Annotated in this window: 65 protein-coding genes (1 of these 65 running past the window's edge); 64 read left to right on the top strand and 1 reads right to left on the bottom strand. The window is 36.1% G+C overall.

Annotation, left to right across the window (positions count from 1 at the left end; all coding sequences use genetic code 11):
* Positions 1 to 152: 152 nt before the first annotated feature.
* Positions 153 to 374 (bottom strand): DUF1128 domain-containing protein, encoded by a 222-nt coding sequence (locus C1A05_RS10470; RefSeq protein ID WP_102028186.1) that lies wholly within the window; start codon positions 372 to 374, stop codon positions 153 to 155.
* Between the two features lie 141 nt (positions 375 to 515).
* On the opposite strand from C1A05_RS10470, the gene smc reads away from it, so the two are divergent.
* From smc to C1A05_RS10790, 64 genes are all read left to right on the top strand, one after another.
* A complete protein-coding gene (smc, locus tag C1A05_RS10475; protein ID WP_102028187.1) occupies positions 516 to 4,082 on the top strand; it encodes a chromosome segregation protein SMC in 3,567 nt (1,188 codons plus the stop codon).
* Positions 4,083 to 4,099: 17 nt separating this feature from the next.
* Positions 4,100 to 5,089 carry a signal recognition particle-docking protein FtsY gene (ftsY, locus tag C1A05_RS10480; protein WP_102028188.1) on the top strand — a complete coding sequence of 330 codons (990 nt, stop codon included), beginning with the start codon at positions 4,100 to 4,102 and terminating at the stop codon, positions 5,087 to 5,089.
* A 116-nt stretch (positions 5,090 to 5,205) separates the two neighbouring features.
* Entirely contained in the window at positions 5,206 to 5,538 is a 333-nt protein-coding gene (locus C1A05_RS10485) for a putative DNA-binding protein (RefSeq protein WP_102028189.1), read from the top strand.
* A 15-nt stretch (positions 5,539 to 5,553) separates the two neighbouring features.
* On the top strand, positions 5,554 to 6,894 hold the full coding sequence (gene ffh, locus C1A05_RS10490; RefSeq protein ID WP_102028190.1) for a signal recognition particle protein: 1,341 nt from the start codon (positions 5,554 to 5,556) through the stop codon (positions 6,892 to 6,894).
* A 154-nt stretch (positions 6,895 to 7,048) separates the two neighbouring features.
* Positions 7,049 to 7,321 carry a 30S ribosomal protein S16 gene (rpsP, locus tag C1A05_RS10495; protein WP_102028191.1) on the top strand — a complete coding sequence of 91 codons (273 nt, stop codon included), beginning with the start codon at positions 7,049 to 7,051 and terminating at the stop codon, positions 7,319 to 7,321.
* A gap of 15 nt (positions 7,322 to 7,336) precedes the next feature.
* On the top strand, positions 7,337 to 7,564 hold the full coding sequence (locus C1A05_RS10500; protein ID WP_102028192.1) for a KH domain-containing protein: 228 nt from the start codon (positions 7,337 to 7,339) through the stop codon (positions 7,562 to 7,564).
* Between the two features lie 169 nt (positions 7,565 to 7,733).
* Positions 7,734 to 8,123, top strand: a complete 390-nt coding sequence (locus C1A05_RS10505; RefSeq protein WP_102028193.1) for a YlqD family protein — start codon at positions 7,734 to 7,736, stop codon at positions 8,121 to 8,123.
* Positions 8,124 to 8,140: 17 nt separating this feature from the next.
* Positions 8,141 to 8,653: a ribosome maturation factor RimM gene (gene rimM / locus C1A05_RS10510; protein WP_102028194.1), complete on the top strand. Its 513-nt coding sequence runs from the start codon at positions 8,141 to 8,143 to the stop codon at positions 8,651 to 8,653.
* A complete protein-coding gene (gene trmD / locus C1A05_RS10515) occupies positions 8,653 to 9,387 on the top strand; it encodes a tRNA (guanosine(37)-N1)-methyltransferase TrmD (RefSeq protein ID WP_102028195.1) in 735 nt (244 codons plus the stop codon). Before rimM ends, trmD begins: the two co-directional genes overlap by 1 nt.
* Before the next feature lie 126 nt (positions 9,388 to 9,513).
* Positions 9,514 to 9,858 (top strand): 50S ribosomal protein L19, encoded by a 345-nt coding sequence (gene rplS / locus C1A05_RS10520; RefSeq protein WP_102028196.1) that lies wholly within the window; start codon positions 9,514 to 9,516, stop codon positions 9,856 to 9,858.
* A 337-nt stretch (positions 9,859 to 10,195) separates the two neighbouring features.
* Positions 10,196 to 10,750, top strand: a complete 555-nt coding sequence (lepB, locus tag C1A05_RS10525) for a signal peptidase I (RefSeq protein ID WP_102028197.1) — start codon at positions 10,196 to 10,198, stop codon at positions 10,748 to 10,750.
* A gap of 35 nt (positions 10,751 to 10,785) precedes the next feature.
* On the top strand, positions 10,786 to 11,649 hold the full coding sequence (gene ylqF, locus C1A05_RS10530) for a ribosome biogenesis GTPase YlqF (protein ID WP_102028198.1): 864 nt from the start codon (positions 10,786 to 10,788) through the stop codon (positions 11,647 to 11,649).
* 149 nt (positions 11,650 to 11,798) lie between these two features.
* Entirely contained in the window at positions 11,799 to 12,566 is a 768-nt protein-coding gene (locus C1A05_RS10535; protein ID WP_102028199.1) for a ribonuclease HII, read from the top strand.
* A gap of 26 nt (positions 12,567 to 12,592) precedes the next feature.
* Positions 12,593 to 14,179: a hypothetical protein gene (locus tag C1A05_RS10540; protein ID WP_102028200.1), complete on the top strand. Its 1,587-nt coding sequence runs from the start codon at positions 12,593 to 12,595 to the stop codon at positions 14,177 to 14,179.
* Positions 14,176 to 14,469: an EscU/YscU/HrcU family type III secretion system export apparatus switch protein gene (locus C1A05_RS10545; protein ID WP_102028201.1), complete on the top strand. Its 294-nt coding sequence runs from the start codon at positions 14,176 to 14,178 to the stop codon at positions 14,467 to 14,469. Before C1A05_RS10540 ends, C1A05_RS10545 begins: the two co-directional genes overlap by 4 nt.
* Positions 14,470 to 14,536: 67 nt before the next feature.
* Positions 14,537 to 14,965, top strand: coding sequence for a hypothetical protein (locus tag C1A05_RS10550; protein ID WP_102028202.1), 429 nt, complete (start codon positions 14,537 to 14,539; stop codon positions 14,963 to 14,965).
* A 178-nt stretch (positions 14,966 to 15,143) separates the two neighbouring features.
* Positions 15,144 to 16,304, top strand: a complete 1,161-nt coding sequence (sucC, locus tag C1A05_RS10555; RefSeq protein WP_102028203.1) for an ADP-forming succinate--CoA ligase subunit beta — start codon at positions 15,144 to 15,146, stop codon at positions 16,302 to 16,304.
* Between the two features lie 23 nt (positions 16,305 to 16,327).
* Positions 16,328 to 17,230, top strand: coding sequence for a succinate--CoA ligase subunit alpha (sucD, locus tag C1A05_RS10560; protein WP_102028204.1), 903 nt, complete (start codon positions 16,328 to 16,330; stop codon positions 17,228 to 17,230).
* Positions 17,231 to 17,319: 89 nt separating this feature from the next.
* Positions 17,320 to 18,219 (top strand): DNA-processing protein DprA, encoded by a 900-nt coding sequence (gene dprA / locus C1A05_RS10565; RefSeq protein ID WP_145997312.1) that lies wholly within the window; start codon positions 17,320 to 17,322, stop codon positions 18,217 to 18,219.
* A gap of 390 nt (positions 18,220 to 18,609) precedes the next feature.
* Complete coding sequence (topA, locus tag C1A05_RS10570; RefSeq protein ID WP_102028205.1) at positions 18,610 to 20,685, top strand: type I DNA topoisomerase; 2,076 nt, start codon at positions 18,610 to 18,612, stop codon at positions 20,683 to 20,685.
* Positions 20,686 to 21,001: 316 nt separating this feature from the next.
* Positions 21,002 to 21,901: a tyrosine recombinase XerC gene (xerC, locus tag C1A05_RS10575; protein WP_102028206.1), complete on the top strand. Its 900-nt coding sequence runs from the start codon at positions 21,002 to 21,004 to the stop codon at positions 21,899 to 21,901.
* Between the two features lie 69 nt (positions 21,902 to 21,970).
* Positions 21,971 to 22,516: an ATP-dependent protease subunit HslV gene (gene hslV, locus C1A05_RS10580; RefSeq protein ID WP_102028207.1), complete on the top strand. Its 546-nt coding sequence runs from the start codon at positions 21,971 to 21,973 to the stop codon at positions 22,514 to 22,516.
* 13 nt (positions 22,517 to 22,529) lie between these two features.
* Complete coding sequence (hslU, locus tag C1A05_RS10585; protein WP_102028208.1) at positions 22,530 to 23,927, top strand: HslU--HslV peptidase ATPase subunit; 1,398 nt, start codon at positions 22,530 to 22,532, stop codon at positions 23,925 to 23,927.
* A gap of 22 nt (positions 23,928 to 23,949) precedes the next feature.
* Positions 23,950 to 24,729, top strand: a complete 780-nt coding sequence (gene codY / locus C1A05_RS10590) for a GTP-sensing pleiotropic transcriptional regulator CodY (RefSeq protein ID WP_102028209.1) — start codon at positions 23,950 to 23,952, stop codon at positions 24,727 to 24,729.
* A gap of 442 nt (positions 24,730 to 25,171) precedes the next feature.
* The gene (flgB, locus tag C1A05_RS10595) at positions 25,172 to 25,570 is read left to right on the top strand and encodes a flagellar basal body rod protein FlgB (RefSeq protein WP_102028210.1); all 399 of its coding nucleotides are present in this window, start codon (positions 25,172 to 25,174) and stop codon (positions 25,568 to 25,570) included.
* 2 nt (positions 25,571 to 25,572) lie between these two features.
* Complete coding sequence (gene flgC / locus C1A05_RS10600; RefSeq protein WP_102028211.1) at positions 25,573 to 26,028, top strand: flagellar basal body rod protein FlgC; 456 nt, start codon at positions 25,573 to 25,575, stop codon at positions 26,026 to 26,028.
* A gap of 14 nt (positions 26,029 to 26,042) precedes the next feature.
* Positions 26,043 to 26,342: a flagellar hook-basal body complex protein FliE gene (fliE, locus tag C1A05_RS10605; protein WP_102028212.1), complete on the top strand. Its 300-nt coding sequence runs from the start codon at positions 26,043 to 26,045 to the stop codon at positions 26,340 to 26,342.
* Between the two features lie 95 nt (positions 26,343 to 26,437).
* Positions 26,438 to 28,051, top strand: a complete 1,614-nt coding sequence (gene fliF / locus C1A05_RS10610; protein ID WP_102028213.1) for a flagellar basal-body MS-ring/collar protein FliF — start codon at positions 26,438 to 26,440, stop codon at positions 28,049 to 28,051.
* A 12-nt stretch (positions 28,052 to 28,063) separates the two neighbouring features.
* Complete coding sequence (gene fliG, locus C1A05_RS10615; RefSeq protein WP_102028214.1) at positions 28,064 to 29,077, top strand: flagellar motor switch protein FliG; 1,014 nt, start codon at positions 28,064 to 28,066, stop codon at positions 29,075 to 29,077.
* Positions 29,070 to 29,852: a flagellar assembly protein FliH gene (gene fliH / locus C1A05_RS10620; RefSeq protein WP_159462056.1), complete on the top strand. Its 783-nt coding sequence runs from the start codon at positions 29,070 to 29,072 to the stop codon at positions 29,850 to 29,852. The genes fliG and fliH overlap by 8 nt, the downstream gene beginning before the upstream one ends.
* Complete coding sequence (fliI, locus tag C1A05_RS10625) at positions 29,821 to 31,134, top strand: flagellar protein export ATPase FliI (RefSeq protein WP_102028216.1); 1,314 nt, start codon at positions 29,821 to 29,823, stop codon at positions 31,132 to 31,134. The genes fliH and fliI overlap by 32 nt, the downstream gene beginning before the upstream one ends.
* A 6-nt stretch (positions 31,135 to 31,140) precedes the next feature.
* A complete protein-coding gene (fliJ, locus tag C1A05_RS10630; RefSeq protein ID WP_102028217.1) occupies positions 31,141 to 31,590 on the top strand; it encodes a flagellar export protein FliJ in 450 nt (149 codons plus the stop codon).
* Positions 31,591 to 31,594: 4 nt separating this feature from the next.
* The gene (locus tag C1A05_RS10635; RefSeq protein ID WP_102028218.1) at positions 31,595 to 32,188 is read left to right on the top strand and encodes a MotE family protein; all 594 of its coding nucleotides are present in this window, start codon (positions 31,595 to 31,597) and stop codon (positions 32,186 to 32,188) included.
* Positions 32,189 to 32,223: 35 nt separating this feature from the next.
* Entirely contained in the window at positions 32,224 to 33,492 is a 1,269-nt protein-coding gene (locus C1A05_RS10640) for a flagellar hook-length control protein FliK (protein WP_102028219.1), read from the top strand.
* Between the two features lie 4 nt (positions 33,493 to 33,496).
* Entirely contained in the window at positions 33,497 to 33,958 is a 462-nt protein-coding gene (gene flgD / locus C1A05_RS10645) for a flagellar hook assembly protein FlgD (RefSeq protein WP_234998476.1), read from the top strand.
* Between the two features lie 26 nt (positions 33,959 to 33,984).
* Positions 33,985 to 34,368 (top strand): TIGR02530 family flagellar biosynthesis protein, encoded by a 384-nt coding sequence (locus tag C1A05_RS10650; RefSeq protein WP_102028221.1) that lies wholly within the window; start codon positions 33,985 to 33,987, stop codon positions 34,366 to 34,368.
* 84 nt (positions 34,369 to 34,452) lie between these two features.
* Positions 34,453 to 35,367: a flagellar basal body rod protein FlgG gene (flgG, locus tag C1A05_RS10655; protein ID WP_102028222.1), complete on the top strand. Its 915-nt coding sequence runs from the start codon at positions 34,453 to 34,455 to the stop codon at positions 35,365 to 35,367.
* A 49-nt stretch (positions 35,368 to 35,416) separates the two neighbouring features.
* On the top strand, positions 35,417 to 35,638 hold the full coding sequence (locus tag C1A05_RS10660; protein ID WP_102028223.1) for a flagellar FlbD family protein: 222 nt from the start codon (positions 35,417 to 35,419) through the stop codon (positions 35,636 to 35,638).
* Positions 35,631 to 36,050: a flagellar basal body-associated protein FliL gene (fliL, locus tag C1A05_RS10665; protein ID WP_102028224.1), complete on the top strand. Its 420-nt coding sequence runs from the start codon at positions 35,631 to 35,633 to the stop codon at positions 36,048 to 36,050. The genes C1A05_RS10660 and fliL overlap by 8 nt, the downstream gene beginning before the upstream one ends.
* Before the next feature lie 32 nt (positions 36,051 to 36,082).
* Positions 36,083 to 37,075 (top strand): flagellar motor switch protein FliM, encoded by a 993-nt coding sequence (fliM, locus tag C1A05_RS10670; protein ID WP_102028225.1) that lies wholly within the window; start codon positions 36,083 to 36,085, stop codon positions 37,073 to 37,075.
* Positions 37,072 to 38,226, top strand: a complete 1,155-nt coding sequence (gene fliY, locus C1A05_RS10675; RefSeq protein ID WP_102028226.1) for a flagellar motor switch phosphatase FliY — start codon at positions 37,072 to 37,074, stop codon at positions 38,224 to 38,226. Before fliM ends, fliY begins: the two co-directional genes overlap by 4 nt.
* A gap of 21 nt (positions 38,227 to 38,247) precedes the next feature.
* Entirely contained in the window at positions 38,248 to 38,610 is a 363-nt protein-coding gene (locus C1A05_RS10680) for a response regulator (protein ID WP_102028227.1), read from the top strand.
* A gap of 39 nt (positions 38,611 to 38,649) precedes the next feature.
* Positions 38,650 to 39,333, top strand: coding sequence for a flagellar biosynthetic protein FliO (locus C1A05_RS10685; protein WP_159462057.1), 684 nt, complete (start codon positions 38,650 to 38,652; stop codon positions 39,331 to 39,333).
* A complete protein-coding gene (gene fliP / locus C1A05_RS10690; protein WP_102028229.1) occupies positions 39,326 to 39,991 on the top strand; it encodes a flagellar type III secretion system pore protein FliP in 666 nt (221 codons plus the stop codon). The genes C1A05_RS10685 and fliP overlap by 8 nt, the downstream gene beginning before the upstream one ends.
* A gap of 24 nt (positions 39,992 to 40,015) precedes the next feature.
* A complete protein-coding gene (gene fliQ / locus C1A05_RS10695; protein WP_102028230.1) occupies positions 40,016 to 40,285 on the top strand; it encodes a flagellar biosynthesis protein FliQ in 270 nt (89 codons plus the stop codon).
* Between the two features lies 1 nt (position 40,286).
* Positions 40,287 to 41,066, top strand: coding sequence for a flagellar biosynthetic protein FliR (gene fliR, locus C1A05_RS10700; protein ID WP_102028231.1), 780 nt, complete (start codon positions 40,287 to 40,289; stop codon positions 41,064 to 41,066).
* A gap of 1 nt (position 41,067) precedes the next feature.
* A complete protein-coding gene (flhB, locus tag C1A05_RS10705) occupies positions 41,068 to 42,150 on the top strand; it encodes a flagellar biosynthesis protein FlhB (RefSeq protein ID WP_102028232.1) in 1,083 nt (360 codons plus the stop codon).
* Between the two features lie 21 nt (positions 42,151 to 42,171).
* On the top strand, positions 42,172 to 44,205 hold the full coding sequence (gene flhA, locus C1A05_RS10710) for a flagellar biosynthesis protein FlhA (protein WP_102028233.1): 2,034 nt from the start codon (positions 42,172 to 42,174) through the stop codon (positions 44,203 to 44,205).
* Complete coding sequence (flhF, locus tag C1A05_RS10715) at positions 44,206 to 45,366, top strand: flagellar biosynthesis protein FlhF (protein ID WP_102028234.1); 1,161 nt, start codon at positions 44,206 to 44,208, stop codon at positions 45,364 to 45,366. It begins immediately after the preceding gene.
* Entirely contained in the window at positions 45,359 to 46,228 is an 870-nt protein-coding gene (locus tag C1A05_RS10720) for a MinD/ParA family protein (protein ID WP_102028235.1), read from the top strand. Before flhF ends, C1A05_RS10720 begins: the two co-directional genes overlap by 8 nt.
* Positions 46,229 to 46,231: 3 nt before the next feature.
* On the top strand, positions 46,232 to 47,305 hold the full coding sequence (locus tag C1A05_RS10725; protein WP_102028236.1) for a protein-glutamate methylesterase/protein-glutamine glutaminase: 1,074 nt from the start codon (positions 46,232 to 46,234) through the stop codon (positions 47,303 to 47,305).
* 19 nt (positions 47,306 to 47,324) lie between these two features.
* Positions 47,325 to 49,373: a chemotaxis protein CheA gene (locus C1A05_RS10730; protein WP_102028237.1), complete on the top strand. Its 2,049-nt coding sequence runs from the start codon at positions 47,325 to 47,327 to the stop codon at positions 49,371 to 49,373.
* Between the two features lie 27 nt (positions 49,374 to 49,400).
* A complete protein-coding gene (locus C1A05_RS10735; RefSeq protein ID WP_102028238.1) occupies positions 49,401 to 49,871 on the top strand; it encodes a chemotaxis protein CheW in 471 nt (156 codons plus the stop codon).
* A gap of 4 nt (positions 49,872 to 49,875) precedes the next feature.
* The gene (locus C1A05_RS10740; RefSeq protein ID WP_102028239.1) at positions 49,876 to 50,526 is read left to right on the top strand and encodes a chemotaxis protein CheC; all 651 of its coding nucleotides are present in this window, start codon (positions 49,876 to 49,878) and stop codon (positions 50,524 to 50,526) included.
* Positions 50,510 to 51,007, top strand: a complete 498-nt coding sequence (locus tag C1A05_RS10745) for a chemotaxis protein CheD (RefSeq protein WP_102028240.1) — start codon at positions 50,510 to 50,512, stop codon at positions 51,005 to 51,007. The genes C1A05_RS10740 and C1A05_RS10745 overlap by 17 nt, the downstream gene beginning before the upstream one ends.
* An 88-nt stretch (positions 51,008 to 51,095) precedes the next feature.
* Entirely contained in the window at positions 51,096 to 51,857 is a 762-nt protein-coding gene (locus C1A05_RS10750) for a FliA/WhiG family RNA polymerase sigma factor (protein ID WP_102028241.1), read from the top strand.
* A gap of 13 nt (positions 51,858 to 51,870) precedes the next feature.
* Positions 51,871 to 52,194: a hypothetical protein gene (locus C1A05_RS10755; protein ID WP_234998477.1), complete on the top strand. Its 324-nt coding sequence runs from the start codon at positions 51,871 to 51,873 to the stop codon at positions 52,192 to 52,194.
* A gap of 11 nt (positions 52,195 to 52,205) precedes the next feature.
* Positions 52,206 to 52,754, top strand: coding sequence for a DUF6115 domain-containing protein (locus C1A05_RS10760; RefSeq protein WP_102028243.1), 549 nt, complete (start codon positions 52,206 to 52,208; stop codon positions 52,752 to 52,754).
* Positions 52,755 to 52,905: 151 nt separating this feature from the next.
* Positions 52,906 to 53,646, top strand: coding sequence for a 30S ribosomal protein S2 (gene rpsB / locus C1A05_RS10765; protein WP_102028244.1), 741 nt, complete (start codon positions 52,906 to 52,908; stop codon positions 53,644 to 53,646).
* Between the two features lie 218 nt (positions 53,647 to 53,864).
* Positions 53,865 to 54,749, top strand: coding sequence for a translation elongation factor Ts (tsf, locus tag C1A05_RS10770; RefSeq protein WP_102028245.1), 885 nt, complete (start codon positions 53,865 to 53,867; stop codon positions 54,747 to 54,749).
* An 88-nt stretch (positions 54,750 to 54,837) separates the two neighbouring features.
* On the top strand, positions 54,838 to 55,560 hold the full coding sequence (gene pyrH, locus C1A05_RS10775) for a UMP kinase (RefSeq protein WP_102028246.1): 723 nt from the start codon (positions 54,838 to 54,840) through the stop codon (positions 55,558 to 55,560).
* A gap of 1 nt (position 55,561) precedes the next feature.
* Positions 55,562 to 56,116: a ribosome recycling factor gene (gene frr / locus C1A05_RS10780; RefSeq protein WP_102028247.1), complete on the top strand. Its 555-nt coding sequence runs from the start codon at positions 55,562 to 55,564 to the stop codon at positions 56,114 to 56,116.
* 130 nt (positions 56,117 to 56,246) lie between these two features.
* Positions 56,247 to 57,008, top strand: coding sequence for an isoprenyl transferase (locus C1A05_RS10785; RefSeq protein ID WP_102028248.1), 762 nt, complete (start codon positions 56,247 to 56,249; stop codon positions 57,006 to 57,008).
* Between the two features lie 15 nt (positions 57,009 to 57,023).
* On the top strand, positions 57,024 to 57,671 hold the 5' portion of the coding sequence (locus C1A05_RS10790; RefSeq protein ID WP_102028249.1) for a phosphatidate cytidylyltransferase. Its footprint extends 150 nt past the window's final position; 648 of the gene's 798 nt are visible here — the first part of the coding sequence; its start codon is at positions 57,024 to 57,026; its stop codon lies beyond the right edge, outside the window.

Below are 57,671 nucleotides of genomic sequence, written 5' to 3' on the forward strand. Positions count from 1 at the left end.
CCATTTCTCTGATTAATTCCCTCGGTAATTTCATGTCGAAAAACCTCCTTGGCAAAAATTATTTATCCTAATTCTTGCCAAGGAGGATTGTTTTGAAACCTATTTACACAACTTTTTCCGCACCGTCTCCATATGGACAAGGGGTTTCCTATTTACTTCGCTCGATATTTGCTTAGTTCCTCTAAGACTGCTTGAATTTCGGATACACTTAAGCTTCCCTTACTTTTAACCATGTTGTAAAGTCCATGAATCTCCTCAAAATGTTCAAGCTGGTAATGCTCGGGATCTAGGATAGAACGATTGATTACCTTTAAATAGTCAGCAAGTCCATTAATAATGCTTGCTAAATTTTGTTCAGTAGCTTCTAAACTCAAAAAATCACTCCTTACCCCACTATTATAGGGAATATCTTCTTTACTTTCTTAATCTATGATAAAATATATTAGTTGAAATATATAGTTAATATGACAAAAAACTTAAAAAAATATAGAAATGAAACACGGGAGGAAAAAATTATGTTCCTCAAACGTTTAGATACAGTAGGATTTAAATCGTTTGCAGAAAGAATTTCAGTTGATTTTGTTCCAGGGGTAACAGCCGTTGTTGGACCGAATGGTAGTGGGAAAAGTAATATAACAGATGCAATTCGCTGGGTGTTAGGTGAGCAATCGGCCAGGTCTTTACGTGGGACGAAAATGGAAGATATTATTTTTGCTGGAAGTGATACGCGAAAGGCGTTGAACTTTGCAGAAGTAACCCTTACGCTGGACAACCAAGATAATACATTACCAATTGATTATCAAGAAGTAAGCATAACCCGACGAGTTTACCGATCTGGTGAAAGTGAATTTTTGATTAACCAACAATCCTGTCGGTTAAAGGATATAATTGACTTATTTATGGACTCTGGACTAGGGAAAGAAGCTTTTTCCATTATTAGTCAAGGAAAGGTTGAGGAAATCCTTAGCTCCAAGCCAGAGGATAGACGGTCTATTTTTGAAGAAGCTGCTGGTGTACTAAAGTATAAGCAACGTAAGAAAAAAGCAGAGTTTAAGCTAACAGAAACACAAGAAAACCTTTTCCGAATTCAAGATATACTTCATGAAATAGAAGGTCAACTCGATCCGTTAAAAATTCAGGCAGAAAAAGCAAAAGACTATTTAGAGAAAAAAGAGGAATTAAAAAAGCATGAAGTATCTCTATTGGCGACGGAAATTGAAATGCTACATAGGGAATGGGAATCTCTACTAGCTGAAATTGAAAACAAGAAGGAGCAAGCTCTGGCAAAAGAATCGGAAATCAATACGGAAGAAGCAAAGCTTGAGAAAGAAAAGAGCGATATTCAAAGAATTGATGAAATCATGGAGCAAAAGCAAGCAAACCTTCTTACTTTAATTCAGGAAATAGAGAACCTAGAAGGTCGTAGGAATCTCTTACAGGAACGAATGAAGCATTATGAGGAAAACAAAGATAAATTATTAACCGATCAAGAAAAGGCTACAGAAAAAGTAAATCAGCTGCATTCACAATTAGATAGCGAAAAGGAACTTTTACAGACGTTCCTAACTAGCAGAGATAAAGTGAAAGAAGCGATTACTACAATTGAAAAACAAACAGGTCTTACGCAGGAAAGCATTGAAAGTCAAATAGAGGAATTAAAGAGTGATTTTATTGAGGTTTTGAATGAGCAAGCAGCTAAGCGAAATGAATCAGAAAGCATTGAACGTAATTTGCAGCAAAATATTCTGAAGCGCGAAAAAATGAAAGAACGATTCCAAGAGCTGCTAAAACAAAGAGAAGAGATTTTAGAAACGAAAGCAGAGTTGACGAAAAAACTACAAAAGGTTTCCGAAACACGTCAACAGGAAGAACAAAAAGCTACGTCCATTAAACAACTGATAACCAATGAAAGACAAGGGATTCAGCAAGATGAGCAAAAATTAAATCAAGGCTATCAGCTGCTACAAAAGCTCCGTTCGAAAAAAGAGATGCTAGAAGAAATGAAGGAAGACTTCGCAGGTTTTTTCCATGGTGTTAAAGCAGTTTTAAAAGCTAGAGATCGAAAAGAACTAACTGGAATTCATGGTGCCGTTGCAGAGAAAATTGATATTCCACCAGAATTAATTGTAGCGATTGAAACGGCTTTAGGAGGACAGGCACAACATATTATTACGGAAAATGAACAATCTGCACGTGAAGCGATTAACTGGTTGAAGCGTACGAATAATGGTAGAGCAACGTTTTTACCTATGACGACGATTCAGTCAAAAGAAATACCCCATAATATGGTTGTGAACATTCAGTCCCATAAAGGATTTGTTGGTGTTGCAAGTAATTTAATTCGCTTTGATGATACGTATTCGAAAATATTAAAATCTCTATTAGGCCATATTGTGATTGCGAAGACGTTGAAGGATGCCAATGAAATTGCGAGTTTAACAAGCCGAAGATATCGTGTTGTGACATTGGAGGGAGATGTAGTAAACCCAGGTGGGTCTATGACAGGTGGTGCTCAGAAAAAGACGAATCATTCTTTATTTACTAGAGAAAAAGAACTCGTTCAAGTTAGTAACAAGTTGAAGGACTTTGAAACGAAGACGAAGACATTTGAAGAAGAGTTGGCTACTGCAAAAGCATCCATAAATAAGAAAGAAATAGAGCTAGAGCAGTTAGAGCAGCAATTACAAAAGCTTCGTAATGAAGAGCATTCTTTATCCGGTACACGGAGAGAAATTGAAATAAAAGAGTCCAATGTTAATGATCACTTGACTCTCTATGACCAAGATGAAGCGCAGTTTAAGAAGGAAGAGAAAGAGTTAACAGAATCCAAATCCATTATCTCCAAACGCCTAACTGAACTAGAACACGAAGCGAATCTCATTCAAACTAAAATTGATGAGCTATCGAAAGAGCACTCCAATCAAAAAATGAATAAAGAAAAACTACAGGATGAATTAAATAAACTGCAAATCCAATTAGCTGAACATGAGAGTAATGTTAAGAATCAAAGAGAGAAAGTCTCTAGTTTGACGAGTCAACTTCATGATATTCAAGCGGAAAAGACGATCGTGGACCAAGAGCTGCAGCAAATGGAAGAATTAAAGGAAAATGGTCAAACAAATGAAGAAATAGATTCCCTTCTAATAGAGAAACGAAAACAAAAAAATGAAGTGGAATGGATGATTCAACAGAAAAAAGAAGAAAAACAAAAACGAAATCATTTCGTTGCCGATATGGAACGGGAATTAAAAGAAGAAAGTAGACAACTAACAAGCTGGAAAAATGAGATCCAGGAAAAGGAAGTGCGAGCGAATCGTCTAGATGTAGAACTAGAAAATCGCTTAGCACAGCTTCAGGAAGATTACATGCTTTCCTATGAAAAGGCGATGACTACTTTTGGAAAAACCGATAATATTGAAGAAGCAAAACAAATTGTTAAAACGATTAAACAAGCTATCGATCGGTTAGGTAATGTAAATCTCGGTGCAATAGAAGAATATGACCGAATTAAAGAACGATACGAATTTTTAAATACACAGCAAAACGATTTGCTTGAGGCTAAGAATACTCTTCATACCGTAATTAGTGAAATGGATGAAGAAATGATAAAACGATTTGAAACGACATTTGTTCAAATTCAACATGAGTTTGCACTTGTTTTTAAAGAACTATTTGGAGGCGGACGGGCAGAATTAAAACTAACAGACCCAAGTAATATGCTAGATACAGGTGTTGATATTGTTGCACAGCCGCCGGGTAAAAAGCTGCAAAATTTAGGATTACTGTCCGGTGGAGAAAGAGCACTAACAGCTATTGCATTATTATTTGCCATTTTACGTGTTCGACCAGTACCATTTTGTGTATTGGATGAAGTGGAAGCTGCCTTAGATGATGCCAATGTTAGTCGTTATGCGAAATATTTAAACTTCTTTAGCGAGCAAACACAATTTATTGTCATTACACACCGAAAAGGTACAATGGAAGAAGCGGATGTACTATATGGTGTTACAATGCAAGAGTCAGGTGTTTCCAAATTAGTTTCTGTTAAACTAGAAGAAACAGAAGAAATGTTGAAGGTTTAGAAAGGTAGGGAAGGATTTTGAGTTTTTTTAAAAAGCTGAAAGAGAAATTGAATTTGAAAACAGAAGAAACCTCAGATAAGTATAAAGATGGTCTATCCAAAACGAGAAATTCATTCGCAACGAAATTGAATGATTTAGTTGCGAAATACCGAAAAGTAGATGAAGCGTTTTTTGAAGAATTAGAAGAGGTATTAATAACAGCAGATGTTGGTGTAAATACCGTAATGGAATTGATAGATGAGTTGGAAATGGAAGTAAAGCGTCGTAAAATCAAGGATACCTCTGAGGTTGTTGAGGTAATCTCCGAGAAGCTTGTTGAGATTTATTATGGTGATGATGAGGAAGGAGATATCGAAAAGCTTCATTTAAACGAAGAGGGTTTATCCGTTATTCTATTCGTTGGTGTAAATGGTGTTGGTAAAACGACAACAATAGGAAAATTAGCACATCGATTAAAAGAAGAAGGTAAGTCCGTTATGCTTGCAGCTGGCGATACATTCCGTGCTGGTGCAATCGATCAATTAAATGTTTGGGGCGATCGAGTTGGAGTTGAGGTCGTTAAACATAGTGAGGGAAGTGATCCGGCAGCTGTTATTTATGATGGAATCCAAGCAGCGAAATCAAGGGGAGTAGACGTTTTGCTTTGTGATACGGCAGGGAGATTACAAAACAAAGTGAATTTAATGAACGAACTAGAAAAAGTGAAGAGAGTTATTTCTAAAGAAATACCAGATGCACCTCACGAAGTGTTACTTGTGTTAGATGCAACGACAGGACAAAATGCAATGAGCCAAGCAAAAACTTTTTCGCAATCTACCAATGTTACAGGAATTGTATTATCGAAACTTGATGGTACCGCAAAAGGTGGTATTATTTTAGCAATCCGTAACGAATTGTCTATTCCAGTTAAGTTTGTTGGTTTAGGAGAAAAAGTTACCGACCTGCAACCATTTGACGCCAATGCTTATGTATATGGATTGTTTGCTGATTTAGTTGATAAAGAGTAGGAAAACAGAGTAACGATTATCATTTTAATTACGTAAACATCCTTGACACTACACATAAATGTCCGTTACTCTATAAGTGAATGTAAAGGCATTTCACTTAACAAGGAGTGCTGATTATGATACAAAAAACAACGCGTATTAATTATTTGTTTGACTTCTATCAAGAGCTTTTAACACCTAAACAAAGAAATTATTTAGAAATGTATTATTTGGAAGATTTTTCGTTAGGTGAAATTGCCGATCAGTTTGAAGTTAGTAGACAGGCTGTTTATGACAATATAAAGCGAACAGAAGCAATGTTAGAAGAGTATGAAGAGAAACTTCATCTTTATGAAAAATTTGAAAAACGGCAAGAAATGATTGCGCAACTAAAAGAATTTGCAAAGCGTGATAAAATGAATCATACGGAACTGTTTGAAATAATCGAGCAGTTTGAAAATCTTGATTAACGAGGGAGGCTTATTATGGCATTCGAAGGATTAGCCGACCGACTGCAAAAGACGATCCAGAAAATTACCGGCAAAGGAAAAGTTTCCGAGGCTGATGTAAAAGAAATGACGAGAGAAGTGCGTCTTGCATTACTAGAAGCGGACGTAAACTTCAAAGTTGTTAAAGATTTTGTGAATCGTGTAAAGACCCGTGCAATTGGTCAAGAAGTAATGGAAAGTTTGACACCAGGACAGCAAGTTATAAAGGTAGTAAAAGATGAACTTGCGGACCTAATGGGTGGAGAGCAAAGTAAAATAGCAGTAAACAATAAACCGCCTACAGTAATCATGATGGTTGGTTTACAAGGTGCTGGTAAAACGACTACTACAGGTAAACTAGCAAATCATCTACGAAAAAAGCATAATCGGAAACCATTACTTGTAGCGGCAGATGTTTACCGCCCAGCTGCCATAAATCAGCTGGAAACTCTAGGAAAACAGCTTGATTTGCCAGTTTTTGCTCTAGGTACAGAAGCAAATCCTGTAGATATTGCTACACAAGCTATTCAGCATGCAAAAGAGAATCACCTAGATTATGTATTAATTGATACTGCGGGCCGATTACATGTAGATGAGAATCTCATGGATGAATTAGTCCAAATTAAAGCAAATGTAAACCCGGATGAAATTTTCTTAGTAGTAGATGCCATGACCGGTCAAGACGCAGTTAACGTTGCGGAAAGTTTTAATGAACAATTAGACGTAACTGGTGTCGTACTTACCAAGCTTGATGGGGATACACGTGGTGGTGCTGCACTTTCGATTAAAGCCGTTACTGGAAAACCAATTAAGTTTGCGGGTATGGGTGAAAAGTTAGACCAATTAGAACCTTTCTATCCAGAACGTATGGCTTCTCGGATCCTAGGTATGGGTGATGTCCTTTCTTTGATTGAAAAAGCCCAGGAAAATGTAGATGAGAAGAAAGCCAAACAGCTAGAAGAGAAAATGCGTACGATGAGCTTTACATTTGAGGATTTCCTTGAGCAAATGCAGCAGGTTAAAAATATGGGACCATTAGATGAGCTCCTGAATATGATGCCAGGAATGAACAAGATGAAAGGGTTAAAAAACGTACAAGTAGATGAAAAACAACTTGGACATGTAGAAGCGATTATTCAATCGATGACAAAAGAAGAACGAGTTAACCCGGAAATCATGAATGGAAGTAGAAAAAAGCGTATTGCAAAAGGTTCTGGTACTTCAGTTGCAGAAGTGAATCGTCTGTTAAAGCAATTTGAAGACATGAAAAAAATGATGAAACAAATGACAAATGTGAAAAAAGGGAAAAAGAAGGGACTCAATTTCCCATTTATGTAGATTAGATTATAAAATTTATGGAACTGGAAAAAGCCCGGTGTTATGCGCTTTTTCTTAGGGGATTTTATAATGTAATGTAAAAATACTTTACAGACATAAAAATGTCTGTTAAAATTCTATCTTGTGTAAAACATTTATTGTGGAGGTGCTAAACATGGCAGTAAAAATTCGACTAAAAAGAATGGGTTCTAAAAGAAAACCATTTTATCGTGTAGTAGTTGCTGATTCACGTTCTCCTCGTGACGGACGTTTTATTGATCAAATTGGAACATACAATCCAGTTGCTGAACCAGCACTAGTTGACTTAGATGAAAACAAAGCATTAGATTGGATGGCTAAAGGTGCAAAGCCTAGCGATACAGTACGTAACTTGTTTTCACAAGAAGGCATCATGAAGAAATTCCATGAATCTAAAAACCAAAAGTAAAGTAGTGGTGATATCATGAAGGCCTTAATTGAGACCATTGTTCGTCCGCTTGTTGATTATCCGGAGCACATCGTTGTCACGGAGGAAGAAAATGAACACAAAATCCGATATCATCTATCTGTTCATGAAAATGATGTAGGTAAAGTGATTGGGAAAAATGGTCGAATTGCTAAGGCGATTCGAACCGTAGTGTACGCAGCAGGGTCTGATGTGAAGAAAAAGGTTTATTTAGATATTATGTAAGCTGTAAGAGAGAATTCGTCTTGTTCAGGCGAATTTTGCTCGAACAGCTTTACTTGAGATAAGAGAACATCATAACACTTATCCAACACGACAGAATGGGAGAGGGCTAACCTTTCCCTTTTTTATATGTAAAGCAATTGCTTCCCATTATGGTTAGGGGGTGTCCCTCATGAAAGTAATCCGAAAAACACAAGTTAAGCAAGTAATTACACAGGATAGCAAAGACAACCTTAAATCGAAATTCCAAACTCAATTATCTCAGCTTGATAACGAGTGTAATCAACTACAGTTTGAAAAACGCAAATTACTTACAAAAAAGAATTTGTCCTCAAGTGACGTACATAAAAGATTCCAACAAGAAATTGATCGTAGACAAAATAAAATGAAGTGGATAGAATATCAACTGGAGCAGTTGGACATTTTACCAATAGGTAGCGAAATAACAGAATCGGAAATAGATGAAATGATAGATGTTCAAATCGGCGACAACTGGAAGAAAATCATGGATGAAAATCGATCTGTTATTATAAAAGATGGTATTGTAATACGAATTGAATAAAGGTAGGGCGTCGTTGTATGAAAATGTATAATGTAGGAAAAATTGTTAATACACATGGAATTAAAGGCGATGTTAAAGTAATACGTATCACAGACTTTGATGAACGCTTCGCTAAGGGTTCCAAGCTATTTTGGGCCTCAAAGGATGGGAGTAAGAAGTTATCTCTAGAGGTGGATGGCCATAGAAGGCATAAAAATGTAGATTTACTACATTTTAAAGGGTATGAATCCATTAATGAAGTAGAATTTTTAAAAGAAGGCACTCTACAAGTATCAGAAGAGCAATTAACAGATTTAGACGAAGGAGAATTTTACTACTACGAAATTATCGGATGCACCGTATACACGGTTCTAGGTGAGGAGCTTGGGAAAATAAAAGAAATATTAGCTCCTGGCGCAAATGATGTTTGGGTAGTGCAACGAAAAGGAAAAAAAGACCTATTAATTCCGTATATTGAAGAAGTAGTAAAAGAAGTAAACATCGAGCAAGAGAAAGTAATTATTGATCCAATGGAAGGACTCATAGAGTAATGCAAATTGATATCTTAACGTTATTCCCGGAAATGTTTGAAGGTGTTCTACAATCATCTATTTTAAAAAAAGCACAGGAACAAGGTGCGTTTACTTATGAAACGATTAACTTTCGAACATTTACGGAAAACAAACATCAAAAAGTAGACGATTATCCATATGGTGGTGGAGCTGGAATGGTGCTATCACCACAGCCTATTTTCGATGCAGTGGAACATGTAAAAACGAAGCGTCAAACATCTCCGAGAATCATATTAATGTGTCCACAAGGAGAACAGTATACACAATCGAAAGCAGAAGAATTGGCTAAAGAAGAACATTTAATTTTTATTTGTGGCCATTACGAAGGATACGATGAAAGAATTCGTACCCATTTAGTTACAGATGAAATATCGATAGGTGATTATGTCTTAACTGGTGGCGAATTAGGGGCAATGGTCGTAATGGATAGTGTGGTTCGACTTTTGCCGGGAGTATTAGGAAATGATGAGTCTGCTATCCAAGATTCCTTCTCTACTGGTCTATTAGAACATCCACATTATACAAGACCACGTGATTTTAGAGGTATGAAAGTACCAGAAGTTATTACATCCGGTAACCATCAAAAAATAGAGGAATGGCGTAAAAGAGAATCTTTGAAAAGAACCTTGGAAAGGCGACCGGATTTATTAGAAAACATTACGCTAAGTGAAGAAGAAAAAAAGTGGTTAAACGAGTGGAAGAAAAATCTATGACGTATTGCATCTAGCAACCAATTATGGTATATTTACATTTGTGCTTAAGAGTTCTTAAGCGTTAATGACGATACTCCGCTGCTAGTTTTTAAAGCATGAGTGTTTGTTGGAAGGAGTGACAAACGTATGCAAGAAATTCTTAAAAAAGTAACGAGTGATCAACTGCGTACTGATCATCCTGATTTCCGTCCTGGTGACACACTTAAAGTACACGTGAAGGTTGTTGAAGGTAACCGTGAGCGTATCCAGGTATTTGAAGGTGTAGTTATTAAGCGTCGTGGTAGTGGAATCAGCGAAACTTTCACTGTACGTAAAATATCATACGGTGTAGGTGTTGAACGTACATTCCCTGTACATTCCCCTCGAGTTGATAAGATCGAAGTATCTCGTCGTGGTAAAGTACGTCGTGCTAAGTTGTACTACCTACGTGCATTACGTGGTAAAGCAGCTCGTATTAAAGAAATTCGATAAAAATCTAGCGTTAAGAAAAGAGCGCGTGGAGCGCTTGAAGCTAGGTAGTAAAAAGGAGCTTGGATTTTCAAGCTCCTTTTTTTATCGTATAATGAACGATAAGTACTACGAAGAGAGCATTTCTTCCTGTGCAATCATTCCAATCGAAACGATACATTTACAAGTCTTTGTATCGTATGTAAACTCGTCTTCTGTAGTCCTAAATAACGTTAGAAAAACAATATCCAATCATTTTAATTCAAATGTGAAAAATACGATACAATAAATAGGGTAGTCTATAATAGGGTTAACATAGAGACATTTGTATGCTTGTTCGGTAAACTGCGGAGGGAAACGTATGACGCAAAATAAGGAATGGATTAGCTGGATTAAACTTATTCTACTAGCATTTATCGTAGCATTAGGTGTACGAACTTTCCTCGTTACGCCAACCGTTGTAGAAGGGGTTTCCATGCAGCCTACTTTACAGGACGGCGATCGAATCATAATTAATAAATTTAGTTATTTGATTAGTGAGCCTAAACGATTCGATATCATTGTCTTTCATGCTAATAAAGAGCAAAACTTTATTAAACGAATTATCGGATTGCCAGGTGAGCACATTCATTATAAAGATGAAACGTTATATGTAAATGGAGAGCCTATTAATGAAGCTTTTATAGACGATAGACTTGACTCACTTCAACCTAAAAGTCATTATACACACGATTTTAGTTTAGAAATGATCCCTGGACAAAACAAAACAATTCCTAAAGGATATGTTTTAGTATTAGGGGACAACCGAACAAATTCCACAGATAGTCGTGAATTAGGATTAGTATCCTATGATCAAATAGTTGGCAAAGCGATAATGGTCTATTGGCCATTTGAAGATTTAGGCTCTATAAACTAACATACATACCTATTTTTTATAAAGGGTGATGAAAATTGACAATACAATGGTTCCCTGGCCATATGGCAAAAGCCAAAAGGGAAGTTCAAGAAAAATTAAAGCTTGTAGATTTTGTGATTGAGCTAGTAGATGCAAGAGTTCCTGTATCCTCACAAAATCCTATGCTACAAGAAGTTCTTGGCCAAAAGGACAAGTTAGTACTTTTAATGAAAAAAGATTTAGCAGACCCAAAGGTAACCAAAGAATGGCAAAACTACTTTGCTGAAAAGGGCATTCAAGCAATAGCAATAAATGCCCATGAATCTAGTGATATCCAACAAATTATAAAAGAAGCAAAAGCACTTGGTGAAAAGAAATTAGAGCGACTCGTAAAGAAGGGAATAAAACCAAGACCAATACGGGCCATGATTGTTGGAATCCCGAACGTTGGAAAGTCCACGGTAATTAATCGTTTAGTGAAAAAGAAAATTGCCAAAACCGGTGATCGACCAGGTGTTACCACCAGCCAACAGTGGATTAAAGTGAAGAAGGACTTTGAATTATTAGATACCCCAGGGATTCTATGGCCGAAATTTGAAGATAAAGAAGTGGGATACAAACTAGCTGCCATTGGCACAATTAAAGACCAAATTTTACATTTAGACGATATTGCAGTATATATATTAAAATTTATGAAGGAACATTATCCAAAACAGTTAGTAGAACGATATCATATTGATTTAGAGGAAGAAGAAATAGTAGCATGGTTTGATGAAATAGGTAAACGACGAGGGTGCTTAGCAAGTGGAGGCATCGTTGATTACGATAAAACGTCAGAAGTTATCATACAAGACTTACGTTCTTCTAAGCTAGGCTTTGTATCATTCGATTGGCCAAAAGAGAAGGAAGAGTTGAATTAAAAGGTATCTATCTGTTGGTAGATGCCTTTTCCTTACTGTTAAGGAATTAGGAACTATCGATAAGCAGCTTGTCTATGCTCCTGTAGAAAGACTTTGTGTTTAACAGATAGGAGAGATTGCCGATATTAATCGTATGGGGGAAGAAAAAAATGAACAAAACCTTAACTATTTCACAAATAAAAGAAAAGGTTCATAATGAATCCTTTACTAATGAAGAATGGAAATCCTTTCAAATAGATGAACGAAAGGGAGTGCAAACAATCCTTAGTAGTTATCAGAAAAAGCTAGAAAAAAAAGAAAGCCTAAAGAAACACTTTTATGAAATGCTTCAGTATGAACAGAAATGTTGGAATTCAAATATACACTATGTTGCAGGAATTGATGAAGCTGGAAGAGGTCCGCTTGCAGGTCCTGTAGTCGCAAGTGCTGTTGTAATTGATGAATCCTTTTACATAGAAGGTTTAAATGATTCCAAGCAGTTGTCTGAGAAGAAAAGAGAGCTGTTTTTTGATCAAATTAAAGAGCAAGCAATTTCTTATGGTATTGGAATTGTAGACAATCACACTATTGATCAAATTAATATTTTTCAAGCAACGAAGCTAGCAATGAAGAAGGCGGTTGCTAGCTTATCCGAGACACCAAATGCCCTGCTCATTGATGCAGTAAAACTACCAGAGTTACCGATAAGACAGGAAGCAATTATAAAAGGAGATCAAAAGTCCATTTCTATTGCCGCTGCAAGTGTGCTTGCAAAGGTTACTAGAGATCGTATTATGAAAGAGCTCGATCAGCAATATCCGGCATATCAATTCGCTTCAAATATGGGCTATGGAACAAAGGAGCATTTGGAGGCATTGCAGAAATATGGACCTACGCCTTTTCATCGCATGTCTTTTGGACAAGTGAAGAAGGATTAAAAACAAGTAGAGGGAGGGTTTTTTACATGAACAATCGGGTAACACAACTGTTTCAATCTATTCGAGTTTCGCAACCAACATCTTCCCTTTCATTAAAAGTAGGGCAAATTATAACTGGTAATGTACAAAAGTTTTTGCCACAAAATAAGGCATTCATTCAAATTGGAAAAAAGACTGTCGTTGCTGAGTTGAAAAATGCCTTACAAGCGAATCAACGTTATATTTTCCAAGTAAAGCAAACAGCTCCTTATATAAATCTTCAAGTTTTGAATGAGAAGCCTGTACGTAGTCAAAAGGATAGTGTGGCGAATCTTTTACAACATTTTGGATGGAAAAGCACAGAAAAACGAGAAGGCTTCGTTTCCCAGCTACTAAAAGAAAATGTACCTATTAAAGAATCTACAATTCCAGCGGCGATCTCGCTATTGGATCGACAGCCAGACGGAAAAAAAGCAAATGTTGTTTTATTAGAAATGTTAAAGCGGGAGCTCCCCATAACCAAATCGGTTTACCATTCTTTATATCAACGTATGTTCGAGCCACTTTCCTTTTCAAATATTGCAACCAGTCTGAATCAGTATTTGCTAGGAAATGAATCTCTAGATCATAAACAATTAAGCTCTTATTTAACGCTATTTTCTAAAGGCGATGGCGGGACATTAAGTGAAACAGAATTAAAGAACCAAATTATAAATGATGTCAAAAATGGAAGTTCTGCTACTTTTTCTATTTTCAAAAAGGCAGGCTTTATCCAGGAAGAGGTAACCTTTTCGAATTGGAGAGAAGCCTGGACCACCTATGCTAAAGGAGAAGTTGTTAAGCATGGAAATGAGCCAGCTTCAAATGGTAATGTTAAAAGTATATTGCCACTATCCACTTTGCAAAGTATGGAAGACTTTTTCTTTGGTCTCAAGTCGTTATTACAAAGTGAGCAAGCTTTCACAAAACAAGAAAAGGCAATGATCCATGTATGGTTGCTTCAAGGGCTGTCTTCTTTAGAAAAAGCAAATCATTCAACATTGAACGAATCCTTTATGATTAAATTAAAAGGCTTTATGTCATTAATGAATCCCGAGGGTCATAAAACCCATTCGTTACCTATGTTACTGCAGTCCGTTCTACAAGAAAGCCACAATCCGGTCCTTAAGCAAGATGCAACTACGCTATTACAAGCTATTAACGGCATGCATTTATCAAATGTGGAACATAATGATTGGCAGCAATTTAGTGTGCAGTTGCCTGGACAGCTATTTGGCTTGAAGAAAGACGTATTTACAGACTTTGAAGGAAAGAAAGATCCGAATGGAAAGGTAAATGTTAACCACTGTAGAATCATGTTTTATTTAGACTTGGAATTCCTAAACGAAGTAGTAATGGATATGAAGGTGCAAAATCGAATCGTTACGTTAACGGTTTTTCAAAGTAATCCAGATATGCTAAGACCAATTGTTAATCTATTGCAACCAAAATTAATAGAGACTTTAAAAGATATGGATTATAAAGTTTCTTCCATCCATGTAAAGGATTTAAATCAAAACAGTACACCATATCCTAATGAAAAGCCATCACATTCATTGACTCATTTTGCAAAAGGAGTGGATTTACAAGTATGAAGGATGATAAAAAAAGAAAGAAAGCTGTTGCACTGTCCTATAATACAGAAAAAGATCATGCTCCAAAGGTAACAGCAACAGGTAAGGGACTGGTTGCAGATACCATTTTAGCAAGAGGGAATGAGCATAATGTTCCAATATACGAGGACGCTTCATTAGTAGAATTGTTAAGTAAGCTATCTATAAATGATTCTATTCCTGAACAATTATATAGTGCAGTTGCTGAAGTATTTGCATTTATATATGAAGCAGATCAAATATATCATAAAAAAACAGCAAATAAGGGCTAGTTTTATCATCGTTTTATGGTATGATTCAGTGAAAGAATGTATATAAGTAATGGAGGGGGAATTGCTAGTGAAATGGATTAGAAGATTACTTATTTTTGTCATTTTGATTGGAGCTATCGGATATGGTGTTTATCATTTCGGTACAAAAATTGCTGCAGAAAAGATAATGGATTATTATGTTGAAGAACTAGCATCTAGTCCTGTTATGAACGACGTGAAAGAAAAAATTAATAGTAACCCACAAATACAAGAGTTTCTTAATGAGGGCGCTAATATTGATGAAAGTGTGTTGCCATTTACGACAAAGGAAGAAGCGGCTAAGGAGCTTGTTTCGAAATTTGGTGCTTCTGAAATCGTAGACATTGTGACAGATGTATCGGATGGCGTATCAGAACAAGAGCAGTTAGAATTGTTGCAAAAGGTGGAGGGGAAACTTTCCGAAGAAGAATTACTAGCGTTACAGGTTATTGCCTATAAAGAATTGAATAACCAATAATATCAATATACTATTACCACCAATTAAGCTTGGTGGTAATTTTTTTAATTTTCGGGAGAGAATTCGTGTCCCTCCGTTGTTATTTTATTCTATTAGTTTTATAATGAGTAAGTGTGGACAATTTCCTACATTATTTTATAAAAACAAAAGCACGGAATACTTGATGGGAGGATGGAAGATGAATATTCACGAGTATCAAGGGAAAGAAATTTTACGAAAATATGGCGTAGCTGTTCCCAATGGTCGTGTCGCTTTTACTGTAGATGAAGCTGTTGAGGCTGCAAAAGCTTTAGGTTCTGAAGTTTCTGTAGTGAAAGCACAAATCCATGCAGGTGGACGCGGTAAAGCTGGCGGTGTTAAAGTTGCGAAAAACCTTGATGAAGTACGTACATACGCGGAAGAAATACTTGGTAAGACTTTAGTAACACACCAAACTGGTCCTGAAGGTAAGGAAGTTAAACGCTTGCTTATTGAAGAAGGCTGCGATATTAAAAAAGAATACTATGTTGGTGTTGTATTAGACCGCGCTACATCTCGCGTTGTTATGATGGCATCCGAAGAGGGTGGAACAGAGATTGAAGAAGTAGCTGCAGAAACTCCGGAGAAAATCTTTAAAGAGGTTATCGATCCGGTTACTGGTTTAATGCCTTATCAAGCTAGAAGATTAGCATTTAATATAAATATTCCAAAAGAACTAGTTTCGAAAGCGGTTAAATTTATGATGGGTCTTTACCAAGTATTTGTAGAAAAGGATTGCTCCATCGCAGAAATCAACCCGTTAGTAACAACTGGTGATGGGAATGTTATGGCTTTAGATGCGAAGCTTAACTTTGATGATAATGCATTATATCGCCAAAAGGATATTCTAGAATACCGTGATTTAGATGAAGAAGATCCAAAAGAAATTGAAGCTTCTAAATATGACCTTAGCTATGTTGCTTTAGATGGTAACATCGGATGTATGGTTAATGGAGCAGGTCTTGCAATGTCTACAATGGACATTATTAAGCATTATGGCGGTGAGCCGGCAAACTTCCTTGATGTTGGGGGCGGCGCGACTGCAGAAAAGGTTACAGAAGCATTTAAAATTATTCTTTCTGATAAAAATGTAAAAGGTATCTTCGTTAACATTTTTGGTGGCATCATGAAGTGTGATGTTATTGCTGAAGGTGTTGTAGCTGCTACGAAGGAAGTAGGTCTTGAACTTCCACTAGTTGTTCGTTTAGAAGGTACAAATGTTGATAAAGGTAAAGAAATCTTAAAAGAATCTGGACTTGCAATTACACCAGCTGATTCTATGGCAGACGGTGCACAAAAAATTGTAGAACTTGTGAAATAATTTTACAGAAAGGCGGGGTAAGGATGAGTGTGTTTATTAATAAAGACACAAAAGTAATTGTTCAAGGTATTACTGGGTCTACAGCCCTTTTCCATACAAAGCAAATGCTTGAGTACGGCACAAAGATTGTAGGGGGAACTTCACCTGGTAAAGGTGGTCAAGAAGTAGAAGGTGTACCTGTATTTAATACAGTTCAAGAGGCTGTAGAAGCTACAGGAGCTACTGCATCTGTCATTTATGTTCCTGCTCCATTTGCAGCTGATGCTATTGTGGAAGCGGTTGATGCGGAATTGGATTTAGCAATTTGTATTACGGAGCATATTCCAGTAATGGATATGGTTAAAGTAAAACGTTACATGGAAGGCAAGAAAACACGCTTAGTTGGACCAAACTGTCCTGGTGTTATTACAGCAGACGAATGTAAAATTGGTATTATGCCTGGATACATTCATACAAAAGGTCACGTAGGTGTTGTATCCCGTTCCGGTACATTAACATATGAGGCAGTACATCAATTAACAACTGCTGGAATCGGCCAAACTACAGCTGTAGGAATTGGTGGAGATCCAGTTAATGGAACAAACTTCATTGATGTATTAAAGGCATTTAATGAAGACCCAGAAACAGAAGCTGTTATTATGATTGGTGAAATTGGTGGTACAGCTGAGGAAGAAGCTGCGGAATGGGTTAAAGCGAATATGACAAAACCGGTTGTAGGATTTATTGGCGGTGCCACTGCCCCTCCAGGAAAACGTATGGGTCATGCTGGTGCGATTATTTCTGGTGGTAAAGGTACTGCTGAAGAAAAAATTCGTGTCATGAATGAATGCGGAATTAAAGTTGCAGAAACTCCGTCCGTAATGGGAGAAACTTTAATTAGCGTACTAAAAGAAAAAGGTTTATACGATAAGTGTAAAACACATTAATATAAAACTAGAGGAGCTCTCTTATCGTTTGATAAGAGAGCTTTTTTAATAGAATTACAATTCAATAAAAACTAGAAAGGAATGAATCCATGTATCAAGAATTTGAATTTCGTCTTTGTCACTTGCATCGAGTAAGATGGGTTGGTAGAAAGCGTATGTGGCAGTGGTTAAAGCTTGACCCAACCTTAAACAATATGTATAACCTCAACTTAAATGACCTTCAAACACAGTTTTCTTTCCCCCGTAATCAAGCCATTGATGTATTATCAGATTTACACTCTAGTGAACTGAGATCCTCTGTAGAAAAAGATCTTCGCGACTTCAACGTATTACTTATTACCCATAGTAATTATCCTGTCTTGTTAAAACAAATTCCAGATCCACCGTTGTTGTTATATATGTGGGGAAATCCTGAAATTCTAACCGAAAGCCCCAAAATAAGTGTAATCGGAACGAGAAACTACTCGAATGAGGCAGCAAAAAAGGTGGATTTTCTTCTGGAACCTTTAATTAAACAAAACTGGGTTATTGTAAGTGGCATGGCCAAAGGGGTTGATACAATGGCCCATAAAGCGGCAATATATTACCAGGGTAAAACGATTGGTGTATTAGGATTTGGCTTTCATCATATTTATCCTAAGGAAAATGCACAACTTATGAAGCATATTCGAACCCATCATTTACTCGTTTCGGAATATCCCCCAAATATGCCCCCACGTAAATGGCATTTCCCAGAAAGGAATCGGATTATAAGTGGTTTATCCTTTGGGAGTTTAATAATAGAAGCAAAAGAGAGGAGTGGTACTTTTATAACGGCTGAGCAGGCCTTGGAGCAAGGTCGGGAAGTATTTGTTGTACCTGGTTCTATTTTTCTTCCTCAAACTGCCGGTTGTCACTTGTTGCTAAAGGAAGGGGCTGAACTAATTACGGATTCTAAGGATATTATAGAGTCATGGAATACACGAAGGAAAACATTAAACTTCTTGTAATAACGGAAGTCTAAATTGGTCTAAAAGTTCTTACTCAAGCGTAAATTTGAAACACTATCCAAAAAATAATTTTTCTTCTCTTTTTTAACCAAATAGAAGTTGACAGAATAAGTTCCATAACGGATGCTAGCTTCTCCATAAATAATGGGGGAAAGTATTGAAATAATTAGTATCTAGGCGGTATTGTCAAGGATGTAAATATTAATAGAATTTTTTAAAAATTTAGGTTTTAAACACTTAGAATACAATCAATTCTGGTGGTTAATTATGGGGAAAGCGAAAAATATCGTTTGACAAATGTAGTACATGTATTTAATAATAGGGAAGATTTAAGAATCACAACCAATAAATTAAAAGAAAAAGAGAAATCCCTCTTAGGAGGATGTATATATGGCGGATTATCTAGTTATTGTAGAATCACCAGCTAAAGCAAAAACAATAGAGCGTTACTTAGGAAAAAAATATAAAGTAAAAGCTTCAATGGGACATGTAATTGACCTACCCAAGAGTCAAATGGGTGTGGACGTTGAAAAAAACTACGAGTTAAAGTATATTACAATTCGTGGAAAAGGTCCGGTATTAAAAGAATTAAAAACAGCAGCAAAAAAAGCGAAGAAAATTTATTTAGCAGCTGACCCCGATCGTGAAGGAGAAGCAATTGCTTGGCATTTAGCGAAGAGTCTTGGGGTTGATGTCGATTCTGATTGTCGTGTTGTATTTAACGAAATTACGAAAGATGCAATTAAGGAATCTTTTAAACATCCACGTAAAATTGATATGGACTTAGTAGATGCCCAACAAGCAAGAAGAGTGTTAGATAGGCTAGTAGGATACAACATTAGTCCATTATTATGGAAAAAAGTAAAAAAAGGGTTAAGTGCAGGAAGAGTTCAATCAGTTGCTGTACGACTCATCATTGATCGAGAAAAGGAAATACAAAATTTTGAGCCAGAAGAATATTGGTCTATTGAAGCCGATTTTGCTAAGAATAAATCAACTTTTCAAGGTTCTTTTTATGGTGTAGACGGGAAAAAGCTACCGTTAGCTTCCAAAACTGAAGTAGATGCGATTTTAAATAAGCTAAATGACAACGATTATAAAGTAGATAAAGTAAACAAACGGGAGCGCAAACGCAACCCTGCACCACCATTTACAACGTCATCTTTACAACAAGAAGCGGCGAGAAAACTTAATTTTAGAGCACGGAAAACGATGATGCTAGCACAGCAATTATATGAGGGAATTGATTTAGGCAAAAAAGAAGGTACAGTCGGTTTAATTACGTATATGCGTACAGACTCTACTCGAATTTCCAATACAGCTCAACAAGAGGCAATGGGGTATATTGAAGAAAATTATGGTAAAGAGTTTATTGGGAAGTATACAAAGAAAAACGATGGAGAAAGAGCACAGGATGCACACGAAGCGATTCGTCCAACGTCAGCGATGCGAACACCTAATTCTCTTAAAAATATACTTTCACGAGATCAATTACGACTTTATAAATTAATTTGGGAACGATTTTTAGCTAGCCAAATGGCTCCTGCAATACTTGATACAGTTACAGCACATATTCTAAATAATGGTGTGGAATTTCGTGCGACAGGCTCTCAAATTAAATTTAAGGGATTTATGAAGGTATATGTGGAGGGCCAGGATGACGAAAAGAAAGAAGAGAATAAGCTTCTACCTCCTTTAGAAGAAGGAGAGAAAATCAAAGTTACGAAAATGGAACCAAATCAGCACTTTACCCAACCACCTCCAAGATATACAGAGGCTCGTTTAGTTAAAACCTTAGAGGAATTGGGTATTGGACGTCCGTCTACATATGCTCCAACTTTAGATACCATTCAAAGAAGGGGTTATGTAGCATTAGATAATCGACGGTTTGTTCCAACAGAGCTTGGTGAAATTGTTATTGAAATATTACTGGAGTATTTTCCGGAAATTATTGATGTAGAATTCACTGTAAAGATGGAAAACGATTTAGATAGCATTGAAGAAGGAAAAAGAGAATGGATTAAAATTATTGATGAATTCTACAATGGCTTCGAAAAACGTCTGGTAAAAGCAGAAGAAGAAATGGAAAAAATAGAAATACGTGATGAACCCGCAGGAGAAGACTGTGAGAACTGCGGGCATGAAATGGTTTATAAAATGGGACGATATGGGAAGTTTCTGGCATGCTCCAACTTTCCAGAATGTCGGAATACTAAACCAATTCTAAAAGATATTGGAGTAAAATGCCCGAAATGTAAAGAAGGAAACATTGTAGAAAGAAAATCGAAAAAACGCCGCGTATTTTATGGCTGTGATCGTTATCCAGAATGTGATTTCCTTTCTTGGGATAAACCAATCGCAAGACCGTGTCCAAAATGCGAGGGTTTACTTGTTGAAAAGAAGAAGAAAAAAGGTACACAAGTTGAATGCGTTTCTTGTGATTATAAAGAAGAGGCGCAACAATAATGGGGTAAACGTAAAAACCTTGTCCGTTTGTGACAAGGTTTTTACAATTTTGTGAAGAATGTAAAAACGTGGCAGGTTCGTTCGCATTTTATTTGACATAGTGAAAGAGTTAAAGCTATAATTGCTCAGTGGTAAGGTTATTTACTTGACAGATGGTGAAATAGATTGGGCAACACCTCGTATTTTTCGGTTTTCATTTAATGATAAAGCAATTAAAACAACTGCTTAAAATACAATTCAGAATTTTATAACAATTTCGTTGCATTTTATCTATTAAGTATGTTACTATTTAATCGCTTCATGTGAGGTGGCCAAAATGAATTTCCATCAATTCCAAAAATTATTCATGGAATATTTGCAAATTGAAAAGAACGCATCACCCTACACGATAACTTTTTATCAAGATGATCTTGATACCTTTTTTTTGTTTTTAAAAAGGGAAGGTATAGAAGATTTAAAAGAAGTAAATTATGCGATTATTAGGGTCTTTTTAACGGAACTTTATGAACAAAAGCTTTCGCGAAGAAGTGTATCACGAAAAATATCGAGTTTAAGAACATTTTATCGGTTTTTAGACCGAGAAGGATATGTAGAATCAAATCCATTTCTTAGTGTTTCATTGCCAAAGACAGAGAAAAAAATTCCCGGTTTTCTTTATGAAGAAGAAATTGAACGATTATTTTCAGTTAGTGACTTACATACGCCACTTGGTCAGAGAAATCAGGCTCTATTAGAATTGTTGTATGGTACGGGAATTCGAATTAGCGAATGTCTCAAGATTACTTTAGGCCATTTGGATTTTAGTATTGGTACAGCGTTAGTAATGGGAAAAGGCAGTAAAGAAAGATATGTTCCGTTTGGAGATTATGCAGAAAATGCATTAAAGCAATATATCGAGGATGGAAGACAACAGCTCTTATCGAAATCTTCAACTAGCACAGATGCGTTGTTTTTAAATGCTCGGGGCCAAGCGCTTAGCCCAAAGGGTGTACGTTATATTTTAAATGAGATGGTAAAGAAGGCGTCCTTAACGGTACATGTTCATCCACATAAGTTGAGGCATTCGTTTGCTACACATATGTTAAATGCTGGTGCAGATTTGCGTTCGGTTCAGGAGCTACTTGGACATGAACATTTGTCCTCTACACAAATTTACACACATGTGACAAAAGACCATTTAAGAAATATTTATTTAAAATCACATCCAAGAGCATAGGAAATGATGCTAGTAGTTCGTTGCTCGATGGGTTAAGGTAATTCGGGAAGAAAGAGGTGTGAGTGAAGCGTGTCAATTCAGTTTCATGCTACAACAATATTTGCGATAAGGCATAATGGGCAGTGTGCAATGAGCGGTGATGGTCAAGTTACAATGGGAAATGCAGTTGTAATGAAACATACAGCAAAAAAGGTTCGTAAAATTTTTAATGGTAAGGTACTAGCTGGATTTGCTGGTTCTGTTGCAGATGCATTCACACTGTTTGAAAAGTTTGAGAATTATTTGGAAAAATATAATGGAAACCTAGCTCGATCAGCTGTGGAATTAGCTAAAGAGTGGCGTAGTGATAAAGTACTCCGGAAACTAGAAGCAATGTTAATTGTTATGAATAAAGAGACAATGCTACTTGTATCGGGTACTGGTGAAGTAATTGAACCTGACGATGATATATTAGCAATTGGCTCAGGAGGAAACTACGCACTAAGTGCAGGAAGAGCGCTTAAACGTTATTCCTCTGAAAAGACTGCGTCTGAAATTGCTCAAGCAGCACTTGAAATTGCAGGAGAAATTTGCGTATACACGAACGATAGAATTATTTTGGAAGTTCTAGATTAAGGAGGGGAAAGAAGTGAATAGGAAAAGCTTAACCCCAAGACAAATTGTAGATCGGCTTGATAATTTTATCATTGGTCAACAAGATGCAAAAAAAGCAGTTGCGGTTGCGTTACGAAATAGATATCGCAGAATGTTAATGGACGAGAACATTCGGGAGGAAATCGTACCAAAGAATATACTAATGATAGGCCCAACTGGAGTTGGAAAGACCGAAATAGCGCGCCGACTTGCTAAATTAGTTGGCTCACCGTTTGTTAAAGTAGAGGCAACAAAATTTACAGAAGTTGGATATGTTGGTAGAGATGTGGAATCCATGGTACGTGATTTAGTAGAGACTTCTGTTCGACTAGTAAAAGAAGAAAAAATGGCAAATGTAAAAGAACGGGCAGAGAAACTTGCCAATGAACGACTTGTTAAATTGTTGGTACCTGAAAAAAAGAAAAGCAGTTCAATGAAAAACCCTTTTGAAATGTTGTTTTCAAATCAGCAATCGAATGATCAAGATAGTGATTCAGAAGACAAAACCGAGATTGAACAAAAACGTAGTCGAATTCGCCATCAACTAGCTCTCGGTGAACTAGAAGACCATATGGTGACTGTTGAAGTAGAAGAGCAACAAGGTTCTATGTTCGATATGCTACAAGGGTCGGGAATGGAACAATTTGGTATGAACATGCAAGATGCATTAGGTCAATTCATGCCAAAGAAAAAGAAGAAAAGAAGGTTACCAGTACGTGAAGCGAGGAAAGTACTAACACTGGATGAAGCGTTAAAGCTAATCGATATGGACGAAGTGACGCAAGAGGCAATTGAGAAGGCCGAACAATCTGGTATCATCTTTATTGATGAAATAGATAAAGTTGCCGGAAAAAATGAGTCTTCTCAAGCGAATGTGTCAAGAGAAGGTGTTCAGAGAGATATTTTACCAATTGTGGAAGGCTCCACTGTTGTAACAAAATATGGGCCTGTAAAGACAGATCATGTTTTATTTATTGCTGCTGGTGCATTCCATATGGCAAAGCCCTCAGACCTTATACCAGAGTTACAAGGGCGTTTCCCTATCCGTGTGGAATTACAAAAGCTGAGTGTTCGTGATTTTGTCAATATATTAACTGAGCCTTCTAACGCATTAATAAAGCAATATGTTGCATTATTAAAAACGGAAGGTATAAATGTAGAATTTTCTGACGATGCTGTAAATAGGATTGCAGAAATTGCATTTGAGGTAAACCAAGAAACAGACAATATTGGTGCAAGAAGGCTACATACCATTTTAGAAAAACTTATGGAAGACTTATCCTTTGAAGCGCCAGATATTAATATGGACCATATTAAAATAACCAAAGAGTATGTAGATCAAAAATTAAATTCAATTGTTAAGAACAAGGATTTATCACAGTACATTTTGTAAAGAAATGATTAGGAGGATCATTATGAAACTTTTAGAACGTGCAAGAATTATTAATTCCATGTTACAAACAGCAACTGGTAAGAGTGTGAATTTCAATCAAATGTCTGATACATTACGTGATGTAATAAGCGCTAATATTTTTGTTGTAAGTCGTAGAGGAAAACTTTTAGGTTTTTCCATTAAGCAAGAAATTGATAACGAAAGAATGCAGCACATGATTTCAGAAAGACAATTCCCACAAGAATATACAGAAAACCTATTTAAAATTACGGAAACAACAGCAAACCTTGATATTGATAGTGAATTTACGGCTTTTCCAGTTGAAAATCGTGATTTATTTGAAAATGGACTCACAACAATTGTTCCGATTATTGGTGGAGGAGAGCGTTTAGGGACCTTAATCCTTAGTCGCTTACAAGAATCTTTTATTGATGATGATTTATTATTAGCTGAATACGGTGCAACGGTTGTAGGGATGGAAATTCTTCATCAGAAAACAGAAGAAATTGAAGAAGAAGCAAGAAGTAAAGCAGTTGTTCAAATGGCGATTAGCTCTTTATCTTATAGTGAACTAGAAGCAATTGAACATATTTTTGAAGAACTAGGTGGTAAAGAAGGATTATTAGTAGCAAGTAAAATTGCGGATCGTGTAGGTATTACGAGATCGGTTATCGTAAACGCATTAAGAAAATTGGAAAGTGCTGGAGTAATCGAATCTCGCTCACTTGGTATGAAAGGTACGTACATTAAAGTATTAAACGACAAGTTTTTAGTAGAACTTCGTAAAATCACAAACGATTAATATTCATAATTGCAAAAAACCCTACTGAGCCATCAGTAGGGTTTTTTAGTGTATAGAAACGGAAGATTTTAATACGAGAGGAAGGTTTGTAATTTAGTAGCTTGTATCCATGTTGCATAAAACGAATAGAGCGCATGTTCTTGATAGGTAGTTCTATATACCTACTAAACACCTATATAATAACCATTTTTTGTAATAAAAGGTTGAATATTGTAAAATGGGGCGAAATCACGAATTACAAATAATCCAATTGACCTAAAAAAAGTTTGTGACTTTTGTATGAATATCTAAAAAAGATAAAATTTACTAATGTAATCAAGAAGATTTTATGGGATAATCTAATATGTACATTAACGACAAAATTATACAAAAACCATCAAAATAATACTGATATAAATATTGTGGTAAAAAAGATATATGTAAATGGAAGGAGTGAAACTTTTTGAGCTTATTCGGAAATACGATTAGTGTTTTAAGTCAATCTTTAGATTATGCATCCTTAAAAAATCAGACAATATCTAACAATATTGCAAATGTAGACACACCGAATTATAAAGCAAAAGACGTTTCCTTTAAAAATGTATTAAATGAAGTGACATCCTCGTTTGAAGCAAAGCGAACTAACCCGAAACATATTGCTTTTGGAGATAATAATAAAAATTGGTCATCTTTTCATATTGTCGAAAAAGGTAATACTACTTATAATCATAATGGTAATAACGTCGATATTGATAAAGAAATGACAGACTTAGCAAAAAATCAAATTTATTATCAAGCACTAGTTGATCGTCTAAACGGTAAATTTAATAGTTTACAAACTGTTATAAAAGGAGGTCGTTAACGTTGGGAATCTTTCATTCTATTAATACAAGTGCAAGTGGCTTAACCGCTCAAAGATTACGCATGGATGTAATTTCATCCAATATTGCGAACGCAGAAACGACGAGAGCTACGCTCAATGAAAATGGAGAATGGGAACCTTATCGTCGTAAAACCGTTGCATTTCAAGCAAGTGGACAGTCTTTCAACTCCGTTTTTCAAAAAGCATTAAATCAATCGTCCACTCCAGGAAGTGGTGTTAAGGTTTCTCAGATACGTGAGGATGAGGAGCCTTTTAAATTGGTCTATAATCCGAACCATCCAGATGCGAATGAAGATGGCTATGTTCAAATGCCTAACGTTGACCCATTACAAGAGATGGTTGATTTAATGAGTGCTACTCGTTCGTATGAGGCAAACGTAACAACAATGAACGCTTCAAAAGATATGCTATTAAAAGCATTAGAAATTGGTAAATAAGGGGTTTCGAATCGATGACAACAATTAATCCTGTTACACTAAATGCTATTTCAGAAACAACGAATACAAATAAAATATCCCCTTTCAAAGCACAGCAAAGTTTTGCTAATTCATTAAAAAGTGCGCTTGAAAGTGTAAATGAAGCACAAATTACTTCTGATCAAAAAACAGAAGCATTGGCTAAAGGTGAAATCGACAATTTACATGATGTAATGATTACTTCTCAAAAAGCTAGCATTATGCTACAAACAACTGTAGAAATCCAAACTAAAGTCATTGATGCTTACAAAGAAGTCATGAGGATGCAAATTTAACGAATTATAATGGAAACATTATATCTTTCGTTATAAGAAATAGTTTTTTGAGTGTTATCCTCCAAAAAAATTAGAAAATCATATCGGAGGTAGCTATGGTCGAAAAAATGAAAACGAAATTTAGCAAATCGATACAGCAATGGAAAGAAAAAAGCTTAGCGAAAAAATCTATTATATTGGGTAGTGTGGTAGGACTTATTTTAATTATTATCGTTTTTACAATGCTATCTACAAAAGAAAATATGGTTCCCCTATATAGTAATTTGTCTTTACAGGAAACAGGGCAAATTAAAGGTGAGTTGGATGCAAGAGGGGTAACATATAGTGTGGAAAATGGAGGAACAACTATTCTAGTCCCTGAGGCAGAGGTTGATAGTTTGCTAGTTGACCTCGCTGCTCAAGGACTACCGAATAGTGGGAATATTGATTATTCCTTTTTTAGTGAAAATGCTTCATGGGGAATGACTGATGGACAACGAGAAATGATCGAATTAGATGCCCTTCAAACAGAGCTGTCAAATTTAATTAATAGCTTTGAAGGTATTCAAAATTCAGAAGTGCTCATCACTTTACCGCAAGAAAGTGTTTTTGTGAGCGATCAAACTGGAGAGGCTTCTGCTTCCATTGTAATTCATACAGAGCCTGGTTATAAGTTTGACCAAAATCAGATTAATACGCTTTATCATCTTGTTTCCAAATCAGTTCCAAATCTCCCTACTGATAATATCGTCTTATCTAACCAATATTTTGAGTATTTTAATGAAAATAATTCAAATAGTTTAACGGCTGGTAATGCGTATACAGAACAACAAGAAATTAAGCAGGCTGTAGAACAAGATATTCAGCAACGTGTACAACAGCTATTAGGAACTATGATTGGTAGAAACAATGTTGTTGTTTCCGTTACAACCGATATCGACTTTACACAAGAAGACCGTGTAGAAGAACTAGTAGAGCCAGTTGACATTGAGAATATGGAAGGCTTACCAGTTAGTGTGGAAAGAATTACAGAAACCTATACCGGTGAGGAACCACCAGCTAATGTTGTAGGAACAGGTGAGGAAGAAGTTACGAACTATCCTGCAGCAGAAAATGGGGATGGAAATTCTGAATATGAAATGGTTAAAGAGTCCATTAATAATGAATTTAATCGCATTCGTAAAAATATCGTAGAAAGCCCGTATACAATACGTGATATAGGAATTCAAGTTGCAGTGGATAGTAAAAAAGATCAGCTAGATAATGCTGGAGAGGTTCAATATTTATCAAATGAAGAACAATCTACAGTTAGTGATAGTATCTCATCTATTCTAAATTCCATTATAACGACGACAGTATCGAAAGAATATGGAGATATAAATACAGAGGATAAAGTATCCATTGTGTTTGAAGAATTTAATGAACAACCAATGTTCGATTCCAATCCAAAAGCAACTGGAATCCCAATGTGGGTTTATATTGCAATTGGTGCATTACTATTACTTGTCATTCTTCTGTTATTTGTTGTAATGCGAAAGAAAAAACAAAATCAGATGGAAGAAACCGATTATACTGAGATCCATCAAAAAGAACCAATCAATATACCTGAAATTGGCGATGATTTGGAAGATAATGAAGAACGTGTGAAGCTGAAGCAGATAGAAAATATGGCAAAAGAAAAGCCAGAGGATTTTGCAAAATTATTACGCTCATGGATTTCCGAGGATTAGGAGGGATTGGTAGTGCCAAAGCAAAAAACTGGTTTAACTGGAAGACAAAAAGCGGCAATTCTCCTAATCTCATTAGGTCCTGATGCTTCTGCACAAGTGTATAAGCATTTAACGGAAGAAGAAATTGAACAGCTAACGTTAGAAATTTCTTCGGTTAAAAAAGTAGAAGCAAAGCAAAAGGATGAGATTTTAGATCAATTTCACCAAATTGCATTAGCACAGGATTACATTTCACAAGGTGGGATTGGGTATGCAAAAACAATATTAGAGAAGGCTCTAGGCAGTGATGAAGCTTTTAAAATTATCAATCGGTTAACGTCCACTTTACAAGTTCGACCTTTTGATTTTGCAAGAAAGGCGGAGCCAACTCAAATATTGAATTTCATTCAAAATGAGCATCCACAGACAATTGCCCTCATTTTGTCTTATTTAGATACGGAGCAATCTGCACAAATATTATCTGCTTTACCTGATACAGTGCAGGCGGATATTGCCCGAAGAATTGCGACTATGGATTCCACTTCACCAGAAATTATTACAGCAGTGGAAAACATATTAGAAAAAAATCTGTCGACTGCCGTTACACAAGATTACACGCAAACTGGTGGTATCGAAGCTGTTGTTGAAGTGTTAAATGGTGTAGACCGGACAACGGAAAAAAATATTTTAGAGGAACTAGAATCTGTAGACCCAGAACTTGCGGAAGAAATTAAAAAGAGAATGTTTGTATTTGAAGACATTGTTACACTTGATAATCGTTCGATTCAACGTGTTATTCGTGAAGTGGAAAATGAAGATTTAATCCTTTCTCTTAAAGTTGCGAGTGAGGAAGTTCAACAAGTTCTCTTTAAAAATATGTCTACTCGTATGGCAGAGTCCTTTAAGGAAGAAATGGAATATATGGGTCCAGTCCGATTGCGTAACGTAGAAGAGGCTCAAACAAGAATTGTAAGCATTATAAGAAGACTTGAAGAAATAGGTGAGATTGTGATCGCTCGTGGTGGAGGAGATGACATCATTGTCTAATATTTATAAATTTCAATCAAAAACAGATGAACCTAAAAAAATATCTGTTAGACAAATAGTATTGGAAACAAACGATGAGCCATCTGAAGCTGAGCCTAAGGAAGATCCGAACTTGCTGTTAGAGCAGGCAAAAGTTACCCTTCAACAAGCAAAACGAGATGCCGATAAATTAATAGAGGAAAGTAATCAGCAAATTACGCTTCAAAAGGAACAATTTGAGCAAGAAAAACAGCTTATTATGGAGCAGGTGAAGAAAGAAGCATTTAGCCTTGGTTTTGAAGAAGGTAAAAAAGAGGCAATGCAAAAATATGATCAGGACCTACAAGTTGCTTTTGCTATCGTTAAATCTGCACAAGAAGAGCAACAAAAGTGGATTGACAAACAAGATAACGTCATATTAGAAATTGCCTTAAAAGCAGCAGAAAGAATTTTACATTATACCGTGCAGGAGGATGAAAAAGCCTTTCGGTCTCTTGTAAAAGGTGCTATGGAAGAGGTTAGTGGATTACAATCCATCGCATTGTGCGTTCATCCTGATGATTATCAAAATATGATAAATGTAAAGCAAGAAATAGAGCAAACAATTGGAAATCAAGCAAGTCTTTCCATATTTCCAAATAAAGAATTAGCAAAGTATAGCTGCATTATTGAAACACCATTTGGACAAATTGATGCAAGCATCGATACTCAGCTTACTGAGCTTAAAACAAAACTCATCGATTTACTTGAGGAGGATAAACGGCGTGAAAGCAAATTCCATACTACAGTGGATTGATGATGTGGAGACAGTAAAGAAATACGGGAAAGTAACTCGTATTGTCGGTTTAATGATTGAGTCAAAAGGTCCTTCAGCTAGTATTGGAGATGTTTGTTACATTTATACGAAAGACCAAACATCCCCACCAATTTTGGCTGAGGTGGTCGGTTTTAATAATGAGCATGTTTTGTTGATGCCTTATACACAGACAAAAAATATTGGGCCAGGCTGTAAGGTGGAACCAACTAATAAACCATTAACCGTAAAAGTAGGGAAGGAATTAATCGGTACTGTGTTAGATAGTTTGGGGAATCCACTCGACCATTCGACATTACCAAAAGGTCTTATGTCTATCCCGACAGAACAAGACCCACCAAACCCGATGGAACGTCCTCCTATTAGAGAGAAAATTTCAATCGGGGTCAAAGCAATTGATGGTTTACTTACGGTTGGGAAAGGACAGCGCTTAGGTATTTTTGCCGGAAGTGGTGTTGGTAAAAGTACATTACTTGGCATGATTGCCCGCAATAGCGAAGCGAACTTAAATGTGATTGCATTAATTGGTGAACGTGGCAGGGAAGTTCGAGAATTTATTGATAAAGACTTAGGGCCAGAAGGTTTGAAGAAGTCCATAGTCGTGGTCGCAACTTCTGATCAACCTGCTTTGCAAAGAATTAAAGGGGCCTATACAGCTACCGCAATTTGCGAATATTTCAGGGATCAAGGATACAACGTGAACTTAATGATGGATTCTGTAACGAGGGTTGCTATGGCGCAGCGTGAAGTAGGATTAGCTTCAGGTGAACCACCGACTACGAAAGGCTATACGCCAAGTGTTTTCGCTATCCTACCAAAGTTATTAGAAAGAGCTGGAACGAATCATTTCGGTACCATAACAGCTTTTTATACGGTATTAGTGGATGGAGACGATTTTAATGAACCAATCGCAGATGCTGTCCGAGGTATATTAGATGGTCATTTAATATTAGACCGCTCGATTGCAGAGCAAGGAAGGTTTCCTGCTATCGATATTTTGAAGTCCATAAGTCGTGTTATGAATCAAATTGCAAGCCCAGAACATAAAGATGCGGCCAATACGTTAAGGAAATGGTTAGCAAAATATGAAGAGAACAAAGAACTAATTCAGATTGGTGCATATAAGAAAGGCGCTTCTCGTGAAATCGACGAGGCGATTCAAGAGTATCCACAAATCATTGATTTTTTAAAACAAGGAATCGATGAAAACTATACGCAAGAAGAGACGATTCATTTGCTACAATCGTTAACGAATAAGGGGTAGATCGGAATGTTAAACAATATTGCTCCGTTTGAGAAGTTATTAGATTTAAGAACAAATGAAAAGGACGTTGCTTTAAAAGCATACCAGCATTCTGTGGATAAGTTTGAATCTGTGGCCATGGAGCTTTATTCCTTACTAAAGGAAAAAGAAGAAATTCAAGAGGATTTAGAGCATCGTCTTGAAGTCACAATTCCAGTTCAGGATATTCATCATTACCAACATTACTTAGCAAAGTTGGATGAAAGAATTGAATCCCTACAGAGACATGTACAAGCTGCCCGATCGAATATGGAGCACAAACAAGAAGATTTATCAGAGTCTTTTATAGAAATGAAGAAATTTGAAAAAGTTGTGGAATTGAAGAAGAAAGCGAATCAAAAAACCATTGCGAAAATGGAAAATAACAGTTTGGACGAAGTTTCCATACAACAGTATCTGCGGAATAGAAAAAGGTGAAGCTATGAAACCAAATGTAAAAAAAGAAGAAAAGAAGGCTGGAAAATTACAATGGTTCTTTTTTGTTATTGTAGTTCCCATCATTTTTACCATAACTTTGCTCATCGTAATTCTGCAAATTGCAGGTATAAGTGTAACGGACATCGCTGAGAAGTATGGAAGTAAAATACCAGTAGTTTCTTCTTTTGTTGATTCAAAGGATACGAAAGAATTAGAACAAGAGCTCACAGAACGTATTCAGGAATTAGAAGGACAAATAAGTGAGTATAAAAATCAAGTGGAAACACTTGAATATGAGGTTGAATCAAAAGAAGAACAGTTAACAGAAAAGAGCAACCAGGTTACGGAATTGACAACTAACCTTGAAAGTAAGGAAGAAGCAAAGGTGAATGAAGATGAACAACTAAAGACTTTATCTGATTCCTTTGTTGATATGGACCCTGAAGCGGCAGCACCCATATTTGAAGAAATGGAACAAGAACTCGCAATTCAAGTTTTGCAGCAAATCAATGCAGATAAACGTGGGGAAATTTTTGCGGAAATGGATCCTTCTATTGTCGCTACCCTATCACAAGCCTTTGTCGATTCTAGTAATTAATTAAATTTTATTGCTATTGAAAGGAGGTGAAAAAGATGAACACGACACCGATTATGCCTTATATGGTGAACCCAACTAGAGCTACTACGCAGGTTCAAGGAGATACGTCTACGGAGAATACGAATACTTCTTTTATGAACATGTTCGAATCTGTCATTGCGAAGCCAACTGGAAATGTACATGTGGAAGAAAAAAGCAAAATCTCAACAGACTCACTTGTTAGTTTATTAGAACAGCTGGAACAATTACTTCAAGGCGAGCAAACAGCAGAAAACGAAGGGGAACTTGATGCCCTTTTAAATCAACTTTTAAGTATGCTAACAGATCAAAATGTTCAATTAGAGTCTAGCTTAAGTGGGGATGAAAACACAGAATCTGTACTCGGATATAACATGCTTTTTTCATTAAATCGATTAACTCCTAATGAATCTAAAGCTCCAATAAATGCAGCAACTGGAGCTAAATTTGTGGAGACATTATTAACTATTTATGAAGGAATGAAGCAAAACCCTACAAGTAAAGGTTTAGTTGAGAAGCTTGAACTTACTCTTGGTAAATTAGTGGAAACACTTAATCAAGCCAACCTAGCAAAAGACATTACGAACAAACTTGAAGGAAGTAAGCACGAAAAAGCTTGGAATTCCATTCTGAATGCATTGACGCAAAAGGTTTCTACTAATGGGACTCAACCTGCAACAGCAACTGACCAAAATAAACAATTACAGCGGACAGTTGCAAACGTACTAGCTGGCATTCCATTGACAGATGCTTCTCATCAAAAGGTCAACAACCAAGTAAATGTGGACTCAATGCCGATGACAAAAATTGAACAATATACGATTTATGTTCAGCGTCAACCAGGAACAGAGCAAACCGGTTCACAGAAGCAATTGTTAGACCAATTTGAACAAGCGATAAAATCAAGTCGTTTTCTACAAAAGGATGGGGCATTACAATTAACACTTAAGTTAAGGCCTGCTCATTTAGGGGATATGGTCGTGAAACTAACTCAGGTTAATGGGGAAATGGCAGTTAAAATTTCAGTAGCATCTACTGCTGCGAAAGAACTGCTGGAGTCCAATATGAATCAGTTAAGACATATGTTTTCACCAAACCAAGTAGTAATCGAAAAACAGTCTGATCCAATCTTAAATGATTTACCTTCTCATTTTACGAACGAAGAAAATAAAGAAGAGCAGAATCAAAACCAGCATCTATTCCAAGATAATAACGAAATGGATGAAGAGGAATTGGATAAGGAAGGCACAAATTTTAGAGATATTTTATTTCAGACACAAACATAAGTAGGTGAAAAGATTGACAAAGATTGATCCTTCGTTGTATTTGTCGAATAATACAGCAAACAAATCAGGGAGCAGTGCATTAGGAAAAGATGAGTTTATGAAAATATTAATGGTTCAATTGCAAAACCAAGACCCTTTAGAACCATTAAAAGATACAGATTTTATTGCTCAAATGGCAACCTTCTCCTCGTTGGAACAATTAATGAACATTTCTAGTTCCATGGAGTATCTATCCTTAAATCAGTCTAATGCTTCTCTATTAGACTACAGTCATTTAATAGGGAAAGAAGTAAGCTACAATACCTATAATGATGAAGGATTACTCGATAAAGTAGAAAAAGGAAAGGTTCAGAGTATCTCATTCCGGAATAATGATATCCAAGTGGTTTTAGAAAATGGTGAAAAAATAGATACAAAGGATATTATTGAAATCGCAAAAGGTACAACTGAACCAGCAAACGAATAACACTTGAAATGAAAGAAGGGATGAAAATGGATCATCGTATTCATCAGCTTCAACCTCATCCTTTGATTCCAAAAGTTAACAAACATGTTCAGTCACATAAAAGTGATGGCAAAACATTTGAATCGTATTTAAACGAAGCGAAATCAAAAACTTCTTTAACGGTGAGTAAACACGCTCAATTAAGACTAAATGAACGCAACATTGAAATTAAGGAAAGCGATTGGTCTAAAATACAATCCAAAATGGAGCAAGCGAAAGCTAAAGGAGTAACCGACTCATTAGTCATTATGGATGACGCATTACTCGTCGTTAGTACGAAAAATAACACCGTGATTACTGCCATGAACAAACAGGAAGCAACGGATCATATTTTTACAAATATAAATGGAACGATTTTAATGGATAACTAAGGCTGGACCTTCGGGAAGCCTTTAGCTGCTGATCGATTGATGCAGCTATTAAAAAACAATAAAACATTAGGAGAGATAATTGTTATGTTACGTTCAATGTATACTGGTATTTCAGGTATGAAAGGCTTTCAAACAAAATTAGATGTTGTTTCCAATAACATCGCCAACGTTAATACGTTTGGATTTAAAAAAGGTCGTATAACATTCCAAGATATAATGAGCCAAACGGTACAAGGTGCACAAGGCCCGCAGGTTAATGGAGGAGTTACTGTTTCTGGTGGTCGTAACCCAATCCAAGTTGGTCTTGGTGTAAAAACTGGTAGTATTGACACCATTGATACACAAGGGAACCAACAAACAACAAACCGTACCCTTGATTTAGCACTTGAAGGTGATGGAATGTTTGTTGTTGCAGAGAGAACATCAGCTACAGATAATACAGATGCAATCAATCTTTCCGGGGATTCTGTACAATTTACACGTGCAGGAAACTTCTACTTAGATAATGACGGATATATTGTTAACGCAAATGGTCAATATTTAGTAGGTAAAGCTTCCAACGATACAAACGATGTACTAGTAGATGATACGGCTGCGCGAATTCAAATAGATCAAAATGCCCAAAGCTTTAGTATTTCTGCAGACGGTACTGTAAACTATGTAGATGAAAATGGACAAGCTAAAATTGCTGGTCAAATTATGCTTGCGAAGTTTTCAAATACAGGCGGTTTACAAAAATCAGGAAGCAACAACTTCCAGTTAACTAATAATGCGGGTGTGTTTACGGACGATGGTACATTTGATTCCATCTACGATTTAACTGCACCTGGTGAAAATGGTTCTGCTTCCATCGTAGCCGGTGCCTTAGAGATGTCTAATGTGGATTTATCAGAGGAGTTTACGGAAATGATTACAGCACAACGTGGATTCCAAGCAAATACAAGAATAATTACGACATCAGATGAAATATTACAAGAATTAGTAAACCTTAAGCGATAAGGTTTAAAGGGGGAATAAGGAGTCAAGTGTCACTTGACTCCTACTAAAAATGATTCAAGTAACGAGATTAAACGGAGAACAATTTACGGTAAACGCATTGTATATTGAAAAAATACAGTCGCTTCCAGATACAACCATAACCTTAACGAATGGCAAACAACTTTTTGTTCGAGAAACCGAAGAAGAAATATCAATCAAATCAATTCAGTTTTATCAAAAGATAGGTTTAATACGGTTTCCTGCCGATATAGGAGGATCTACTGATGAATAAAAAAGTGATTGGTGTCATGATAACTCTTCTACTTGTAATCACCACTGTCGGTGTTACCGTACTTATTTTTATTATGAATAATGATGATAAATCCTCTGCAGAAGGTGAAAAGACAGTAGAAGAAATGATCGAAGATTCCTTCGAAACGGAGCAAATTACAACCGATTTAAAAGATGGAAACTTTGTTCGAATTAAGTTTCGACTTGTGACGGATAATGAAGATACAAAAGAAACATTAGAACAAGACTTTCGACTAAAAAATATCATTATTAAAGAGCTTTCTACTAAAGAAGAGGAAGACTTTAGAGATGGACTAACGAGCTTAGAAGAATCAATCAAAGATAAAGTAAATGACCTCTTAAATGAAGGGGAAGTAACAGATGTTTATACAACGGAGAAGGTCCTTCAATAATAAAGACTTCAACCTATTGGGGGTGAGGAACATTGGCCGAAGAGGTATTATCACAAAATGAAATTGACGCCCTCCTATCTGCACTCTCTTCAGGAGAGATGGATGCAAATGAGTTAAAGAAAGATGATCCAGAGAAAAAGGTTAGAGTTTACGATTTCAAAAGAGCTCTTCGTTTTTCTAAGGATCAAATTAGGGGTCTAACAAGAATACATGAAAACTTTGCAAGAATTTTAACAACGTACTTTTCTACGAGGCTTCGGACATTTGCTAATATTAATGTGGCAACCGTAGACCAACTACCTTATGAGGAATTTATTCGTTCCATACCGAAGCAAACGATTTTAAATGTATTCTCTGTTCCGCCTTTGGATGGACGTTTAATTGTTGAAATTAATCCTAATATTGCATATGCGATGTTAGATCGTGTGTTAGGTGGAAAAGGAACCAATTTCAATAAAATTGAAAACTTAACAGAAATTGAAACGAAAATCATGTCTCAGCTTTTTGAAAAGATGATTGATAATTTACAGGAAGCCTGGAGTTCTTTAGTGGAAATCGAGCCAATATTAGAGGAATTTGAAGTGAATCCACAGTTTTTACAAATGGTTTCACCTAATGAAACAGTGGTAGTAATTTCTTTAAATACAGTAATAGGCGAAACAAGTGGAATGATTAATATTTGTATTCCACATGTTACATTAGAACCGATTATCTCCAAGCTTTCTGTACACTATTGGATGGAAAACAAATCGAATGTAACTTCCGTAGAAGATACAGAAAAAATTTCTAGTCATCTTCAATCGTCTAAAGTTGACGTAAAGGCGATTTTAGGAGAATCTACAATAACTGTAAATGAATTGTTAAACTTAGCTGTTCATGATGTTATTCAATTAGAGCAAAATATAAATGATCCAGTTCCAATCTATGTTTACGATGAACATAAATTTGATGCTCAACTTGGTAAAAGAAAAAATAAAGTGGCAGTACAAATCTTAAATCAAACGGAGAAGGGGGAGGCAGAATGAGTGATCGTGAAATGTTATCCCAAGAAGAAATAGATGCCTTACTAAATGGAGAAGAAGAAGAAGTATTTGCTAAACACTTTGATGAAAATCCCCCAGTAAATGATTTTCTTTCTTCTATGGAACAGGATGCATTAGGGGAAATAGGAAATATATCATTTGGGAATTCGGCAACGGCATTATCCACTTTATTAAACCAGAAAGTTGATATTACTACTCCTAAAGTGAGTGTAGTTGAAAATTCCACTTTAGCTCAAGAGTTTCCAAATCCGCATGTATCAATCAATGTAAAGTATACAGAAGGATTTACTGGTGCAAACCTTTTAATTATGAAAATTCGAGATGCTGCAATCATTGCAGATTTAATGCTGGGTGGAGATGGAACTACTCCAAATGAGGAGATGAATGAAATTTCCTTAAGTGCTGTCCAGGAGGCAATGAATCAAATGATGGGCTCGGCAGCAACGAGTATGTCATCCATCTTTAATAAACGTATCGACATTTCACCACCAAGTACAGAAATTTTAGACGTAAATAATGGAGAAGGTTTAGAGGAGTTTCCTCAAACAGAATCCTTTATTAAGATATCCTTCAACTTAAAAGTTGGTGAATTAATCGATTCGGATATTATGCAACTTTTACCTATTCAATTTGCTAAAGATCTTGTGGAAGAATTATTAAATGTTGGTGAGGTTCAAGAAGTGGAAGCAACTACTCAAGCACCTACTAGTCAAAAACAAAATACACCACAACAGGCTCCTGCAGAAGCACAAGTAAAGCAAGAACAAAAAGTGATTTCGTCAAAGCCTACTAGTGCATATACAGAACCAAATGTTAAGGTCCAACATGCAGAATTGCAAGAATTAGAGTCCGTATCTTTACAACCAAAGGAAAAACAAAACTTAAACATGCTGTTAGATATTCCGTTAAAGGTTTCTGTTGAACTAGGCAGAACGAAAAAAACCATTAAGGATATTTTAGAAATGGGTTCAGGTTCTATTATAGAATTAGATAAATTAGCTGGTGAACCTGTGGATATACATGTCAACGATAAGTTGATTGCCAAGGGAGAAGTAGTCGTTATTGATGAAAACTTTGGTGTACGAGTAACGGATATTATTAGCCAAACAGAAAGAATTAAAAATTTAAATTAGTAACTTAGGGGGAAACTTAAAATGGCAAAACGTGTACTAATCGTAGATGATGCAGCTTTTATGAGAATGATGATCAAGGATATCCTAACAAAGAATGATTTTGAAGTTGTTGGGGAAGCACAGGATGGCAACCAAGCTGTAGAGAAATATCAAGAATTACAACCAGATTTGGTAACACTTGATATCACAATGCCAGATAAAGATGGTATTACAGCATTGAAAGAAATTAAAAGCATGGATCCAAATGCAAATGTCATTATGTGCTCTGCAATGGGTCAACAAGCTATGGTAATTGATGCAATTCAAGCTGGAGCTAGAGACTTTATCGTGAAGCCGTTCCAAGCGGATCGTGTAATTGAAGCAATTAATAAAGCATTAGCTTAATGTTATAGGAAAAGCATCACGTAAAAATGGGGAATGGTTATGAAAAAGTACACACTCACACTATTACAACTTATACTCCTAACATCTGTATTGTTTTTTGTTACGGATACCGTATATGCAACGAATAATAGTGTTAGTGATTTATTCGATGAGGAAAAGAGTCAAAAAGGCGATGAGGAAACACCTGCTACGGAATCTGAGCCAGAAGACGAACTTCAAGAAGAACTAGCTTCCAATAATGATTCTTTATTATTTGATTTAATCAAAATGTTTTTTATGCTGGGAATCGTATTAGGTCTTATCTATTTTTTGCTGAAGTTTTTACAAAAGCGTAACAAAATGTTCCAGCAAGTTCGGGCAATGGAAAATCTAGGTGGTATTTCACTTGGATCAAATAAGTCCATTCAAATGGTGAAAATAGGTTCCAAAGTTTACGTTATCGGTGTTGGGAATGACGTAAATATGCTAACCGAAATAGATGACCCTAAATTTATCGAGGAATTAGAAAATAAAGAGCAAAATCCGTCGCAACTGAATGCATCGTTTCAATCGTTATTTCAGCAATTACGAAATAATAAAGGAAAACAGCCGAACAAGCAAAATGAGTCAACCATTCATTCCTTTAAGCAATTATTTAATGATGAGTTGAAAACGATGAAACAGGAAAGGAAAAACATCATTAATCATAACAATCCAGAAAGAAAAGGGGATCAAAATGAATGAGTTTGTAGATCTATATTCCAACTTTGATCCCAATAATGTTTCTACATCAATACGGTTGTTATTATTATTAACAGTTCTTGCATTAGCTCCAAGTATTTTGATTTTAATGACGAGCTTTACAAGAATTGTGATTATTTTATCCTTTACGAGAACATCACTTGCGACACAACAAATGCCACCGAATCAAATATTAATCGGACTGGCATTATTTCTAACGTTTTTCATTATGGCACCAACTTTTCAAGAAATTAATGAGGAAGCCCTACAACCTCTATTTAATGAAGATATTACACTCGATGAAGCATATGACCGGGCTAGCATGCCAATAAAGGAATTCATGGCGGAGCATACAAGGCAAAAGGACCTACAATTATTTATGGGCTATAGTGAAATGCCTGCCCCGGAATCTCTAGAAGATATTCCATTAACGACATTAGTTCCTGCTTTTGCTATAAGTGAGTTGAAAACAGCCTTTCAAATGGGGTTTATGATTTTTATCCCGTTTTTAATTATCGATATGGCAGTAGCAAGTATTTTAATGTCTATGGGGATGATGATGTTACCACCAGTAATGATTTCACTGCCGTTTAAAATATTGTTATTTGTTTTAGTAGATGGATGGTATTTAATTACACATTCTTTATTGCAAAGTTTTTAACGTTTTGGAAGGGAGCACGACACCTTGAGTAGTGAATTTGTTATTGCATTAGCAGAACGTGGTGTTTATACATTATTAATTGTTACTGGTCCAATACTTTTATTAGCATTAGTTGTTGGTCTTATTGTAAGTATTTTTCAGGCAACCACTCAAATACAGGAACAAACGCTTGCTTTTATTCCAAAAATCATTGCTGTGTTTTTAGGCATCGTTTTCTTTGGCCCATGGATGCTCGTTCAAGTCGTTGATTTCACTGCGAATATTTTTAACAGTCTTCACCAAGTGATCAGTTAATATGTTTGATGTATTTGAATTGACAAGGCTTCCGGGGTTTTTGCTTATTTTTGCTAGAGTGATTGGATTTTTTGTAACTTTGCCTTTGTTCTCATATCGAAATATACCTATTCCTCATAAATTAGGTTTTGCATTATATTTAAGTTGGGTTATGTTTTTCACAATAGATATTCCAATAATGGAATTTGATTCAAATTATGTGATTTTACTTCTAAAAGAAGTAATGGTTGGGTTATTGGTTGGCTTTATTGCATTTTTGGTGTTGGCAGCTATTCAAATAGCAGGTGGATTTATTGATTTCCAGATGGGATTTGCAATTGCGAATGTAGTGGATCCCCAGACTGGTGCACAAAGTCCATTAACAGGTCAATTTTTGTATACGGTAACCTTATTATTTTTAATAACAGTTGATGCACATCATATGTTGTTGGATGGAATTTTTTACAGCTATGAATTTATCGCAATAGATTCTATGATATCTCTTGGGACAGAATCTATTCCTGAGTTTGTTATTCAAACATTTAGCCAAATGTTTCTAATTGCCTTTCAAATGGCAATTCCAATCGTTGGTTGTCTATTTTTAGTTGATGTTGCTTTAGGAATTGTTGCAAGAGCTGTACCACAAGTGAACGTGTTCGTTGTGGGACTACCATTAAAGATTTTTGTCAGTTTTGTAGTTCTTGCTTTTTCATTAGGTATCTATACGGTTTTGATTCGAAAGCTTTTCGAATTCATGATTTTTGCCATGCGAGATTTAATGGCACTACTCGGAGGTGCTTAAGATGAAGCAACTGTCATTAAATCTTCAGTTCTTTGCGGGGGAAAAGACAGAAAAAGCAACACCCAAGAAACGTAAAGATACGAGAAAAAAAGGGCAAGTTGCCAAGAGTCAAGATGTAAATACAGCCGTCTTATTATTTTTTGTTTTTCTTTCGTTTTTATTTATTGGTGGCTATTTACTGAATATCTTTTTAGATGTGTATAAAACTGGCTTTACGGAGTTTATTCATTGGGATTTAACGGTGGAAAACCTAGAAACCGTAATGCTGCATGCTACATTAGAGGGGGCAAAGGCACTCGCTCCAGTAATGGGTATTGCTGTAGTAGCAGGGATATTATCCAACTACTTACAAATTGGTTTTCTATTTTCAGGAGAACCATTAAAATTTGATTTAAAAAAGATCGATCCGATTAAAGGCGCCAAAAAGATTTTTTCTATTAGAGCAATAGTGGAATTATTAAAGTCGATGTTAAAAATCGTTGTGGTAAGTGCTGTAACCTTTTTTATCTTATGGATAAACAAGGATGAAATGATGATGCTGTCGTTAAAAGATGTTAGTGAATCGTTATCTTTTTTTGGACAAGTTACAGTGACAATGGGGCTTTCTGCTTCCATAGCGCTTTTAGCAATTGCGGTTTTTGACTATTTATATCAGCGGTATGACTATGAAAAAAATATCCGAATGTCGAAACAGGATATTCGGGATGAATATAAAAATATGGAAGGTGACCCGCAAATTAGGGCGAAAATTAAAGAAAAGCAACGGCAAATGGCGATGCAACGTATGATGAGCGAGGTGCCAAAAGCCGATGTTATTATTACAAACCCTACTCACTATTCCATAGCTATTAAATATAGTGAAGATAAATTTGATGCACCATATGTTGTCGCAAAAGGTGTGGACTATATTGCATTTCGAATCCGTGAAATTGCCAAGCATCATAATATTATGATGGTAGAAAATCGGCCGTTAGCAAGAGGTCTCTATGACAAAGTAGAGATTGGAGAAGTAATCCATGAGGAATTTTATCAAGCTGTCGCAGAAGTGTTAGCATATGTATATCGCATGGAAAACAAGGCTTAATTAGTTAGGAGAGAAGAACTCATGCAGCTAAGAGATTTATCAGTTGTTTTTGGAGTCATTTTAATCATTATTATGCTTGTCATCCCTTTGCCAGGATGGCTATTAAGCTTTTTAATTTTAATCAATATATCCCTTGCACTTATTGTAATCTTAGTCGCTATGAATACAACGGAAGCACTAGAGTTTTCTATTTTCCCGACTCTCCTATTAATCTTAACTTTGTTTCGTTTAGCATTAAACGTTTCCACAACAAGATCCATCCTCTCTGAAGGGGAAGCAGGTGGAGTAGTTGAAACGTTTGGAACATTTGTAATAGGTGGGAATGCTTTAGTCGGTTTCGTTGTTTTTTTAATTCTTATTCTTATACAGTTCTTAGTTATTACAAAAGGTTCTGAACGTGTATCTGAGGTTGCTGCGAGATTTACATTGGATGCAATGCCTGGTAAGCAAATGGCAATCGATGCGGATTTGAACGCTGGTTTAATTTCCGAAACACAGGCAAAAGATCGCCGGGAAAAAATCTCAAGAGAAGCAGACTTTTATGGAGCCATGGATGGTGCTAGTAAGTTTGTGAAAGGGGATGCCATTGCTGGGATTGTCATTGTTTTAATAAATATTATTTTCGGTCTTATTATTGGTATGGTTCAAATGGGCTTACCTTTTGGGGAAGCGGTCGATAAGTTTATGCGTCTTACGGTTGGTGATGGACTCGTTTCCCAAATACCTGCATTGTTAATTTCAACAGCTACAGGTATTGTGGTTACGCGTGCAGCCTCAGATGGAAACTTAGGTCACGACATAACTGGCCAATTATTTCGTTTTCCTATATTGCTTTATATTGCTGCTGGTACGATTTTCTTATTGGGTTTAACACCAATCAGTATGCTTGTAACAACTTTAATCGCTGCACCATTAGCGTTTTTAGCTTACCAACTAAGTAAGGCGGAGAAGGTACGACAAATAGAACCTGAAGCACCTGTAGAAGAAGAGATTGCTACTAGTGATTTAACCTCACCAGAAAATGTTGTTCAAATGCTAAGCATGGATCCAATTGAATTTGAATTTGGGTATGCTTTAATACCACTTGCAGATACAAATCAAGGCGGAGACTTACTAGACAGAATTGTTATGATCAGGCGTCAGTTAGCATTAGAGCTTGGAATTATTATTCCTGTCGTTCGTATACGTGATAATATTCAGTTAAATCCGAATGAATATAGCCTTAAAATAAAAGGAAATGAAGTGGCAAAAGGTGAGGTATATATTGATCACTTCTTAGGGATGAGCCCGGATGTGGAAAACGATGAAATTGATGGTATACAAACGGTTGAACCTGCTTTCGGTATGCCTGCCAAGTGGATATCCGAGGACTTAAAAGACGAAGCAGAAATGCTTGGATATACGGTAGTCGATCCACCATCGGTAATCTCAACTCATATTACAGAGGTAATCAAAAAACATGCCTTTGTCTTGTTAGGACGTCAAGAAACAAAGCAGTTGGTTGATCACTTAAAAGAGTCGTATCCAATTCTTGTGGAAGAGGTTACACCAGAGCCACTTGCTATTGGAGATGTACAAAAGGTGCTAGCGAAATTGTTACGTGAACAGGTCTCAATTCGAAATTTACCTGTTATATTTGAAACATTAGCAGATTTTGGAAAAATGACGAATGATACGGAATTATTAGGGGAGTATGTAAGACAATCCTTATCTTCACAAATTACGAAACAATATGTAAATGAGCAAAATATCGTTCAAGTCATAACAGTATCTGGTCAAATTGAAAAAATAATTGCAGACCATGTCCAACAAACGGAACACGGAAGCTATTTATCATTAGACCCAGAATCACAACAAAAAATTATACAAGCTGTAAATCAACAAATTGAACAATTATCATTACAAGCAGTGGTACCTATTATATTGTGCTCACCAGCCATTCGAATGTATGTTAAGCAACTAGTTGAGCGCTATTTACCACAGGTTGTTGTCTTATCCTATAATGAGTTAGAACCGAATGTTGAGGTTCAAAGCGTAGGGGTGGTGAAACTATAAATGAAGGTAAAAAAATATACAGCCCCATCAATGCCTGAGGCAATGATGCAAATAAGAAAAGAACTCGGAAAAGATGCCGTTATTTTAAATTCGAAGGTGATTAAGCCAAAAGGACTTCTAGGACTATTTAAAAAAAGTAGTATTGAAGTTATAGCTGCTACCGATCCAGATCCACAGCAAGCTAGAATGCCGAAAAATGATACGTTTAAAGGTTCGAATAAAGGAAAAGTGGATCAGCCGTTTATGAAAGAACGAAAAAAAGTTGAGGCTTTGCCCGCAGATCAGACAATTCTTGATGAATTAAAAAAACTAACCACAGTAATAGCTACGCAACAAAGTAGCGGAGGGAATCAAAAACATTATCCGGATGCCTTACAAAAGATTTATGATTTCCTCCTTAATCAAGAAATCGAACCGTTGTTTGTAAATCAGATAATGGAAGAAGTATTAGAAAAATTTTATGAGCGCAAAAAGCAAGTAAACCAAAAAGAGCTATTGGAATGGGTAGAGCAGGAATTGACAAAATTCATGCAGCCCTTCTCTTTTGGAGCTGATGGTTTTAAGAAAAAAATGATTTACTTTGTAGGACCAACAGGTGTAGGGAAAACGACAACAATCGCCAAAATTGCAGCAAAAGCAATGCTTGAAAACGGAAAGAAAGTAGCATTAATAACAATGGATACGTATCGGATAGGGGCTATTGACCAATTAAAAACCTATAGTAAAATTATGGATGTACCACTAGAAGTAACCTACAACCTTAAGGATTTTCTGGAGGCTAAGAAAAAATTTGCAGATTTCGACATCATTTTCGTTGATACAGCAGGTCGAAACTATAAGCAAGTCGAATTTATACAACAATTAAGTGAAACCATCGACTATGACAAACAGACCGATGATATGTACTTAGTTGTTTCTGCAACAACGAAATTTAAGGAATTAGAACGCACGTTTCAACAGTTTGAACCGTTTTCGATTAACAAAGTGATTTTTACCAAAATGGATGAAGTATCTGAGAACGGTGTTTTATTTAATATGGTACTAAGATGTAAAGTAGGTATCGCATTTTTAACAAACGGGCAAAACGTGCCTGATGATTTAATGGAAGCTACACCAGAGAAAGTGACCTCTATGATAGTGGGTGAATGGAATAATGAATGATCAAGCCCAGCGCTTACGAGACCTATTAAATCAAAAGAAAAATGTGAAGGAAGCTAGGACAATTGCCGTATTAAGTGGTAAAGGTGGAGTTGGTAAATCGAACTTTGCGCTAAATTTCGGGATAGGTCTTGCCAAGCATCAGAAAAAAGTAATACTCTTTGATTTAGACTTTGGAATGGGAAATATCGATGTGTTAATGGGATTGGCTCCAAAGAAGACAATCGTGAACATGTTTAATGAATCATTATCTCTTTCTGAAATTATTGAAACCGGTCCATATTCATTATCTTATGTGGCTGCAGGTTCAGGACTTTCCGATCTCTTTGAAATGAATGATTTGCATTTTGAATACTTTGTTAATCAACTAAGAGAAGTGGCGTATCAATATGACTACATTATTTTTGATTTAGGGGCAGGTTTGCAAAGACAGCACGTACATTTTGCTTTGGCAGCACATGAATGTGTAGTAGTAACCACAACAGAGCCTACATCTATAACAGATGCTTATTCCGTATTAAAGCACTTATATAGCGAGCGGGAAAACATTTCCTTACAACTGCTTGTGAATCGAGCCGTAAGTGAAAAAGAAGGCAAGCAAACGTTGCAGCGTTTAACAAAAGTAGTGAAGCAATTTTTATCAAAGGATATAAACTCGCTTGGTTTTGTCTATGATGACCGTTCTGTTATCGATGCGGTTAAAGAACAGACTCCTTTTTTGTTAAAGAATGAAAAATCCTTAGCAAGCAGAAGCTTAACGGCTATTATTGACTCCTATTTAGAACCAACGAGTACTGAAATGAACAGGCCAAGCCATTCATTTGTCACCAAGCTGAAAATGTTGTTTTCGAGAAAGGTAGAGTAACGAATGCAGACAAAAGTGCTAGTAGTGGATGATTCAGCATTTATGCGAAAAATGATTACGGAAATCCTTGAGTCAGATTCTGCCCTTACAGTGGTCGGTACAGCACGTAATGGGCAGGATGGCTTGGAAAAGGCGAATGCTTTATTACCAGACGTCATAACTCTCGATGTTGAAATGCCTGTCATGAATGGGTTAGAAACACTAGAAGCAATTATGCAATCAAGACCTACACCTGTTTTAATGTTATCTAGTATCACCCAAGAAGGAGCAGAAAGTACGATTAAGGCATTGAGTCTAGGTGCTGTTGACTTTATTCCTAAACCATCTGGTCCTATTTCATTAGATATCGAGAATATTAAGCAAGAAATGATTGAAAAAGTGAAGCATGCAGCCAATGCCAATATAAATATCGTTGCCAAAGATGAGAAAAAGGCTGATTCTTCAAAGGATGTTATCGTAAACAAGAGGATTTTTTATCCACCAAAACCGAATTACGATCAAAGAAAAAAAATCGTCGCAATCGGGGTTTCAACAGGTGGACCAAGAGCACTACAAAGGGTATTAACAAAGCTACCAAGTCCATTTCCCGCGCCAATTGTAATTGTTCAACATATGCCTCAAGGCTTTACCAAGTCTTTAGCTGAGCGATTGAATAAATTGTCAAAAATCCATGTAAAGGAAGCAGAGCATGGGGAGATTTTGCAAAATGGGACGGCTTACATAGCGCCTGGGAATTATCATTTAACCTTAAAAAAAGTAGGTACAGCAGTAACCGTATTTTTAGATCAAGAAAAACCAATTGGTGGCCACCGACCATCTGTTGATTATTTGTTCGAATCTCTCATCCCACTTTCCAATTATCAGAAGACAATCGTTGTACTGACAGGGATGGGTTCAGACGGGACAAAAGGATTAAGTAAAGTAAAAGTGGCAGACCCACAATCGCAAATTTTAGCAGAATCGGAAGAATCAGCTATTGTTTTTGGTATGCCAAAATCAGCAATTCAAACAACATTTGTTAATCATGTTTTACATATCGAAAAAATGAGTGAAGTACTGACTCAGTTAACGGTTTGAGACTCAAGGGGGAATTGGAATGGATATGAATCAATATTTAGAAGTATTTATTGACGAAAGTAATGAACATTTGCAAAATATCAACGACAACTTATTACAATTAGAAAAAGACCCAGCTAATTTACAAATCGTTGCAGAAATTTTCCGCTCTGCTCATACACTTAAAGGAATGTCTGCAACTATGGGGTATAGTGATTTAGCGGAACTAACACACAAAATGGAAAATGTGTTAGATGAAGTACGGAATGAAAATATTAAAGTAACAACGAGCATGCTTGATGTTGTATTCGAAGCAGTTGAGCACTTAGAAACGATTGTGGAGGATGTTTCTCAAGGTGGTAGTGGTAAAAAAGACGTAATTGGTGTTGTGGAAAAATTAAAACAAATTAGTAATGGCGAGGAAATAACCGAGTCAACCACTCCAAACCAAGCAGAGCCACAAACGGAAAGTGTAAACGATAATTCGAATCATAACACACCATTTATGGAACTTGATGAATTTGAGCAAACGGTGTTAACGGAGTCTACAGAACAAGGTTTTAAACCTTTATCCATACATATCGAGCTAAGAGAAGACTGCTTGCTTAAGGCGGCACGTGTTTATATGGTGTTTGATGTGCTCGAAAAAATCGGAGAGGTTATGAAAGCATATCCTAGTGTGGACGACCTAGAAGCGGAAAACTTCGAAAATGATTTTCATATTTTATTTGTTACAAAGGAAGATAATAATGATGTAGAGCGCCGTATACTAAAAGTTTCTGAAATCGATAAAGTCCATATACAACCATTTACATTACAGAAGAATCAAACGGAGCAACGTCCTAGTCAAGTACAAGAAAATCAAGCTGAAAAAGCGCCAGAACAAGAAGCTACTCCGTCTAATCAGGAGAAAAAAGAACAGCAATCTACTCAACATACATCTAAAACAATTCGTGTTAATATAAATCGATTGGATGATTTACTTAATTTATTTGAAGAATTGGTAATTGATAGGGGTAGATTAGAGCAAATTGCACAAGAATCAAGTAACAAAGAATTAAAAGAGACAGTAGAGAGAATGACTCGTGTTTCAGGTGAATTGCAAACCATTATTTTAAATATGCGAATGGTTCCGATTGAACAGGTATTTAACCGATTCCCTAGAATGGTAAGACAGCTTTCTCGTGATTTAGGGAAAAAAGTGAATCTCCAAATTATTGGTGCGGAGACAGAATTGGATCGTACGGTGATTGATGAGATTGGAGATCCTCTTGTTCATTTAATACGAAATGGATTAGATCACGGAATCGAAACACCAGAAGAACGATTGAAAAGCGGAAAGCCTGAGGAAGGTCAATTAATTCTAAAGGCATATCATAGTGGAAATCATGTATTTGTAGAAATACAGGATGATGGTAAAGGAATTAATCGAGAAAAAGTTCTAGAAAAAGCAATCTCTAAAGGCTTAATCTCAAAAGAAGAAGGCCAAAAGCTTGATAATAGACAAGTAAATGAACTTATCATGCAAAGTGGCTTCTCTACTGCAGATACCATTTCTGACATTTCTGGACGTGGAGTCGGCCTAGATGTTGTAAAAAATAAGATTGAGTCTTTAGGTGGTGCTATCTCCATTGAATCCGAACAAGGAAAAGGTTCCTTATTCTCTATACAACTACCGTTAACATTATCAATTATTTCTAGTATGCTCGTACAGATTGAAAAAGAAACCTTTGCTATTCCGCTCTCTTCAATTATTGAAACAGCAATTTTCAAACGAGAAGAAATTTTGTATGCACATGGTAAAGAAGTAATCGATTTTAGAGGAAAAGTTGTACCACTTATAAATTTGAAGCATTTATTTAAAGTTCCTTCAGTTGATAGCCTAGAAGATGATCTATATTCAGTTGTTATCGTTCGAAAGGGCAATAAAATGGCAGGATTAATTGTGGATTCATTTATTGGTCAACAAGAAATTGTTTTAAAATCACTTGGAGATTATTTATCAGATGTTTTTGCCATTTCAGGAGCTTCCATTTTAGGTAATGGAGAAGTTGCGCTAATCATTGATACAAATGCTTTAATAAAATAAACAACTTAATATTTGGGAGGAATAGAGATGACTATAGAGACACAGGATTTAAAAGTAATTGTTTTTCAATTAAAAAACGAAGAGTATGGAATTCCTATTGAATATGTTGGATCTATTGAAAGAATGATGGATATTACACGAGTACCGGGTACAGCATCCTTTGTGAAAGGTGTCATTAATTTGCGTGGTGTAATCACACCAATTATTGATCTTAGAGAACGCTTTGGTGTTGAAGAAATGGAGTACAATGAGTCCACAAGGATTATTATTGTTACAATCGACGATAAAGAAGTAGGAATTGTCGTAGATAGCGCAAATGATGTAATCGATATAAATCGAGGGCTAATTGAACCACCACCAGAAGTTATTGGATCCATTGACGTAGATTATATTGAAGGTGTGGCAAAATTAGAGAATAGATTATTGATTCTGTTAAAAATTGATAAAGTTTTAACTACAGAAGAGTTAAAGGAATTGAATAAGGTGGAGAGGGATTAATGTAATGAAAACATATCCATTTCGCTTAACCAATTTCCACTTAGATATTTTAAAAGAAATTGGCAATATTGGAGCGGGGAATGCGGCAACCTCCTTGTCCAAAATTTTAAACCGTACGATAAATATGAATGTTCCAGATGTTCAAATCATGTCGTTTGACGACATGATGGAGCGTCTTGGAGGACACGAAAAAGAAATAGCTTCTGTATTTATTCGTATAGAAGGGGATGCACCAGGTAGTATTTTCTTCGTGTTAACTCCTGAGGAAGCATCGATGTTTATATCTGATATGATTGGTGTAGAGGATAACCATCTACAAGCCCCACCTTATAACGATTTAGCAATTTCCGCCTACATGGAGCTCGGAAATATCGTGTCCGGTAGTTATTTAAGCGCATTGTCCGATTTTACCAATCTAAATATGCAGCCGTCTGTCCCCTCTGTTTCCATTGATATGGTTGGAGCAATATTAACATTTGGTTTAATGGAGCTATCAAATATTTCAGATCAAGTAATTTTAATTGATACAAAATTAACAGATGAGTTGGATAAATATAGTGATATTACTGGGCGATTTTTTCTTCTGTTAGATCCAGATTCATTTGATAAAATATTTGATTCGTTAGGTATAGCAGAAGATGATCAAAATAGATGATATCGTAAAAGTAGGTATTGCGGATTTAAATGTAGTACAGGCACCACAAAAAATAAGAACATCTGGTTTGGGATCTTGTGTTGGTGTCGTAATATTTGATGTATCAATGAAAATTGCTGGATTAGCTCATGTAATGCTGCCTGATTCCAACATGTTTAGAGGGGAACAGTTGAATCGAGCAAAATATGCTGATACCGCTGTACCAGATCTTGTAGAAGCGGTATTACAGCTAGGTGGTAGAAAATATGCTTTGAAGGCCAAAATGGCTGGAGGGGCACAAATGTTTCAATTTACAAGTGGTAATGATATGATGCGAATTGGAAATAGAAATATAGAAGAAGTGAAAAACCAGTTAGACTTACTTCATATACCCATTGTAGCTGAAGATGTTGGCGGTCAAAACGGAAGAACAATTGAATTTGATCCGTCAACTGGGCTGCTACATATCCGGACAGTCAACCAGGGTACAAAAGAAATTTAAAAGAATAATTGAGCGTGACAAATTAAAACCTATCCTTATAACGCTAATTACCGTTATCTTGTAAATATCATTATTGGGAGGTTACATAATGCAACAAGCTGCTCCCCCATTCCAGACATTGTGGCAAAAGTGGCAAAAAAATAAGGATGAACAAGCCGGGAATGAACTGGTTAGCTTATACATGCCGTTAGTGGATTATCAAGTTAGAAGAATCTCATCCCATTTACCGAAGAATGTTAGCAAGCAAGAAATTACCAGCTTGGCTTTAATGGGGTTAGTAGATGCTTTGGAAAAATTCGATGTCAACCGCGACCTAAAATTTGATACATATGCTTCTTTTCGAATTCGTGGAGCTATTATTGACGGATTACGTAAAGAAGATTGGTTGCCCAGAACGGTTAGGGAAAAGGCAAAACAAATTGAAAGTATTTCTCGCAAATTAGAACAACGATATAACCGAACCCCAACATCAAAAGAAATCGCGCTAGAAGGAAATATGACTGCTGATGAAGTAGAAGAAATAATGAAGGATAGCTTATTTGCGAATGTACTATCCATCGAAGAAAAGAACAAGGACGATCAAGAGAAAAAAGAAGGAATCGGATACAGTATTCCTGACAATCGCACCCCTTCACCAGAAGGAAATGTTTTGTATAAAGAAAAGGTTAAAGAACTTACAACAGCAATCCAAAACTTAAATGAAAAGGAACAACTAGTTGTTAGCCTTTTTTATCAAGAAGAGTTAACCTTGACAGAAATTGGGGATGTGATGGGATTATCAACATCACGAATATCTCAAATCCATAGTAAGGCTATTGTGAAACTAAGGGACATTATTTCTAAATTATAAAGCTTAGTAGGTGATGATTTTGAGTTATAGAGCTATTGAAATGCAACTAGCTTTACCTAGAACTCAAGATATTGGCCAACTACAAGATCAAATGCAGCAAAGAGGTCAGATGGTTCAACATCACTTAGCACAAGCAAACTTACAAGAAGAACGTATAAAGCGTCAGAAAGTGCATGAGTTGAACCAAAAAGATGAAGGAAAAATAAAAGATCAAGATGATCAAAATAAGGGGACATTATTAGCCAACCTACAGCATAAGGGGAAACAGGCAAGTAACAATGTACCCTTTTATTATAATCATCCTTATTTAGGAAATAGAATAGATTATAACGGATAAGAAGGAATATTATGACACAATTCTTACTAGTTTTTAGTTTGCTTTTACACGGAATTACATTTTTTATTCTTATTTATTTTTATCGCCATTTTAAAGATCTGCAAAATATGGACAAGATGGAAAAGTCGATACGAGAAGTTGACGACCTTTTTCATTCTTATCTATTAGAGTTAAAAGATGAAAACGAAAAGCTTTTGAATATATTAAGAGAAAATGGTAAAAATGTGAACGTGCACCAGACGGATAATAGAAGCATCCATTCCAACCTATTAACGGATAAAAATATGGAAAAGCTCCGAACGGAAATCGAAAAGACAAATGTTAAACAAGCGGAAATGGATACAAAAACAGAGGAAAGAAAAGAAGAAGTAGAAACGATGCCAGAGGCTTTATACACTCCAGAAAGTATTAATCACCGTGATGTGGTAGAGGAGCCTTCTTTGAAATCTAGTGTTTTAAGCCTTTATCAACAAGGAAAAACGGTCGATGACATTGCCAAACAATTAAATCGTGGTAAAACAGAAATCGAATTAATTATAAAATTTCATACAAAATCGTAATTTTTCTTGATTGAATAGGTACCTTATGATATATTTACTTTTGGTGTAAAACACACACGCATATCGATTCTACAAGTGGTGCTACTCGTTAGTCCTTGTTGAAGATGAGAGTTGCGGAGGATAAAAAACCATATTATTAGGAGGAAATAGAATGTCTGTTATTTCTATGAAACAGCTTTTAGAAGCAGGTGTACATTTTGGACACCAAACTCGCCGTTGGAACCCTAAGATGAAGAAATATATCTTCACAGAGCGTAACGGTATTTATATCATTGACCTTCAAAAAACAGTTAAGAAGGTTGAAGAAGCTTATGAGTACGTGAAGAACGTTGCACTTGATGGTGGTACTGTTCTTTTTGTAGGTACGAAGAAGCAAGCACAAGATACAGTTAAGGAAGAAGCAATTCGTTCCGGTATGTATTATGTGAACCAACGTTGGTTAGGTGGTACATTAACGAACTTTAGTACAATCCGCAAACGTGTTCAACGTTTAAAAGATATTGAACGTATGGAAGAAGACGGTACTTTTGAAGTACTTCCTAAAAAAGAAGTAGTAATGATCAATAAAGAAAAAGATCGTCTTGAAAAATTCCTAGGTGGAATTAAAGACATGGAAAAAATTCCTAATGCACTTTTCGTAATTGATCCACGTAAAGAAAGAATTGCTATTGCAGAAGCACATAAACTAAACATCCCAGTTGTAGCTCTAGTAGATACGAACTGTGACCCAGATGAAGTAGATTATGTAATTCCTGCAAACGATGACGCAATTCGTGCAGTTAAATTACTAACAGGTACAATTGCAGATGCTATTCTTGAAGCTAAGCAAGGTGAAGTAACAGAAGAAGTTGCAGAAAAAGTTCAAGAACCAGTAGCAGAAGCTCAAGAATAAAAATTTTGAAGGTGATAAGAGGGGAAGCCTTTTATCACCTTTTTCTAAAAATAATCATTGAAAAGACTACATATGTAGATAAGTACATGTTAACTTTGTGCATCTACCTCGTATGTTAAAAAGTCCATTGCTATCATCAAGTAAGGACTACATTTAGGATTACTTTGGCTATCGAGGTACATTGCGCAACCGTTTTTCTAAATAAAGGAGGAATTATAATGGCAATTACAGCACAAATGGTAAAAGAACTTCGTGAAAAAACTGGTGCAGGTATGATGGATTGTAAAAAAGCGTTGACAGAAACTGATGGTGATATGGATAAAGCAATCGACTACCTACGTGAAAAAGGTATTGCTAAAGCTGCGAAAAAAGCAGACCGTATTGCTGCAGAAGGATCTACTTATATTGAAGTAGAAGGCAATACTGCTGTACTACTTGAAGTAAACTCTGAAACAGACTTTGTTGCAAAGAATGACCAATTTAAAAACCTATTATCTGTTTTAGGACGTCATCTATTAACACAAAAACCTGCAACTGTTGAAGAAGCTTTACAACAAAAGCTAAACGGTGAAGGGGAAACAGTGGAAGAATACATTTCTTCGAATATCGCAAAAATTGGTGAAAAATTATCTCTACGTCGCTTTACTGTGCTAGAAAAAGGAGATAACGATGCATTTGGTGCATACTTACACATGGGTGGAAGAATTGGCGTGCTTTCTCTATTAGAAGGTACTACGGACGAAGAGCTTGCTAAGGACATAGCTATGCACGTAGCGGCTGTCAATCCTAAATATGTATCCCGTGACCAAGTATCTGAGGAAGAAGTAAATCATGAGCGTGAAGTACTTAAACAACAAGCGTTAAATGAAGGTAAGCCAGAAAACATTGTTGTAAAAATGGTTGAAGGCCGTCTAGGTAAATTCTTTGAAGACATTTGCCTACTTGATCAAAGTTTCGTAAAAGATCCAGATCAAAAAGTTAAAAAAGTAGTGGAAGCTAAAGGAGCTACAGTTAAAACATTCGTTCGTTATGAGGTTGGCGAAGGAATGGAAAAAAGAGAAGAAAACTTTGCTGATGAAGTAATGAACCAAATCAAAAAATAAGGATTAACTAAAAATAGGGGACACTTTGTGTTCCCTTTTTATCCACATTTAGTCAATACATACTCGTCATAAAAATTTGGAGGTTACTATGTCAACAACCCAATATAAAAGAATTGTGTTAAAATTAAGTGGTGAAGCATTAAGTGGAAAAGCTGGATATGGAATTGATCCAACGATTATTAAATCAATCGCAAACCAAGTAAAAGATGTCGCTGAATTAGGCGTAGAAATAGCAATCGTGGTTGGTGGAGGTAACATTTGGCGCGGAAAAGTTGGAAGTGAAATGGGAATGGACCGCGCAAACGCTGATTATATGGGTATGTTAGCAACTGTTATGAATTCCTTAGCACTTCAAGATAGCTTAGAGAACCTCGGGATTCCAACTAGAGTACAAACATCTATTGAAATGCGTCAAGTTGCAGAACCGTATATTAGACGACGCGCAATGAGACATCTAGAAAAGAAACGTGTTGTCATTTTTGCTGCAGGAACAGGAAACCCATATTTCTCTACCGATACTACAGCTGCTTTACGTGCCGCTGAAGTAGAAGCTGAAGTAATTTTAATGGCAAAAAATAATGTTGACGGTGTATACAACGCCGATCCAAAGATTGACAAAAACGCTACAAAATATGAAGAGCTTACCTATTTAGACATTTTAAACGAAGGCCTAGGGGTAATGGATTCTACAGCTTCATCACTCTGTATGGATAACAATATCCCATTAATAGTATTCTCTATTACAGAGCAGGGTAATATTAAAAAGGTTGTAATGGGTGAAAATATTGGAACGATCGTGAGGGGGAAATAAAATGGATGCAATTATTAAGGAAACAAATGAAAAAATGGAAAAGTCAATTCAAGCTTATTCTCGACAACTAGCTACTGTACGAGCTGGTCGTGCGAATCCTGCATTGTTAGACAGTGTACAAGTAGAATATTATGGTGCCTTGACACCATTAAAACAATTAGCAACAGTATCAGCACCAGAACCACGTATGCTGTTGATTACACCATTTGATAAAACAGCGATTAATGACATGGAAAGAGCTATTTTAAAAGCTGATTTAGGTCTTACACCGTCCAATGACGGTAATGTTATCCGTATTAACATTCCGGCTTTAACAGAAGAGCGTCGTAAAGAGCTTGTTAAAGTTGTACGTAAATACGCTGAGGAAGCAAAAGTGGTTATACGTAACATTCGCCGTGATGCTAACGATGACTTGAAAAAATCGGAGAAAGATGGCGAACTAACAGAAGACGAACTACGCGGTTATCAAGATGATGTTCAAAAATCAACCGATAACTTTATTAGGAAAATCGATGACCTAACGAAAGAAAAAGAAGAAGAAGTACTATCTGTTTAATTACTAGGAGTAGTATGGACAATACTTTGATAACAGATCAATTGTTTTCTACCGGCTTTCGCTAACCATTGCGAAAGCCTTAAAGCTTTTAAAAGAAACGGGTACTAATCCTGACTGGAGGATTTTAATAATGGCTTTTCGGTTACCGTTTTTAAAAAATAATAGACAAGTAAATGATAGACTTTTAACTACGGAGAATTTACCAAAGCATGTTGCTATCATAATGGATGGAAATGGGCGATGGGCAAAGAAAAGAGGTTTGCCAAGAGTTGCTGGACACAAGGAAGGTATGAAAACCGTTAAGAAAATTGTGCGCAAAGCAGTAGAGCTACAAATCGAAGCTTTAACCCTATATGCGTTTTCAACAGAAAACTGGAAACGACCAAAGCCAGAAGTGGAAACGATTATGAAGCTCCCAAATGAATTTTTAAGTACCTATTTGCCTGAACTAATGGAGAATAATGTTCGGGTCCAAACGATTGGATATACGGAAGCACTTCCACAACATACACGTAACGCGATACATATTGCTATGGAAAAAACAGCAAATAACACAGGTCTAATTTTGAATTTTGCTATCAATTATGGCAGTAGAGCTGAAATTGTCGAAGCAGTGAAGCAAATAGCAACAGATGTAAAACAGAATAAAATCATGATTGATGACATTGATGAAGATTGTATAAGTGAGCATTTATTTACGAGGAAGATAAGCGATCCGGATTTATTAATTCGTACGAGTGGGGAAGTTCGATTGAGTAATTTCCTGTTATGGCAAAATGCTTACTCCGAGTTTTATTTTACTGACGTTTTATGGCCAGACTTTAATGAAGAAGAATTTGAAAAATCCCTCGCAGTTTATCAAAATAGAAAGAGACGATACGGGGGAATATAAGGTGTTGAATACATAATGAAACAACGAATTTTAACCGCTATAATAGCCTTACTATTGTTTATACCGATTGTTATTTATGGGGATTGGTTGTTTACGATAGCAGTATTTTTACTTGCAACCGTTGCTTTATTAGAACTCATTAAAATGAGAGACATTCCCTTATTTTCATTTCCTACCTTTTTCTCCGTACTTTTACTATGGACTATGTTATACGAAGACTTTTCGATTTCCATTACGGATACATTTAGTATAGATAAACAAGGACTTTTATTATTAGGTGTATTTGTGCTTATGGCCTATATTGTACTCGTTAAAAATAAGATTACTTTTGACCATATTAGCTTTTTAATTATGTCCCTTTTGTATGTGGGAATAGGTTTTTATTTTTTAATTGCCACAAGGGGTAGCGATACGGAAGGGCTATTGAATTTAGCTTTTGTTTTACTTGTTATTTGGGCTACAGATACAGGTGCTTATTTTATTGGACGAGCTTTTGGAAAAAGAAAGCTATGGCCTCATATTAGTCCGAAAAAAACGATTGAAGGGTCTATAGGTGGAATTGTGATTGCTGTTATTATTGCAGCAATTTATCAAGTATTAACAGAATTTCAAGCTTCTCTTATAGCTGTATTAGTTGTTACTGTTATTATCTCGATGGTAGCT

The organism is Salirhabdus sp. Marseille-P4669 (assembly GCF_900240405.1).
Taxonomy (GTDB): domain Bacteria; phylum Bacillota; class Bacilli; order Bacillales; family Alkalibacillaceae; genus OEQK01.

Coding starts and splice junctions, on each gene's coding strand:
- fliY (WP_102028226.1), top strand. CDS start 37,072: ATGAGTGATCGTGAAATGTTATCCCAAGAAGAAATAGATGCCTTACTA.
- C1A05_RS10485 (WP_102028189.1), top strand. CDS start 5,206: ATGATACAAAAAACAACGCGTATTAATTATTTGTTTGACTTCTATCAA.
- C1A05_RS10660 (WP_102028223.1), top strand. CDS start 35,417: ATGATTCAAGTAACGAGATTAAACGGAGAACAATTTACGGTAAACGCA.
- C1A05_RS10785 (WP_102028248.1), top strand. CDS start 56,247: ATGGCTTTTCGGTTACCGTTTTTAAAAAATAATAGACAAGTAAATGAT.
- C1A05_RS10535 (WP_102028199.1), top strand. CDS start 11,799: ATGAACAAAACCTTAACTATTTCACAAATAAAAGAAAAGGTTCATAAT.
- C1A05_RS10755 (WP_234998477.1), top strand. CDS start 51,871: ATGATTTTGAGTTATAGAGCTATTGAAATGCAACTAGCTTTACCTAGA.
- C1A05_RS10635 (WP_102028218.1), top strand. CDS start 31,595: ATGAAACCAAATGTAAAAAAAGAAGAAAAGAAGGCTGGAAAATTACAA.
- tsf (WP_102028245.1), top strand. CDS start 53,865: ATGGCAATTACAGCACAAATGGTAAAAGAACTTCGTGAAAAAACTGGT.
- smc (WP_102028187.1), top strand. CDS start 516: ATGTTCCTCAAACGTTTAGATACAGTAGGATTTAAATCGTTTGCAGAA.
- flhA (WP_102028233.1), top strand. CDS start 42,172: ATGCAGCTAAGAGATTTATCAGTTGTTTTTGGAGTCATTTTAATCATT.
- pyrH (WP_102028246.1), top strand. CDS start 54,838: ATGTCAACAACCCAATATAAAAGAATTGTGTTAAAATTAAGTGGTGAA.
- C1A05_RS10720 (WP_102028235.1), top strand. CDS start 45,359: ATGAATGATCAAGCCCAGCGCTTACGAGACCTATTAAATCAAAAGAAA.
- flhB (WP_102028232.1), top strand. CDS start 41,068: ATGAAGCAACTGTCATTAAATCTTCAGTTCTTTGCGGGGGAAAAGACA.
- fliF (WP_102028213.1), top strand. CDS start 26,438: ATGGTCGAAAAAATGAAAACGAAATTTAGCAAATCGATACAGCAATGG.
- C1A05_RS10730 (WP_102028237.1), top strand. CDS start 47,325: ATGGATATGAATCAATATTTAGAAGTATTTATTGACGAAAGTAATGAA.
- ffh (WP_102028190.1), top strand. CDS start 5,554: ATGGCATTCGAAGGATTAGCCGACCGACTGCAAAAGACGATCCAGAAA.
- C1A05_RS10735 (WP_102028238.1), top strand. CDS start 49,401: ATGACTATAGAGACACAGGATTTAAAAGTAATTGTTTTTCAATTAAAA.
- C1A05_RS10505 (WP_102028193.1), top strand. CDS start 7,734: ATGAAAGTAATCCGAAAAACACAAGTTAAGCAAGTAATTACACAGGAT.
- fliE (WP_102028212.1), top strand. CDS start 26,043: ATGACAACAATTAATCCTGTTACACTAAATGCTATTTCAGAAACAACG.
- fliP (WP_102028229.1), top strand. CDS start 39,326: ATGAATGAGTTTGTAGATCTATATTCCAACTTTGATCCCAATAATGTT.
- fliR (WP_102028231.1), top strand. CDS start 40,287: ATGTTTGATGTATTTGAATTGACAAGGCTTCCGGGGTTTTTGCTTATT.
- rpsB (WP_102028244.1), top strand. CDS start 52,906: ATGTCTGTTATTTCTATGAAACAGCTTTTAGAAGCAGGTGTACATTTT.
- rplS (WP_102028196.1), top strand. CDS start 9,514: ATGCAAGAAATTCTTAAAAAAGTAACGAGTGATCAACTGCGTACTGAT.
- fliJ (WP_102028217.1), top strand. CDS start 31,141: ATGTTAAACAATATTGCTCCGTTTGAGAAGTTATTAGATTTAAGAACA.
- topA (WP_102028205.1), top strand. CDS start 18,610: ATGGCGGATTATCTAGTTATTGTAGAATCACCAGCTAAAGCAAAAACA.
- rimM (WP_102028194.1), top strand. CDS start 8,141: ATGAAAATGTATAATGTAGGAAAAATTGTTAATACACATGGAATTAAA.
- rpsP (WP_102028191.1), top strand. CDS start 7,049: ATGGCAGTAAAAATTCGACTAAAAAGAATGGGTTCTAAAAGAAAACCA.
- codY (WP_102028209.1), top strand. CDS start 23,950: ATGAAACTTTTAGAACGTGCAAGAATTATTAATTCCATGTTACAAACA.
- fliL (WP_102028224.1), top strand. CDS start 35,631: ATGAATAAAAAAGTGATTGGTGTCATGATAACTCTTCTACTTGTAATC.
- C1A05_RS10640 (WP_102028219.1), top strand. CDS start 32,224: ATGAACACGACACCGATTATGCCTTATATGGTGAACCCAACTAGAGCT.
- C1A05_RS10750 (WP_102028241.1), top strand. CDS start 51,096: ATGCAACAAGCTGCTCCCCCATTCCAGACATTGTGGCAAAAGTGGCAA.
- frr (WP_102028247.1), top strand. CDS start 55,562: ATGGATGCAATTATTAAGGAAACAAATGAAAAAATGGAAAAGTCAATT.
- flhF (WP_102028234.1), top strand. CDS start 44,206: ATGAAGGTAAAAAAATATACAGCCCCATCAATGCCTGAGGCAATGATG.
- C1A05_RS10545 (WP_102028201.1), top strand. CDS start 14,176: ATGAAGGATGATAAAAAAAGAAAGAAAGCTGTTGCACTGTCCTATAAT.
- C1A05_RS10725 (WP_102028236.1), top strand. CDS start 46,232: ATGCAGACAAAAGTGCTAGTAGTGGATGATTCAGCATTTATGCGAAAA.
- dprA (WP_145997312.1), top strand. CDS start 17,320: ATGTATCAAGAATTTGAATTTCGTCTTTGTCACTTGCATCGAGTAAGA.
- C1A05_RS10745 (WP_102028240.1), top strand. CDS start 50,510: ATGATCAAAATAGATGATATCGTAAAAGTAGGTATTGCGGATTTAAAT.
- C1A05_RS10680 (WP_102028227.1), top strand. CDS start 38,248: ATGGCAAAACGTGTACTAATCGTAGATGATGCAGCTTTTATGAGAATG.
- flgG (WP_102028222.1), top strand. CDS start 34,453: ATGTTACGTTCAATGTATACTGGTATTTCAGGTATGAAAGGCTTTCAA.
- sucD (WP_102028204.1), top strand. CDS start 16,328: ATGAGTGTGTTTATTAATAAAGACACAAAAGTAATTGTTCAAGGTATT.
- sucC (WP_102028203.1), top strand. CDS start 15,144: ATGAATATTCACGAGTATCAAGGGAAAGAAATTTTACGAAAATATGGC.
- C1A05_RS10685 (WP_159462057.1), top strand. CDS start 38,650: ATGAAAAAGTACACACTCACACTATTACAACTTATACTCCTAACATCT.
- C1A05_RS10540 (WP_102028200.1), top strand. CDS start 12,593: ATGAACAATCGGGTAACACAACTGTTTCAATCTATTCGAGTTTCGCAA.
- C1A05_RS10760 (WP_102028243.1), top strand. CDS start 52,206: ATGACACAATTCTTACTAGTTTTTAGTTTGCTTTTACACGGAATTACA.
- C1A05_RS10740 (WP_102028239.1), top strand. CDS start 49,876: ATGAAAACATATCCATTTCGCTTAACCAATTTCCACTTAGATATTTTA.
- C1A05_RS10500 (WP_102028192.1), top strand. CDS start 7,337: ATGAAGGCCTTAATTGAGACCATTGTTCGTCCGCTTGTTGATTATCCG.
- xerC (WP_102028206.1), top strand. CDS start 21,002: ATGAATTTCCATCAATTCCAAAAATTATTCATGGAATATTTGCAAATT.
- C1A05_RS10650 (WP_102028221.1), top strand. CDS start 33,985: ATGGATCATCGTATTCATCAGCTTCAACCTCATCCTTTGATTCCAAAA.
- lepB (WP_102028197.1), top strand. CDS start 10,196: ATGACGCAAAATAAGGAATGGATTAGCTGGATTAAACTTATTCTACTA.
- trmD (WP_102028195.1), top strand. CDS start 8,653: ATGCAAATTGATATCTTAACGTTATTCCCGGAAATGTTTGAAGGTGTT.